The organism is Sporosarcina sp. AD_1 (genome assembly GCF_057373025.1).
This window is the reverse complement of sequence record NZ_JBPVIR010000004.1, coordinates 1-57,671: the sequence shown is the minus strand read 5'-3', so window position 1 is coordinate 57,671 and position 57,671 is coordinate 1. Positions and strand designations below refer to the sequence as shown.

The 57,671-nt window shown below is 43.3% G+C and carries 50 protein-coding genes and 1 pseudogene (1 of these 51 running past the window's edge); 30 read left to right on the top strand and 21 right to left on the bottom strand.

Features of this window, described 5'->3' with window-relative positions:
- From ACSW3C_RS08895 to ACSW3C_RS08845, 11 genes are all read left to right on the top strand, one after another.
- Nucleotides 1-1,119, top strand: partial view of a TldD/PmbA family protein gene (locus tag ACSW3C_RS08895; protein WP_486562189.1) — the 3' portion only. The gene continues 237 nt to the left of window position 1, outside the view; the window shows 1,119 of its 1,356 coding nt (coding positions 238-1,356); the start codon falls outside the window, past its left edge; it ends in the stop codon at nt 1,117-1,119.
- 687 nt (nt 1,120-1,806) lie between these two features.
- On the top strand, nt 1,807-2,148 hold the full coding sequence (locus ACSW3C_RS08890) for a thioredoxin family protein (protein WP_486562188.1): 342 nt from the start codon (nt 1,807-1,809) through the stop codon (nt 2,146-2,148).
- Between the two features lie 33 nt (nt 2,149-2,181).
- A complete protein-coding gene (locus ACSW3C_RS08885; RefSeq protein ID WP_486562186.1) occupies nt 2,182-3,933 on the top strand; it encodes an ABC transporter ATP-binding protein in 1,752 nt (583 codons plus the stop codon).
- Between the two features lie 30 nt (nt 3,934-3,963).
- Nucleotides 3,964-5,709: an ABC transporter ATP-binding protein gene (locus ACSW3C_RS08880; RefSeq protein WP_486562184.1), complete on the top strand. Its 1,746-nt coding sequence runs from the start codon at nt 3,964-3,966 to the stop codon at nt 5,707-5,709.
- Nucleotides 5,710-5,771: 62 nt separating this feature from the next.
- Nucleotides 5,772-6,302 (top strand): hypothetical protein, encoded by a 531-nt coding sequence (locus ACSW3C_RS08875; RefSeq protein WP_486562183.1) that lies wholly within the window; start codon nt 5,772-5,774, stop codon nt 6,300-6,302.
- A gap of 283 nt (nt 6,303-6,585) precedes the next feature.
- Nucleotides 6,586-7,929 (top strand): sensor histidine kinase, encoded by a 1,344-nt coding sequence (locus ACSW3C_RS08870; RefSeq protein WP_486562181.1) that lies wholly within the window; start codon nt 6,586-6,588, stop codon nt 7,927-7,929.
- 6 nt (nt 7,930-7,935) lie between these two features.
- Complete coding sequence (locus tag ACSW3C_RS08865) at nt 7,936-8,679, top strand: LytR/AlgR family response regulator transcription factor (RefSeq protein WP_486562180.1); 744 nt, start codon at nt 7,936-7,938, stop codon at nt 8,677-8,679.
- Nucleotides 8,680-8,935: 256 nt separating this feature from the next.
- Nucleotides 8,936-11,896 carry an S-layer homology domain-containing protein gene (locus ACSW3C_RS08860; RefSeq protein WP_486562178.1) on the top strand — a complete coding sequence of 987 codons (2,961 nt, stop codon included), beginning with the start codon at nt 8,936-8,938 and terminating at the stop codon, nt 11,894-11,896.
- Nucleotides 11,897-12,341: 445 nt separating this feature from the next.
- Nucleotides 12,342-17,111, top strand: a complete 4,770-nt coding sequence (locus tag ACSW3C_RS08855) for a SpaA isopeptide-forming pilin-related protein (protein ID WP_486562176.1) — start codon at nt 12,342-12,344, stop codon at nt 17,109-17,111.
- 18 nt (nt 17,112-17,129) lie between these two features.
- Nucleotides 17,130-17,741, top strand: a complete 612-nt coding sequence (locus tag ACSW3C_RS08850) for a class D sortase (protein WP_486562175.1) — start codon at nt 17,130-17,132, stop codon at nt 17,739-17,741.
- Between the two features lie 182 nt (nt 17,742-17,923).
- Entirely contained in the window at nt 17,924-18,811 is an 888-nt protein-coding gene (locus ACSW3C_RS08845; protein ID WP_486562173.1) for a diguanylate cyclase domain-containing protein, read from the top strand.
- Between the two features lie 129 nt (nt 18,812-18,940).
- Here ACSW3C_RS08845 and ACSW3C_RS08840 read toward each other — a convergent pair whose 3' ends face one another.
- The 6 genes from ACSW3C_RS08840 to ACSW3C_RS08815 all read right to left on the bottom strand — a co-directional run bounded on the left by ACSW3C_RS08840 (nt 18,941) and on the right by ACSW3C_RS08815 (nt 25,778).
- Nucleotides 18,941-20,068 carry a response regulator gene (locus ACSW3C_RS08840; protein WP_486562172.1) on the bottom strand — a complete coding sequence of 376 codons (1,128 nt, stop codon included), beginning with the start codon at nt 20,066-20,068 and terminating at the stop codon, nt 18,941-18,943.
- 360 nt (nt 20,069-20,428) lie between these two features.
- Nucleotides 20,429-20,869: a hypothetical protein gene (locus ACSW3C_RS08835; protein ID WP_486562171.1), complete on the bottom strand. Its 441-nt coding sequence runs from the start codon at nt 20,867-20,869 to the stop codon at nt 20,429-20,431.
- Nucleotides 20,866-21,678: a DUF3100 domain-containing protein gene (locus ACSW3C_RS08830; protein WP_486562170.1), complete on the bottom strand. Its 813-nt coding sequence runs from the start codon at nt 21,676-21,678 to the stop codon at nt 20,866-20,868. The genes ACSW3C_RS08835 and ACSW3C_RS08830 overlap by 4 nt, the downstream gene beginning before the upstream one ends.
- A 20-nt stretch (nt 21,679-21,698) precedes the next feature.
- Nucleotides 21,699-22,577 (bottom strand): NAD(P)-dependent oxidoreductase, encoded by an 879-nt coding sequence (locus ACSW3C_RS08825; protein ID WP_486562169.1) that lies wholly within the window; start codon nt 22,575-22,577, stop codon nt 21,699-21,701.
- A gap of 13 nt (nt 22,578-22,590) precedes the next feature.
- Nucleotides 22,591-24,057, bottom strand: coding sequence for an aldehyde dehydrogenase family protein (locus ACSW3C_RS08820; RefSeq protein WP_486562168.1), 1,467 nt, complete (start codon nt 24,055-24,057; stop codon nt 22,591-22,593).
- A gap of 98 nt (nt 24,058-24,155) precedes the next feature.
- Nucleotides 24,156-25,778, bottom strand: a complete 1,623-nt coding sequence (locus ACSW3C_RS08815; protein ID WP_486562167.1) for a helix-turn-helix domain-containing protein — start codon at nt 25,776-25,778, stop codon at nt 24,156-24,158.
- Between the two features lie 340 nt (nt 25,779-26,118).
- Between ACSW3C_RS08815 and ACSW3C_RS08810 the strand changes: the two genes are divergently transcribed.
- The 11 genes from ACSW3C_RS08810 (at nt 26,119) to ACSW3C_RS08760 (ending at nt 33,428) form a co-directional block, all read left to right on the top strand.
- A complete protein-coding gene (locus tag ACSW3C_RS08810; protein WP_486562165.1) occupies nt 26,119-26,514 on the top strand; it encodes an SMI1/KNR4 family protein in 396 nt (131 codons plus the stop codon).
- Nucleotides 26,515-26,589: 75 nt separating this feature from the next.
- Nucleotides 26,590-27,099, top strand: a complete 510-nt coding sequence (locus ACSW3C_RS08805; RefSeq protein ID WP_486562164.1) for a DNA polymerase III — start codon at nt 26,590-26,592, stop codon at nt 27,097-27,099.
- A 62-nt stretch (nt 27,100-27,161) separates the two neighbouring features.
- On the top strand, nt 27,162-27,692 hold the full coding sequence (locus tag ACSW3C_RS08800; protein ID WP_486562163.1) for an ankyrin repeat domain-containing protein: 531 nt from the start codon (nt 27,162-27,164) through the stop codon (nt 27,690-27,692).
- Nucleotides 27,693-27,850: 158 nt separating this feature from the next.
- Entirely contained in the window at nt 27,851-28,258 is a 408-nt protein-coding gene (locus tag ACSW3C_RS08795) for a GNAT family N-acetyltransferase (protein WP_486562161.1), read from the top strand.
- Between the two features lie 739 nt (nt 28,259-28,997).
- Nucleotides 28,998-29,522, top strand: coding sequence for a hypothetical protein (locus ACSW3C_RS08790; protein ID WP_486562159.1), 525 nt, complete (start codon nt 28,998-29,000; stop codon nt 29,520-29,522).
- A 114-nt stretch (nt 29,523-29,636) separates the two neighbouring features.
- On the top strand, nt 29,637-30,011 hold the full coding sequence (locus ACSW3C_RS08785; protein WP_486562157.1) for a DUF2750 domain-containing protein: 375 nt from the start codon (nt 29,637-29,639) through the stop codon (nt 30,009-30,011).
- 171 nt (nt 30,012-30,182) lie between these two features.
- The gene (locus ACSW3C_RS08780) at nt 30,183-30,500 is read left to right on the top strand and encodes a DUF6572 domain-containing protein (RefSeq protein ID WP_486562156.1); all 318 of its coding nucleotides are present in this window, start codon (nt 30,183-30,185) and stop codon (nt 30,498-30,500) included.
- A 2-nt stretch (nt 30,501-30,502) separates the two neighbouring features.
- A complete protein-coding gene (locus ACSW3C_RS08775; RefSeq protein ID WP_486562154.1) occupies nt 30,503-30,985 on the top strand; it encodes a hypothetical protein in 483 nt (160 codons plus the stop codon).
- A 224-nt stretch (nt 30,986-31,209) separates the two neighbouring features.
- Nucleotides 31,210-32,157: an ATP-binding protein gene (locus ACSW3C_RS08770; protein WP_486562153.1), complete on the top strand. Its 948-nt coding sequence runs from the start codon at nt 31,210-31,212 to the stop codon at nt 32,155-32,157.
- Nucleotides 32,158-32,169: 12 nt separating this feature from the next.
- Nucleotides 32,170-33,039 carry a tetratricopeptide repeat protein gene (locus ACSW3C_RS08765; RefSeq protein ID WP_486562151.1) on the top strand — a complete coding sequence of 290 codons (870 nt, stop codon included), beginning with the start codon at nt 32,170-32,172 and terminating at the stop codon, nt 33,037-33,039.
- Between the two features lie 26 nt (nt 33,040-33,065).
- Complete coding sequence (locus tag ACSW3C_RS08760; protein ID WP_486562150.1) at nt 33,066-33,428, top strand: hypothetical protein; 363 nt, start codon at nt 33,066-33,068, stop codon at nt 33,426-33,428.
- 132 nt (nt 33,429-33,560) lie between these two features.
- Here ACSW3C_RS08760 and ACSW3C_RS08755 read toward each other — a convergent pair whose 3' ends face one another.
- Complete coding sequence (locus ACSW3C_RS08755; RefSeq protein WP_486562149.1) at nt 33,561-33,710, bottom strand: hypothetical protein; 150 nt, start codon at nt 33,708-33,710, stop codon at nt 33,561-33,563.
- Between the two features lie 329 nt (nt 33,711-34,039).
- On the opposite strand from ACSW3C_RS08755, the pseudogene ACSW3C_RS08750 reads away from it, so the two are divergent.
- From ACSW3C_RS08750 to ACSW3C_RS08735, 4 genes and pseudogenes are all read left to right on the top strand, one after another.
- A pseudogene (locus ACSW3C_RS08750) lies at nt 34,040-34,579 on the top strand (GTP-binding protein); the annotation flags it as partial.
- Nucleotides 34,562-34,984, top strand: a complete 423-nt coding sequence (locus tag ACSW3C_RS08745) for a GTP-binding protein (RefSeq protein WP_486562536.1) — start codon at nt 34,562-34,564, stop codon at nt 34,982-34,984. The pseudogene ACSW3C_RS08750 and the gene ACSW3C_RS08745, both read left to right, overlap by 18 nt.
- 13 nt (nt 34,985-34,997) lie before the next feature.
- Nucleotides 34,998-35,993, top strand: a complete 996-nt coding sequence (locus tag ACSW3C_RS08740) for a permease (RefSeq protein WP_486562148.1) — start codon at nt 34,998-35,000, stop codon at nt 35,991-35,993.
- 9 nt (nt 35,994-36,002) lie between these two features.
- Nucleotides 36,003-36,896 (top strand): TIGR03943 family putative permease subunit, encoded by an 894-nt coding sequence (locus tag ACSW3C_RS08735; RefSeq protein ID WP_486562147.1) that lies wholly within the window; start codon nt 36,003-36,005, stop codon nt 36,894-36,896.
- Nucleotides 36,897-36,905: 9 nt separating this feature from the next.
- Here the strand turns inward: ACSW3C_RS08735 and ACSW3C_RS08730 are convergent, their stop codons facing one another.
- Nucleotides 36,906-37,388, bottom strand: a complete 483-nt coding sequence (locus ACSW3C_RS08730) for a hypothetical protein (protein ID WP_486562146.1) — start codon at nt 37,386-37,388, stop codon at nt 36,906-36,908.
- Between the two features lie 69 nt (nt 37,389-37,457).
- Nucleotides 37,458-37,682 (bottom strand): hypothetical protein, encoded by a 225-nt coding sequence (locus ACSW3C_RS08725; RefSeq protein WP_486562145.1) that lies wholly within the window; start codon nt 37,680-37,682, stop codon nt 37,458-37,460.
- Between the two features lie 96 nt (nt 37,683-37,778).
- On the opposite strand from ACSW3C_RS08725, the gene ACSW3C_RS08720 reads away from it, so the two are divergent.
- Nucleotides 37,779-38,495 carry a DUF6904 family protein gene (locus tag ACSW3C_RS08720; RefSeq protein ID WP_486562143.1) on the top strand — a complete coding sequence of 239 codons (717 nt, stop codon included), beginning with the start codon at nt 37,779-37,781 and terminating at the stop codon, nt 38,493-38,495.
- An 88-nt stretch (nt 38,496-38,583) separates the two neighbouring features.
- On the opposite strand, the gene ACSW3C_RS08715 is transcribed toward ACSW3C_RS08720, so the two are convergent.
- Both ACSW3C_RS08715 and ACSW3C_RS08710 read right to left on the bottom strand, forming a co-directional pair.
- Nucleotides 38,584-39,825 carry a metal-dependent hydrolase family protein gene (locus ACSW3C_RS08715; protein WP_486562142.1) on the bottom strand — a complete coding sequence of 414 codons (1,242 nt, stop codon included), beginning with the start codon at nt 39,823-39,825 and terminating at the stop codon, nt 38,584-38,586.
- A 13-nt stretch (nt 39,826-39,838) separates the two neighbouring features.
- Nucleotides 39,839-41,002: a hypothetical protein gene (locus ACSW3C_RS08710; protein ID WP_486562140.1), complete on the bottom strand. Its 1,164-nt coding sequence runs from the start codon at nt 41,000-41,002 to the stop codon at nt 39,839-39,841.
- A 612-nt stretch (nt 41,003-41,614) separates the two neighbouring features.
- On the opposite strand from ACSW3C_RS08710, the gene ACSW3C_RS08705 reads away from it, so the two are divergent.
- Complete coding sequence (locus tag ACSW3C_RS08705) at nt 41,615-41,929, top strand: hypothetical protein (RefSeq protein ID WP_486562138.1); 315 nt, start codon at nt 41,615-41,617, stop codon at nt 41,927-41,929.
- Nucleotides 41,930-41,977: 48 nt separating this feature from the next.
- Here the strand turns inward: ACSW3C_RS08705 and ACSW3C_RS08700 are convergent, their stop codons facing one another.
- On the bottom strand, nt 41,978-43,660 hold the full coding sequence (locus ACSW3C_RS08700; protein WP_486562137.1) for a methyl-accepting chemotaxis protein: 1,683 nt from the start codon (nt 43,658-43,660) through the stop codon (nt 41,978-41,980).
- A 506-nt stretch (nt 43,661-44,166) separates the two neighbouring features.
- Here ACSW3C_RS08700 and ACSW3C_RS08695 point away from each other — a divergent pair.
- Nucleotides 44,167-44,466 carry a hypothetical protein gene (locus ACSW3C_RS08695; RefSeq protein WP_486562136.1) on the top strand — a complete coding sequence of 100 codons (300 nt, stop codon included), beginning with the start codon at nt 44,167-44,169 and terminating at the stop codon, nt 44,464-44,466.
- A gap of 94 nt (nt 44,467-44,560) precedes the next feature.
- On the opposite strand, the gene ACSW3C_RS08690 is transcribed toward ACSW3C_RS08695, so the two are convergent.
- From ACSW3C_RS08690 to ACSW3C_RS08675, 4 genes are all read right to left on the bottom strand, one after another.
- Nucleotides 44,561-45,196: a hypothetical protein gene (locus tag ACSW3C_RS08690; protein WP_486562134.1), complete on the bottom strand. Its 636-nt coding sequence runs from the start codon at nt 45,194-45,196 to the stop codon at nt 44,561-44,563.
- Nucleotides 45,197-45,716: 520 nt separating this feature from the next.
- The gene (locus ACSW3C_RS08685; protein WP_486562133.1) at nt 45,717-46,811 is read right to left on the bottom strand and encodes a tetratricopeptide repeat-containing glycosyltransferase family 2 protein; all 1,095 of its coding nucleotides are present in this window, start codon (nt 46,809-46,811) and stop codon (nt 45,717-45,719) included.
- A 233-nt stretch (nt 46,812-47,044) separates the two neighbouring features.
- A complete protein-coding gene (locus ACSW3C_RS08680) occupies nt 47,045-48,418 on the bottom strand; it encodes an alkaline phosphatase (protein ID WP_486562131.1) in 1,374 nt (457 codons plus the stop codon).
- A gap of 151 nt (nt 48,419-48,569) precedes the next feature.
- Complete coding sequence (locus tag ACSW3C_RS08675) at nt 48,570-49,364, bottom strand: MerR family transcriptional regulator (RefSeq protein ID WP_486562130.1); 795 nt, start codon at nt 49,362-49,364, stop codon at nt 48,570-48,572.
- A gap of 93 nt (nt 49,365-49,457) precedes the next feature.
- Here ACSW3C_RS08675 and ACSW3C_RS08670 point away from each other — a divergent pair, with 93 nt between their 5' ends.
- On the top strand, nt 49,458-50,795 hold the full coding sequence (locus tag ACSW3C_RS08670; protein WP_486562129.1) for an MATE family efflux transporter: 1,338 nt from the start codon (nt 49,458-49,460) through the stop codon (nt 50,793-50,795).
- 130 nt (nt 50,796-50,925) lie between these two features.
- Here the strand turns inward: ACSW3C_RS08670 and ACSW3C_RS08665 are convergent, their stop codons facing one another.
- The 5 genes from ACSW3C_RS08665 to ACSW3C_RS08645 form a co-directional block, all read right to left on the bottom strand.
- Entirely contained in the window at nt 50,926-52,242 is a 1,317-nt protein-coding gene (locus ACSW3C_RS08665; protein WP_486562128.1) for a purine-cytosine permease family protein, read from the bottom strand.
- Between the two features lie 220 nt (nt 52,243-52,462).
- Nucleotides 52,463-52,777, bottom strand: coding sequence for a cupin domain-containing protein (locus ACSW3C_RS08660; protein ID WP_486562126.1), 315 nt, complete (start codon nt 52,775-52,777; stop codon nt 52,463-52,465).
- A 15-nt stretch (nt 52,778-52,792) separates the two neighbouring features.
- Nucleotides 52,793-54,523, bottom strand: coding sequence for a hydantoinase B/oxoprolinase family protein (locus ACSW3C_RS08655; RefSeq protein WP_486562125.1), 1,731 nt, complete (start codon nt 54,521-54,523; stop codon nt 52,793-52,795).
- 1 nt (nt 54,524) lies between these two features.
- Nucleotides 54,525-56,567 carry a hydantoinase/oxoprolinase family protein gene (locus tag ACSW3C_RS08650; RefSeq protein ID WP_486562124.1) on the bottom strand — a complete coding sequence of 681 codons (2,043 nt, stop codon included), beginning with the start codon at nt 56,565-56,567 and terminating at the stop codon, nt 54,525-54,527.
- An 18-nt stretch (nt 56,568-56,585) separates the two neighbouring features.
- Nucleotides 56,586-57,131, bottom strand: coding sequence for a helix-turn-helix domain-containing protein (locus ACSW3C_RS08645; RefSeq protein WP_486562123.1), 546 nt, complete (start codon nt 57,129-57,131; stop codon nt 56,586-56,588).
- Nucleotides 57,132-57,671 lie beyond the last annotated feature (540 nt).

The following is a 57,671-nucleotide window of genomic DNA, read 5'->3' as shown; positions in this document are numbered from 1 at the left end:
GAGGAAGCACTAAACAATGCCGAAGTCATCGAAGTCGATGACGGGGAAGATTTGTTTGAAGGATCAGCAGAGTATGCCGAGCCAAGACCATTTTCCGAGGAGCTTGAACAGCTGGAGCCTGAAAAAATGATCCAAGCGGCTATGGAGATGGAGAGAATTGCGTATGAAACGGACGACCGTGTGGAGTTTGTCCAAGTGTCTTACGCATCGAAAGGCGTAAACGAAACGTTGATTGCCAACACGAAAGGGCTTCATTGCCATTCCAAATCGGCATTCACTTCACTCGGCCTCTATTTGACAGCACAAGATGGCGAGTCAACAGCAACCGGGGGCGAGTCCGATTTTACGATCAAGTCCTTCGATGAATTGGACAATAGGAAAATCGCTGAAAAGGCAGTGCACGAAGCCGTATCCAAGCTGCATGCCAGCTCGATTGCATCAGGCACGTACCCAATTATCTTCCGTTACGATACAGCAACGGAATTGATCGGTTCCTTATTAGGTCAACTCTCTGCCCAATCCGTGCAGCAAGGCTACACCAAATTAAAAGGGAAGCTGAACGATCAGATTGTGGGAGAGAACATTTCGTTCGTCGATGATCCGTTAATGAAGGATACGATCACGTATGCACCGTTCGATTCGGAAGGCTTCGCTACACGGAAAAAGGATTTGATTCGCAACGGGAAGCTCGTGTCTTTCATGCACAATCGTAAAACAGCGAAGAAAGACGGCGTCGAATCGACGGGCAATGCTGTGAAAGGCGGATTCCGTTCGACAGTAGGCGTTGGACCGTACAATTTGTACTTGGAACCGGGCACGGCTTCCTTGGATGACATGATTGCAGATTCAGACAAGGCCATTTTGATTGTTGAGCTGCAAGGCACGAATGCGGGCATCAACTTTACCGCAGGAGATTTCTCTCTTGCAGCGATTGGCTTTTTGGTCGAAAACGGGAAAATCACCCGGGCCATCGATCAGTTTACTGTTGCCGGCAACGTCTTTGATCTCCTGAACGATGTCAGCGTCATCGGAAACGATCTCCGTTTCCGCAGCGCCATCACGCTTCCTTCTATTAAGGTGAACGGATTGCAAATTTCAGGAAATGAGACGATAGAATAAAAAGTACGCGGACCTGTCACGGTTGCCGGGATAGGTCTTGCATGAGCCAGATGAGTTAGGATGAGCCAGTCGAGCGAGCAGTGAGTGGAGTTGTCGAGTTAAGTGGAGCGGAGCGAGGGATCGAAAAGGTTGATTTGTGTGTGGTTTAAGTGCGGGTAAGGTTCGGTTATGCTCGGGTACGCCAGGTTTATGCGCGGTTGTGAACCTGTTATGCTCGGGTATGCCCGATGTATGCGCGGCTGCGGGTCGGTTATGCGCGAGTATGCCTGGTGTATGCGCGGTTGCGTGTCCGTTATGCAAGGGTCCGCGCCTGGTGTATGCGCGTCTGTCAGACCATAAGTACGGTTACGTCAATGGGCATGCAGGTTTTAATCGAGCCAGCCATAACCATATCCGCCCTACGCAAGTAAACTAGCGAAGCACACAAACGGTCCGGGAGCAGAAGGAAAGATAGAGAGGTTCGGGTGCAAGTTTTGGCCCGTCCTTTCTTTTGAAAACGATTGAAAGCGTTTGCGATTTGGTGGACTACCCCAAATTGACATGAAAACGGACGTTTTCGTCAAAACCTATTGAAACCAAGCTATTAAACGTATAAATTATCTACATCTACAAATATAGATTTCTGAAAAGTTAAAGAAGTGTAAAGACATAGAGATATACTGCACTTCGGTAGAGGGGGAACTGGCAATGGCTAGTGTTTTGAATGTAACCAAAGAGAATTTTGAAAACGAAGTGTTGGCTTGTGATCATCCCGTTTTAGTGGACTTTTATGCGGATGGCTGTGGGCCGTGTGAATTTATCGCACCGATTTTGGAAGAGCTTGCCGAAGATTATGGCGATCAACTCAAATTCACAAAGTTTTATGTCACGATGGATGATGTATTACAGAATTCAAATGAAATCGTTGAAAAGTATGAAGTGATGGGTTTTCCTACACTCCTTCTCTTTAAAGGCGGAGAAGTGGCACAATCCCACTTGGGGGCAATGAATCGTGAAGAGCTTTTAGCCTTCGTTGAAGCCGCTTTATAAGTCGATTGAATGGAGAAAGAGGGAGGGAAACGCATGGCAACTAATGAAAAGAAATTGAGGAAACAGGCTGAAAAGGGAATCTGGAAAGCCTATTTCCGCTTAATGTTCAAAGCAAAATTACCATGGGGTTGGATTATATTTGTTATGGCCCTTTATATATTGTCAGCCACGATTACGTTGGCGTTTCCGAACTTCTCTACTAAAGTAATGACAGGTGTATTAACAAAATACACCATCTGGGGAACCGTCATACTGATTGTGGCAGATGTAATCATGTCGGGAATTGTCCGTTTCTATAATAAACTTCTCGTAGCTAAAATCGATGTCAGTTATCGGTCGCTAATTTGGGAGAGGGTCATCAAATCACCGTTGCGCTTCTTCGATACCATGAAGCCGACTACGATGATCACGCGGATTACAACAGATGCTTCGAAAATCAGTACGGTACTAGGGTCCTACTTGCCATCCATGGCGGCTACCATTTACGGGACTGTCGGTGTCGTGGCGGTCGTATTCTCTTATGATTGGCGGCTGGCGCTTTCAGTGGTCGTATATATTCCACTGTATTGGATTTTCAATATGTATTACGGTAAGTGGAATTACCGTGCATTTAAAGAGACGTATAATCGTTTATCTACTTTGACGCAATTTTTATCCGAGCTTCTCATGAGCGTGCCTCTTATCAAGACGTTTGTCACTGAAAAGAAAGAGGATGAGCGCGGTCATAAGAACCTACAATATTATTTTAAGGCGAATATGCGAAGATATGTCATCATGTGGGTGGAAAACCCGATCAATGGGATCCTGAGCATCACATCTGATATTTTGGTCATCCTCTACGGTGGCTATCTCGTAAAACAGGGCATTATTACCTTAAATCAATGGTTAGCCTTCTTCATGTATATTGGAATGCTATGGGGAATGCTTGGTTCTTATTTAATGATGTACGTGGAAATTAAGAAAAGCCAGGGAGCCACAGACCGGATTGCCGCATTGATGGATGGCGATTTGGAAGTGAATGAACGGAAAGTCGGTATCGAAAATCTGAAAAACGATATTGTGTTTAAAGATGTCGCATTCAGCTATGGTGACAAGCCTGTATTGGGCCATGTCGATCTGACAATACCGGTCGGAAAAGTGACAGCACTTGTCGGTCCGAGTGGAAGCGGGAAATCCACCCTCTTCTCGTTGCTGCAACAGTTCTATGAACCGGATGCAGGTGAAATTCTTGTGGGCGATACACCGATTTCAGATATCCATTTGAAAGATTGGAGAAATCTTTTTGCTGCTGTTGCACAAGACAGTCCGATGATTTCGGGTACAATACGCGAGAATATTGTCTACGGCGTCGATTGGGATGTTTCGGAGTTCGAACTCTCTGAGGCAGCAAGAAAAGCGAATGCTTTGGACTTTATCAAAGGATTCAAAGATGGTTTTGATACGTATGTCGGAGAAGCGGGTTCCAACCTTTCGGGAGGCCAGCGTCAACGGATTGCCATTGCACGGGCCATACTACGAAATTCAGACATTCTATTGCTCGATGAAGCGACAGCGAGCTTGGATAGCCAATCGGAAAAAGCGATTCAGGAAGCGATGGAAGAATTGATGAGGGGAAGAACGACTATCATGATTTCCCATGACCTATCGAATGTCCATGATGCCGATCAAATTATCGTGTTGAACGGCGGAACGGTGGACGGTTTCGGAACGCATGAAGAACTCTTGAAAACAAATGAGTTGTATCGTCATTTAGTTCAACTCCATACAGGTTCGTCCGCAAGCTAATGCTTGCAATCTAGGTTAGGGGGGGTATTTATGGAGGAAACTAAACAACGGGGTTGGAAAGAGTTTTTTAGGCTGATTTTCAAATCCAAGCTGCCGTGGTCTTTGTATATCATCGGATTCCTTGTAACAGTGGCATCTACAACAGTAGGATTAATCATGCCAAAATATACTGGAGCCATTTTTGCGGGTGATATCTTTAATGATGAAGCTGTCAGAATCTATATATTACTAGGTGTTCTTTCCCAAGTGTTAATCTCGGCTTCGGCTTTGTTTTTCTCACTCACACCGCCGCTTGCTATGCGAAATGTACAGAAAACGGTTTGGTCAAAAATCATGCATATGAAAATGCGCGATTATTCCAAGCAACCATCTCAGAAATTGATCAGCCGGGTTACAGATGACCCGCTTTATATCGACAGTGTCGTCTCTGGAGTCAAGACAGTGTTGATATCGACGTATTCACTCGTCGGTTCGTATGTAATTATGTATAACATGAACCCAAAACTGACATTTGCGCTATTACCGGTCATTCCATATATTTTGATTGTCTCGGCAATCGTCGGGAATCGTACGCAAAAGACCCAAATGGGCGTACAGGCGCAATATTCCGGAGTTACTGCCTTCTTTGCTGAACGGTTACCGCGGATTCGTATGGTAAAGTCCTTCAATAAAGAAAATGAGGAAATTAACCTCGGGAAAGATATCTTGCTTGAACAATATAAAGCGGAGAAGAAACGGATTATCGTTGATCTGTATGCAGAGCCTTTAATGCAAAGTGTACGGGCGATCATCGTCGGAACAACTCTGTTCTATGGAGCCTACCTTGTTGGGCAAGGCGAACTCAAGGTAAGCCAGGTCCTTTCCTTCTATTTATATGTCCAGTTTATCCATAGCAACGTATTGCAATATGGTTTGTTCTGGCAAACGTTGAAGCAGGCGAAAGGAGCTTCCGAAAAAATATCGTCGATTTTGGACTCTGAGAGTGAACAGCTGCAACGGGAACAATCCATGCCTGCACATTTGAACGAACAAGATTTGAAGTTGGAAAACGTCTCTTTCAGCTATGACGAACGAAATATTTTGTCTCGCTTAAATCTCACAATACCGGCTGGCAAAGTAACGGCCATCGTCGGTCCGAGTGGATGTGGAAAATCGACGATATTTAAGTTGCTCGAACGTTTTTACGAGCCGAATGCTGGGCGTCTTCTCATTGGAGACACGCCGGCGGAGAAAGTGCATGTGGATGAATGGAGACGTTCCATCGCATCTGTTTCTCAATCAAGTCCACTCATATCCGGTTCGATCCGTGATAATATCACGTATGGTCTGCAAAGAGAAGTCAGTGCCGAAGAAGTAAGGCGTGCAGCTGAACTGGCAGATGCTCTGGAATTCATTGAGGAGTTTCCGGAAGGATTCGAAACGGAAGTCGGTGAGTTCGGTTCACGGCTATCAGGCGGACAGCGCCAGCGAATCGCGATTGCCCGCGCATTCATTCAGGATGCTTCCATTCTATTGCTTGATGAAGCAACATCCAGCTTGGATGCTCAATCGGAAGACCAAATCGAAAAATCCTTGAAAACATTGATGCAAGGCAGGACGACTCTTATGATCGCACACGATATGTCGTTGATCAAAGAAGCGGACCAAATCATTGTAATTGATGCAGGAGAGGTATCCGGATACGGTACGCATGCCGACTTGATGCGCTCCAATGAGCTATACAAAATTCTCGTTGATATTCAAACTTCGAAAGAAGAGAGATTGGTATTCAACTAATACGTTTGAGTTACTGGTGTTCCAGTATTCAAAATAAATTACATCCTTAGGGGGAATTGAAAATGAAAAAGCTTTTAATGGTACTTTTGATGGCTATGCTAGTTATGGCCTTGGCAGCTTGTGGAGATGACAAAAAGGACGAAGGTCAGGCAGAGGGTACGAACGGTACGGATAATACGGAGCAAGCGGAAGGGACAACAGATGACGCCGAAGGCTCTGAAGATACTGCAGTAGTTTCTGGCGAAATGTTGGACAATGAATTCTCCAATAACGTGTTAACCATCTTGAAAGACGCTGGCTATGAAGTGGAAAAAGTTGAAGCGGGAGAGACAGATTTCTTTGTTGATACGAAGGCAGCAATGAAAGCAGATATTAACGGTGAAGACTTTTTGCCATTGCAAGTATTTGAAATTGATGCAGACAGTGAGAGTTTGAAAAAAGCAAAAGAAACAGGATTAGCGCCAGTTGAATTTGAAGGTGAAAAAGTAGATTATCCAGGAGTTCTTATCATCGATAATTACTACATCTTCTTAGCTGAAGGTCATCCAGACCAAGCAGATATCTATAAGCTTCTTGAAGAAAAATTGAAGTAAGCTTTTCGAAGGCATGAGTGTCCATAAGCTCCATGCGTAAATACGAAGGATAGAGCGCAAATGAGGATTTGATCCTTGTTTGCGTTTTGTCGATTCTCCCTTATTAGTACTAGCAAAAAAACAATAGACACAACCCGCATGGATTAATTATCCATATTAACCAAATTGAAATCAACATTCTGATTCGTTATAATATCTTATTAAGAACTATTGAAAGAATATTTTAAAAGGAAATACAGCACCACTCGTGACGAGCAATCAAAGACTGAGATTAGGTGAAGAAATGGACACGGCAACTTCTTTTATCCACATCATGGAAACACTCGTATGGACTATACAGATTTTAACTGGGCTGATGCTCGGCTTCTCTTTTGTTGGACTGGAAACGAGGAAATCCTTTCTTAGATTACTGATCATCAGTCTGTTCTTTGGAATCGCCTATGCTGGTTTTGCCGGATTTGTTTCCTCTATCTGGCTTATTCCTTTTCTTGTCATCTTGTCGCTGCCTGTTCTCTATTTTTTGATGAAAATTCCTATGGCGCAAACGACAATTGCCTTGTTGCTTGCTGTCATATTTAATTTAGCTGTCATTTCCCTGATTGAATATAATTTATTTTATCTTTTACTCGAGCTGGAAAGTCTTTCATTGGACACGGGCACGAGAGTTTCCATCGATCTCTTTGTGTCACTGAATAATATCTTCATTGCTATAATTATCTATTCAAAATCGCCTGTTTTATTCCCAAAGACGTTATTTGAGAAATCATTGGATGACGATGATCCGGAAATCTCATTCAGCGGACGGGTCTATTCAGTCATCTTGATTCTGTTCCTGCTTGCTGTCGGCTTATACTATACAGTGTGGGAGCTTCCGCATATTCGGGTTCACTATCGCTGGTTCCTCACCCTCTGGTCACTGGCCGTGACGGTGGCGATCATCTTGTTCCAACGCCAGCTGATTTTATTTAAAAATGAAAAAGTCCAGTTGTTCTTGGATCGACAATACCAAAAAGAGCTTCTATCTTTCTTCAGCATGATCAGATCGCAACGGCATGATTTCAATTTCCATTTAACTGCGATCAATGGGTTGATTCAAAAGAAGGAATACGCCGCATGCGAAAACTATATAAAAGAGATGGTAAAGTCCGCAACGGTAATTAACGATCTGCTGCCGCTCCATCATCCCGCGACCGCAGCCATGCTTAGCACGTTCAAGGAGAGGGCCGCATCGAAGGGAGTAAAAATCGAGTATACGATCTTGAATGATTTGCGGAATTGTCCAAGTTCAGTCTATGAAATTAATAAAGTTCTTGGGAACCTGATCCAAAATGCTTTGGATGAAGTGGAAAAGCTGCCGCAGAAGAGCCAGCCAATCCTGGTCGAAATGACCACGGAGTGGAATCAACTTGTCATCACGGTCACCAATGAAACCGATTTGTTCGGTGACACATTAGGCGATCTGTTTGAAGCCGGCTTCTCCACAAAAGTGAATCATGAAGGCCTTGGCTTGCCGGCGGTAAAGAAAATTGTCGAAAAGTATCAAGGGATTGTTTATCCGGAATTGGATGATGGCCTGATCCGTTTCCATGTCTCCATTCCGGAAGGGCCAACTACAACAAGGGGGTGAAGTCCCATGAATGCGCGAACATTGATTGTCGATGACGACCGGAGCTGCATCGACGCGTTAAAGAATTATCTTGAGTCCTATCCTTTTGTCAGTGTAGCGGGGGAGGTGAACAGTTCTGAGGATGCGCTTGTCTTCTTGGAGACGCATCCTGTTGATCTGCTTTTCCTGGATATCGAAATGGGTGGGATGGACGGAATCGAATTTGCCCACCGCGTGGAAAGCCTTTATCCAAAACTGATGATCGTCTTTGTGACGGGCCATCCCCAATTCGCACTGGAAGGATATGAAGTGCATCCAGTCGACTTCCTGACAAAACCGGTGAACCCAGTACGACTCCAAAAGGCGCTTGGCAAAGTGGAAGAACGCTTGCAGGAAAGCCGGTTGCCGCGAGACGCCAAAATCGGCTTGAATGTACCAGGTGGCATTCATATGATCATGGTGAGCGACATTCGGATGATAGAGAAAAAAGGCCGGAAAATCTTTGTGGAAAACAAAGAGGGCGCCCGGTACGAAACGAGAGAAACGATGAAGAAGCTGGAAGAAATCCTCATTCCGTTCGAGTTCTTCCGGACCCATCAATCCTTCCTCGTCCCGCTCCGTTCCATTGAATCGATTACGCCGGACACATTCTCCCGCTCGTACTCGGTTCATTTGACCGGCTATGAAGGGCTCGTCCCGTTAAGCAGAAAAAACTACAATGAATTGAAAGACAAACTGCAGGAGCAGACACATGGGTTGACGATTCATTGAGTGTGGGAGTCAAGTTCTTATGTGGGCTGTTAGGTCAGATAGTAAGAAGAAAAGACAGTATTTCGTTCATGATTGAATGAAATGCTGTCTTTTTTGTTTCTACATGGAATAATCAAGAAATCAATAATACTTTCTTGTATGAACTACCAACGAAAGTTGCACTAATTTTCCAATCAAATTATACTGGAAGTAGCTAACTATCTAACTAGTATTCTTCTCTAGTAGACATAGATTGACAAAAATAGGGGGATTGAAAATGAGAAAAGATCGACCTACTAAACTATTCAAAGCTACTCTCGCCACGACCATGATGACAGGTGCGGTTGTAGCAGCCAGTCCGCTTGCAACAAAAGCCGAAGCGCAATCTTTTTCAGATGTGAAAAACATTCCGAGCCATCATTTTTACGACGCGGTAATGAAGTACACGGACGCCGGCATGATGAGCGGTTATCCGGACGGCACATTCAAACCGGGCCAGAACATTACACGTCAGGATGCGGCCAAGCTATTGGCGCTTGTCCTTGATTTGGACATGAACCAGGTAGTCGACCCGGGCTTCAAGGATGTCAGCAAAAGCCACCCGTATTACCGCTACATCGCGGCACTTGTGGAGGCTGGAATCATTTCGGGTTACGAGGACAACACCTTCCGTCCTGGTGACAGCCTGACAAGAGCGCAAATGGCAAAAATCTTGGTGCTCGGTTTTAATTTGGACGATATGGAAAATGTCCGTCTTCCATTCAGTGACATTAATTCGAAGCAATGGCATATGGAATTCGTTCGCTCCCTCTATGGCCATGAAATTACAACGGGCACGACACCAACAACATTTTCACCGAATGCTCATGTGACGCGCGGTCAAATGGCCTCCTTTGTATTCCGTGGGGAAGCGTTCTTGGAGCCGAAAGTGGATGAAAACCAAGTGGCAATCGATGCTGCGTTGGAACTAGTGAAAGCAGGTACGGTCAATGTGTCGCGCGGCCCACTCGCAACAGCCGAAACGAAATTGGCAGCTGTGGATAAATACGTTGCCTCCTTAATGACCGATAAAGGCATTACAATCAAAGCCGCAGAAGGAAAAACAGCAGGTTCCTATGTTGTGACTCTGACAAAAGGCGAAGCAAAAGCGGAAAAAACAATCGACATGAAGTTTGATTACACAGCAGACGACCGTTTCATCACTGACATCAAAGCAATGAACGCAAAGCAAGTGGAAGTCCATTTCGCAACGCCAGTCTCAAAATCATCTGTTTTAGACGCAACAAACACAGTCAAAAACATTACCTTCACCACGGTGACTGGAGCCTCTGTCAACCCTGGCCAGCTCACGGGATCTTTATCAGAAGACGGCAAAACGTTGACGATGACGGCAACGTTAATCTTTGACGGCGAATATGCCGTGAAAACGACGGAAGCGATTCAGGCTGCAACTGGCGGGAAGTTTGAGGAGTATACGGCGATATTGAAGGCGAAGGATGATGTTGGGCCGAAGTATGTATCAGGTTCTTCGACAGCAAAGACAGCAACAGATACGTTCTCTGTTCTCTTTGATGAACCAGTAAATGATTCCGGTGCGATTGCCTATGTAAATGATGTGGTCGCAAGAGTTGTGAGTGATCCGTCTAATCCTAGAAAATTAACAGTGATAAGCACCAAACAAGTGGCTGCTGGAACGACAGCGACAATCAAATTGGTTGGTGTAAAGGATTATAAGAATAACTTTGCTACACCAAATCCAATAGAAGCGTCTATCACGATCACAGCAGATACTGTCGCTCCGACGGTGAAGGAAATGAAAGTGATTGGAGAAAATAAAGTTGAATTGACATATGACAAGGATATGAACATTTCATCTTTCGCTAGAAAGGCTAGACTTGTCTATTCTAACGGAACAATTGCTAATTTGACTGCCACTGCAGGAAAAGATGCCAAAACGGTAATCTTGTCAGGAGATCAAATATTTTATTCGGATACGAATAATGCAGTATTATTTGTCGATGCCGATGTTAAAGATACGGTAGGTAACAGCACAGCTGCCTACTCATCAAATGTGATTCTTACGAGAGATAAAATAGCTCCTACGCTTACATCAGTGGAATATAAGGACGGTAAAATTGTAGCGGTATTTTCTGAAGAAATTGCGATAGGCAGATATAATGGAGTTACAATTATTGATCAAAAAACGGGAGTCGATACGCCTGTAAATCTTAATTATTATGGCAGTTCGCCAAACGCCGTAATTGCAAATAATATGTTAACGATCCATTATCCACTGCAAAACGGAACCTATAAACTGCGGTTGCCGGCCAACACCATTGTAGATAAAGCGGGTAATCCAAATCCCAATGCCTTGGCAACCCAAACGTTTATTGTAGAAAACAACGCTTCTTTTGATGGGATTCGGCCGGTGGTAAGTAACGTGACGACAGGGTCTTTGCCAAACGGTGCCTATTACGGGGAACAGGCGGCTACGTATATAGTAAGTGACAATGAAAGCGGCGTAAACTTAGATACAGTCCAGGATATTTACAACTATACGTGGGACGGTAAAGCATTGCCGCCTAACTCATATGTCACGACTGAAATTAGGACCGGAACGGCAGATCGTGCAACAACGGTAGTCGTAACAGTCCATGTACCTTCTTCAGGAATTGAGTCTACTAAAACGGCACTGTTCACTGTCAATAATATTCGGGATAATGCCGGAAATATCATACTTACTCCGGGGAGCGGCATGGTAACTTTCATTAGTGGACAACAGCCTGAACTGAAGTACGCGACAGTGGGTCCTGATAGCTCAACCCTGTTGCTTGGTTTCACTCATGAGATTTGGTCTTTGGATAAGAATGATTTGGACATTACTTTGAATGGAAGGTCAATACACCCTAACTCATTCTTGCAAATCGAGAAATCCAACTCTGTTGCAAAAGAATACGTTGCGACTATCAGAGCATCCTTTGCTAAAAATGTTCCAAGTTATGGAGATATCATTTATTTCGATGTCAATGGAAATGGATATTATGACAGTAGCGATATTGTTTACGAAATTGTTTCCAACTCCAATAGCTATGGTTCGAATTCAGCAAACAACATACCAATAAATATACAAAGTGTTTCTAATAACTGGCGAGTTAGATTGATTGAGGACCAAATAACCCCAGTTCAAGACAAGCAGGGGAATAAAGCAATATTCAATCAGTATATCCAAGTCAATTAATAGAAACAGATAGAAGCATCAATAGTTAAATAGCATAATGTAAAAGCGACATTTCATCCTAATTGGATGAAATGTCGCTTTTTTCTTTGGCAAGAGGTTCTTCACGACAAAAGGCCTTTGTCATTCAATAGAATTTACGGTCGAAAAGATAGGGGACCAGTTCATTCTACAAGCTGTAAATCATCGTTTTCCAAGCATTTTTAAGTGAAGTGTAAGAGATGTATAAGTATTGAACGGTAGTATAGATGTGTTGCAAAAGGTTTTTTCAACTTAAGCGACTGACAACATCAATTGGGAGAGTGATGAATTCCATATGTACTAGATGGAACCTTCAATTGATAAGATGACCTCTGTTTTTGCAGGTACCGACTCCGTCAAGGAAATTAATACTCTAGATACTCTGACGTGAGATGAGAATAAAAGAAGAAAGGATGAGACGAAAAGCATGAAAAAAGTTTATGTATTTATGCTAATGCTGTTGCTGATTGGCCAAACGATCTTGGGGCCGATAGCTACGGTGAGTGCTGCTGGCGATGAGAGTGTTTCCAGTATTAATAGTGCGGAATATCCCGAAAGTACAGAAGTAGTAAATGATGTTTCCCTTAATAATAAGGGAGACAATGATCCACAGAATGATGAAAAAAATGGAGAGGAAGAGTCTCTAAAAAATGAGGAAATAACTGAAGAGAAGGAGCCTCCAAAAGATGAGGAAATAATTGAGGAGGAAGAGCCCTCAATTGAAGAGGAAATAACTGAAGCAGAAGAGTCTACAGCAAATGAAGAGACAACTGAAACATTAGATTCACAATCAATTACTCAAGCTGCACAGTTAATTTCTAAAGAAGATTTTATTTTTACTGAAATTAAAATGTATAACGCTAAACCGCTAGATGATGGCACAGCTCAAGGAGAAGAAATCTCTGAAATCTCAAGTGTGAAACCAAAACTAGGCGATTACGTTGCTGTATTTTTTAGATGGGAGTTAAAAGATGATGAGCACCCTTATAAAGAGGGGGCATCTTTTACATTTCAACTTCCTGAGGGATTAAAAGTTCCTAATAATATTACAAATGGAGTTCTAGTTGGTGACGTTGGAACTTACAACGTTTACACAAATGGAGAAGTTACCTTGACTTTTAATGAGAATATTTTAGGACAAAAGTTAAGTGGATATTTCTATGTCTGGATTAAATACGACGAAGAGTACTTTGGTGAGGGAGATAAAAATACGGTTAATTTTGAATCTCTTGGAGGAACGGAAATCGTAGTTAATTTCGCAAACCCTTTTGAGAATAGTGAATTAACTAAAACAGGGCAGCCAAAGAAGAATGGAGAAAATAACACTATCAACCCCGATGAAATAGAATGGACTGTCCGATTTAATCAAAGCGAACAATCCATTATCAATGCAATTCTAACCGATACATTAGGAGAGGGATTGACCCTTAAAGGAAATACTGTTGACGTTTATGAACTAACTGTTCAACCAAATGGGAAAATAGTAGTAGCAGATACGCCTATAAAAAAAGATGTTGAACTGAAAGGTAAAGAATTCTCAGTACATTTTGATGATATTAATAAAGCATACGAAGTAAGATATATAACGACTGTTAAAGCTCCGGCTGCTGGGGGCGAGGTGAAATTTACAAACAATGCAGTGCTTACTGGTGATGGAACGGATGGGGAAACTTCTAAAGTAGGTAGCGCAACGGTAAAGTTTAGTGAACCATTAACAAAATCATCAGGTGGCGCAGTTGGTTACGATCCTGTCACCCAAACCACGACTTGGAAAGTTCAATATAACTATAATGAGCAAACGATTGAAAAAGAGAATGCGTGGATAGAAGATACTTTTGATACAACAAAATATGAGCTGGTTCCAAATTCAGTTAAGGTATATAACGTAACAATTAATAGCAATGGGACTGGTAAAAGAGATGCTGAATTACAGAAAGACAAATATAAAGTAGACGACAAGACTGTAAGTCAAACAGATGGAGGATTTATCCTACAGTTTAACAACTCAATTAATACCGCCTACGAAATTGAATATCAAATTAGACCAAAAGATCGTCGTGTGTATGACTCTGAAACCATAGAAAATAAAGTCTCAATTCATGACGGAACGAATAAAACAGGTTCAAAAGGAATCGGTCAAGTCATTTTCAAAAAACAAAATGCTGGAGCAGACTTCACAATTAATAAGACAATTGATTGGAAGCTTATTATTAACTCAGATAATAAAGTAATGACCGATATCGTGATTACTGATTCTTACGATGGTAACCATATGAAGTTACTTCCAGATACTATTTTGGTGGATGGACAAAAACTTGAAAATTCATCCTTCGAGCTTGCTTATCGTCCAGGTGAAACAGATTATAATAATGGCTTCGTAATTAAATTAAAATCCAACCAATCAATAAGAGAAGAAGCTGTCATCACTTACACGACGAAGTTTGATCCCTTAGCGGGAAAACCAAAGGACGGAAGTTATAAAAACATCGCAATATTGGATTGGAAGGAGAACGGTGAGTCTAAAAACCAAATAGAAAAAGAAGCTGAAGAACCTTGGTTAAACTATACGGAAGACAATGGAAAAAAAACCGGCCGATATAATCCTGCAAAGAAAGAGATTACTTGGACAATTGATGTTAACTACAATAATCGTGAAATAGAAAATGCTATTCTAAAAGACAAGTGGAATAGTAATGGAACGAATGCTGTTAGCCAAACATTTGTAAAAGGATCATTAGAAGTCCGTGAATTAATCCAAAACAAGGAAAATAACTCAGTAAGTCAGGGAGACCTAATTGAAACTATTACAGAAAAAGACCTAACTCTAAGTGAGAGTGGTTTTACGTTAAATCTGGGGAATATGGGTACAAGAGCTTTTAGAATTATATACAAAACGAGTCTTGATGGAGAGGACGGTAATATCGTAGGTTCATTCTCTAACTATGCTGAATTAACGGATGGAGGAAAAGAAGGGGTATTATTTGAAAAGTCAGCTAAACCAATTACACCTCAACATGATGGTAAATTTGTTTATAAAACTGGAAAACAAAAAACAGGTGCAGTCGATATTGCTGAATGGAGTGTAACCGTTAATCCAAGTCAGTCATTTATTAAAGCAGGTGCTGTATTAACTGACACTTTATCGGACAATCAAATCTTGTTAAGAGATTCGATCAAGCTTTATACGACGGTACTACCAGAAACTAATATTAATACTATTTCCAAAGGTGTTGCAGTAGACAACGGTGATTACACAGTCTCAGGAGAGGGTAACGAGATTATCATTACCTTTAATAGAGATTTAAGAACCTCGTATATCTTAGAGTATGAGTCATTTATTAATGCAGATGACGGTGATGTCATTAAAAATGAAGTTACCTTTCAAGGACAAACTCAAAACGCTACAGGTGGAGGAAGTAATGAGGGAATAAAAGTAGCCTTGGCAGGAGCTGGCGGTGGTGCATCGACAGGATCAGGCAAAATTAAAATTGTTAAACTAGGAGATGAAGGAGAGCCACTCCCAGGAGCAATATTTGAATTATATAATGCATCAGGAAAGACTCTTCTCGAAACACTTGTCACAGATGAAAATGGTGAAGTCGAAACGAAGAGAAACTATAGATTTAACGATAATAATGGTGGGCTACCTTACAAACTAAAAGAAATTTCAGCACCTACAGGCTATGTTATTGCAGAAGATTATAAAAAGCCTAATGAGATTAAGTTTAAAAATCCAGAAACACCATTTGAAATTGTAAACAAAAAAATCCGTCAGGGCTTCGAATTAATAAAAGTAGGAGACGACGATCTATCTAAGGGGCTAAAAGACGCAGAATTTGAATTATGGAAAGATGACGTACTTGTTGATACACTTACCTCAGGTGAAGATGGAAAAGTAATTCCTAACGGTGAATTAGAAGCTGGTGATTATAAATTAATTGAAATTAAAGCACCAGAACATTATCTGTTGAATGCAGAACCTATAAAGTTCACAATTATGGCTGGTCAGACCGAAGTATTAAAATTGGAAGACAAAGTGAACAACAGAGGAAAAGGAAAAATCATCCTGACAAAGGTTGATGCGGCAGATGACAAGCCGTTAGAAGGTGCGGTATTTGAGTTATTTACTAGTGCAGATCCAGTTAACTCCGTGGCTACAGAAACAACGGATGCTAATGGCGAAATCGTGTTCGAAAATTTGCCATATGACAACTATATTGTAAAAGAAGTTCAAGCACCAGAAGACTATGTTATCGATAAAGCTGAAATTAAAATATTGCTTGACCAAGAGGAGATAAAACTCTTACCAATTAAAAATAAGAAAATCGATCGCTCGTTTAAAGTTATTAAAGTCGATTCATCCAATTCAACTCTCAAATTAAAAGGTGCACAATTTGAGTTGCGTAAAAAAGATGTTCATGGGGATTATAAAGAATTGATTGGAACGAATACGACAGATGAAGATGGAGAAATTATCTGGACTAATTTGGAAGTCGGAGAATACCAAATTATTGAAACGAAAGCACCAACCGGCTATAGATTAGATGCTACACCAGTTTATTTCGAGATCCAGCAAAATCAAACGGAAACAAAAGTAGTTACGAAAGAAAATAGGAGAGTAATATCTCCACCACCAATGCCTGAGATTCCTGATACGGAAAGACCTACAAAACCTGAATATCCATCCGAACCAGGCACTCCTGGCGGAGAGAACCCATCCAATCCAGGAACTCCTGGCGGTGAAAATCCAAATCAACCAGGTAACCCAGGTGGAGAAGATCCATCTAACCCATCTAACCCAGGCGGAGAGGATCCAAACAATCCATCCACCCCAGGCGGTGAAGATCCAACCGATCCGAATCAGCCAGGTGGAGAGAATCCAACGAATCCTAACGAGCCGGGCGGAGAAAATCCGGACGATCCGAACCAATCTGGTGGGGCGAAGCCTAGCAAGCCGAACCAACCAGGTGGCTCTGGAAGTGACGGAATCACAACCGACAATTCAAAACCGAATGGCAAAGGAACAGATAGCAGTTCTCCAAATAGCAAAGGCCAAAACGGCAATAAAGGAACAGCAGCGGGTGGAAAGCTTCCACAAACAGGCGAAGAAACCTTGATGTACATGACTATTCTTGGATCTGTCCTGTTACTGATTGGTGGAGTGCTGCTCGTACGTCGTCGTAAGACAAATGAATAAGCCATACTAGAAGAGAGGATGAGAACCTTGAAAAACAAAAAATCGATTCTTGGGATTTTGTTTTTGCTAACGGGGCTCGTCCTCGTTTCTATTCCGCTCTATGTGGAGTGGAATCAGAATAAAGAAGTGAAGGCGATGGAGCAGGCGTTGTCCCTGATTGCTCAGTCGGATGGCGCCGAACCGGTTGCGCTGGATGCGATTCCGAACTTGACTCTGACGGAAGAAGAGTTGAGCCATGTGATGGAACTCGAAATTCCATATATCGAAATGAAGCAGCACATTTTGGAGAAAACGACAGATGACAATCTGAATATCGCGCTGACGCAGATCAAACCGGATCAAGTGCCGGGGGTGGGGAATTTTACAGTGGCGGGGCATCGGGGCTATCGCGATGGGCGTCATTTCAGCAATCTTGCCAAAGTGCCGATTGGCGAAAAAGTGTATCTGCATGCAGGCAAAGACACGTACGTCTATGAAATCACTAGCTCTGAAGTCATCGAACCGACTTTTGTTGAGGTTCTGGATGATACGCAAGGCAAGAATGAGATTACCATGATTACTTGCACCATTTCCGGCAAGAACCGAGTTGCTGTGAAGGGTGAACTCGTAGAACGAACGACAAGAAAATAGGTAACGATCGAGTCATTTCCTCTAGAGGGGGATGGCTCGATTTTTTTCTTCTCTCTCGTTCTATGGAAGTTCTTTTTTACATAAATAAGGAGTAAAGCGTGTCCTATTGCTCACTTAACTTTAAGTGTTTTGTAAGTATCGCTTGTTATGATGTAGAAAGATGGAAATTGAGGTGAGTCCACATGTCATTTATTAGCAATCAAGACTTGAGTAGCATAGATATGCTTTACCAGATACTAGACGAATCTTTTTTAGTTGTGTCTCTATCACTACATGGAGAAATCATTGATGCCAATACGGCATTCCAAAGTTTTCTTCAATATGACATAGAAGAGTTTTACTTAAAGGAATACGATGATTTAATCAATGATGGACCGAATTGGGCGGAACTCCGTGAGATCCTTGCGAAAGAGAAGCGCTGGCAAGTGGAGAGTTGTCTTGTGACCAAGCGGGGCGATTTGAAATGGGTAAAATCGACATTTATTTTGTTGAATGAAGGTGAAGAGGATGCCAAGATCCTCTCGTTCCATTTGGATTGTACGGAACAAAAAAGAGCCGAGGAATATAGACGTTTGGCGTTTCAGAATGAGCTGACTGGCTTGCCGAATCGAAGGGAAATGCTTTTATCGATGGAACGGCATGTTTTTGAGGCGGAACAGAATGATTCCAGTTTTGTTGTCTTGTTTATTGACTTAAATCGATTTAAATCCGTTAACGATTCGTATGGACATCATGTCGGGGATGCGTTGCTGATTGAAATAGGAAAACGCCTTGGGAATCTGCCCTACGAATTGGAACTTTATCATTTAAGCGGGGATGAGTTCGTTATATTAATGGACGATTATGCATCATTGGATGATGTGATTGCTTCTATTACTTTGGCATTCCATGACGGTTTTACAATGGATACGTATTGTGTCAAGTTGAGTGCAAGCATAGGAATCAGTCTTTACCCTGAAAATAGCAAAGATCCGGTTCGGCTGCTCCAACTTGCAGATCAGGCAATGTTCAAGGCGAAAGCCGGGGAATCCACTCGCTGGAGCTTCGCTGGATTTCCGTATATCGGGTGAAAATAATTGAACTACAAGTGGAGAGAAAGCATTATGGAATCTGGAGGAGTCTGTTGCCACACTAATCTTGGTGGGAACAGACTTGTTTTCAGTACCACAAGAGCCGCCCCATTGCACTTAAATTCAGGACTATCCTTTAACGATCATGTCATACAATTCTGTCGTTGTCTGATCCGGCAGAATACCTAATTCCTCCAGCAGCAGCGACTTCATCTCATGGTACACTTTCACGGCTTCCCCCCGATTGCCGATCTCTACATAAAATCGCATCAATTGTTGCACGGCATGTTCGGAATAGGGGTTAAACGTAACAAGTAAGCGCAAGTAGTCCAGTGTTTTATCGATTGCACCTTGTTGCTTAAAATAGTCCGCCATTTTTTGCAAACAATGCAACATTTTCTGCCGCACGCTCTGCGCTTTCGGCAAGTCCCAGTCATACCCCGTACATTCCAAGTAATCCCCGGTGTAATGCTCGATGATCCCTTCGAACATCTCGATTGAATCATCTGCAATCTCAGGATGCTCCTCCAACAGATTTTCAAACTGGTGTACATCACACTCGAACTGTTCCAAGTTCATCGTGTAGCTGCCATTGGAAAAAAGTATGGCGTTCGGCTGCCCGATGGAGCCTAATAATTTTCGCAAATACGACAATGTCGTATGAAGCTGTATTTTGGCTCTCGAATACTCTACATCTGGCCACAGGATTTCGATAAGCGTGTCGCGTTGAGTGGGGCTATGCAAATGTGTGAAGAAATATGCGAAAAGCTCTTTCACTTTCGCTGTTTTCCACTTAATCGGCGTATTGTGATGGTAGACGTTGAACTCTTTGAAACAGATGATTTTCAAAGTTTTTAGTTGGTGGGTTGTGTTGCTCTTCTCGTTGGAACGAATCCGCATTTGTTCTTGAATACGCAGTGTCGTTTTTTCCAAACGTTCTTGCATGATTGGTTTTAGGAGATAATCAATGGAGTCCAACTCGAAAGCTTGAACCGCGTAGTCCCGGTAGGCGGTAACAAAGACAATGAAGATATCCTTGTTCCACTCTTTAATGACATCAGCCAGATCCAATCCGCTCAATCCTGGCATTTCGATATCTAAAAAGGCGACGTCAAACTGAAGATGGTGCATGTCTTTCAGCATCTCCGTCCCATTCGGATAGGCCCCGACGACCTCTATTTTATTCGTTTTAGCAAGCTTTTTCTCCAATTGCTGCAATGCCAGCTGCTCATCATCCACGATAATTGCTCGAATCACCAGATACCACCCACCTTCATCTACAATCTACCAAGTTATATATTTCCAGTCATTATCTCAAATTCCATTTGGGTATGGCAAGAGGACGGAGGTAGGAGGGGGAAAGTTGGAAGTTTGGAGAATTATTATTACACAAAAGTACTATATAGAGTAATAGTTTAGTAGTTTATTCTATTAATTTATTCTTTTATTTCCAGTACTAGTGATTCGGTTTTCAGTATTTTTTTCCAATACTATCTATTAATTGTATAAAGGTAAATATAATTTGTATAATAATCCTTGTTGTTGAGAGCAGACACACTCCACCAATCCACAAAAAAACCATGCAGAGAACACCGCTCCACATGGCTTTATTCCAAATTAAAACCGTCCCTGAATCCTGAAAATAATCTCCGCAAATACCGAAGCGAATAAAAACGTACCCGTATACACAACTAATGAAATAATGACAATCCGCCAGCCGAGTTTTTTGAAGTCCTCGATATCTTTGCCGAGGGACAAGCCGGCGTACGCCAAAATAGGAGTGGCGATTGCCATGAAGTTAATCTTACCGGTTTGTTCTACTATCCAGCCATTCCCCGGAAAAATTGGTGTTGTCGCAATAAGCGCGATGAAAGAGATCCAAACGACTGCCGGGATCTTCACCGGCAAATAAGTAGCAAGTGCGAGCCCGATTACAGTCACGAGCACAATCAAGATCATGCCAGGCAATGCTTCGATCGGGTTGACTTTATAGCCGACCCAGTTGCCGATGATGGCAATGAGTCCGATCAATGATAGGATTTTTGCTTTTTCCATCATGATTGGTCGCCCCCTTTATCGATGGACAGCTTATTGCGTCCAAGCTTCGGCTCGAGCCAGTTATACAGTTTAGCTGTAACAGGCAGGGAGAAGAAGACGCAAATATAGGTGCCGAGAATGGTTGTGATCAAATTGGCTGCTGCCGCAAACAATGCGATGTCTTCCGCGTCATTTGGAAAAGTGACAGCCAATGCGCCTGAAGCGGCGGCCATCATACTGCCAGATCCGACGCCTGCCCCCATGGCGAGTGAGATAGGGTGCAGGATGCCAAGACTACCGAGGAAGCCGGCTAGCAATGCCAAATAGATGGCACCAAATACGGTACCGCAAACGTATACGCCCAAGGCACCGCGTCCTTCTGGAGAATCCGCACCGTATTTTTCGGCGATGATGGCAAGGTTCGGTTCCCGGTCGATAGAGAAAGTGGCTCCGATTGCTTCGCGTTTCATTCCAAGAAGGATGGCAATTGGCAATCCGATCGCGATCGTTCCGATGACGTGGCCGACTTCTTGGAAGGCGAGGGACAGTCCGGCCTCAAATATTTTCGGCAAGGATGGGCCGAGCATCGTGCCCAGCTTCGCAACGAACAGCATGAACGAAATGCCGAGTACGGTTGCCGCATGTTTCATTTGCTTGTCGCTCATCAGTTTGAATTTCGGCCAACTGACAATGGCCCCCCAGATTAACACATACAACATAGGAAACAGAGCGATGGTGCCTACCCCGATGTTGAATTGCTTCGCTCCGATCCATTCACCCACTACAACAAAAGCGAGCACAATGATGTGAAGCTTTACGCTGTTTTTCATCCCTTTCCCCTCCCTTTGCGTTACTTGCAAATTGTAGTATTTCCCATCCATTCCACCACTTGCCCTACGGCGCTTGTGTCCAGATGCCCTTTCCCCTGGGCTTTCGCCACCTCGTACAGCTGTTCAACGACAGAACTGAGCAGAGCGGGGGAATGAACCTCCCGAGACATGGCTGAATAGAGATTGATGTCTTTCGTCATATGTCCTAAAAAGAATTTGACGTCGTCATGTGTATTGTTTAACAGATTCGGTCCGAATACAGAAAGAACTTTGTTTTGTGCGGAACCAATCGACATGAGCTCCGCTATTTTTTTCGGGTTCACGCCATTCTTGGCGCCGGTGAGCAATGTTTCGCTCAGAAGCACCATAATACCGGCAACCATCATATTGTTGCACAACTTGACGACTTGGCCGGAACCGGAAGAGCCGATATAGCGGATTTCTTTGCCGATGGATTGCAGCACCGGCAAGACCGATTGGAATGCGGTCACCTCGCCGCCAACCATTATCGTCAAGGTCCCGTCATTCGCCCCGGCTGGCCCATTGCTGACTGGGCAGTCCAAGTAATAGATGCCTGCCTCCTGCGCTTTTTCTGCCAGCCGCTTGGTTACTCCGACATCTGTCGTACTCATATCTAACACAAAGGCGCCTTTTTTCAGGTGCGGCAAGAGTGCCATGAACGTCTCCTCCACGAGCAAGGAAGTCGGGAGGGATAAAAGAACTGCATCAATTGTTGTTGCTTCTTCAGTTGAAGAAGAAGCCGGCACAGCACCAAGCTTCTTCATCTCGTCTTGCTTCGCAGAATCCGGATCAAAGGTCGTCACTTCAAAACCATTCTTCAGTAAATTTTTCACCATGCCGGCGCCCATTGCACCGCAGCCAATCATTCGAATTTTCATTTTGGCATCCCCCTTACGGCTTCATATACACCGTTTTCAAATCTGTCCAGAAATCAAGTGCGGTGCTTCCTTGTTCCCGCGGTCCGATGCTGGACTCCTTTTTGCCGCCGAACGGGTAGTGATTTTCAAAATACGTTGATGGTAAATTCACATGCGTGACGCCGGATTGGATATTGCGTACAAAATGGAATGCCTTCTCCAAGTCTTTTGTATAAATGGTCGAAGAAAGGCCAAATTCGATAGCATTCGCCATGGCGAGTGCTTCTTCGTAATCTTCTACTTCAAACACGCCAATGACAGGCCCGAAGATTTCTTCCTTTGCGATTGTCATGTCTGGACGCATATTGCTGAATACGGTCGGTGCGACAAAATAGCCGTTTTTCAGGTCCCCATCTGTCAATCGCTTGCCACCCGTTTCAAGTGTAGCGCCTTCATCAATGGCGGTTTGAACATAATGCAAATACGTATTCAGCTGATTTTCATCGATGACGGGGCCGTTCGTTGTCTCTTCATTCAAGCCATCTTGAATAATAAAAGATTCTGCTTTGGCTACAAGCCGATCCACGACTTCGCGATAGATCGATTTTGGGACAAATAATCGGCTTGTCCCGGTACAACGCTGGCCGTTATCATAAAAACCGCTCGTAACAATGCTGTCGATCGCGAGATCCAAATCGGCATCCTCTAAAATGATGGCCGGATTTTTCCCTCCCATTTCCGCCTGCATTTTCCCGCCGTGCTGCGTCACCGCTTTGCCAAGGGCCACCCCGACATCGGTGGAACCCGTGAAGGAGACGGCTTTCAGCTCTTTATTTTCACCGAATTCCTTGCCAATTACAGCGCCAGAGCCGAATACCATATTGATCACGCCAGCAGGAACACCTGCTTCTTCAAACAGCTCAATGATTTTTACGCTGATGAGCGATGTGGTGCTGGCGGGCTTAAAGACGACCGTATTACCAGCGATGATCGCCGGAGCGATTTTCCACACGCCGATTCCGAGAGGGAAGTTATACGGCGCGATGACGCCCACAACGCCAAGCGGTTCCCGGATCGTATACGCAAAAATTTCTTCATTATAAGAAGGCAGGGTTTCCCCAGCAAGCCGGGTTGCCTCACCGCTGAATTGCTTCATCGCTTGAATCGTTTTTGTCACTTCACCGCGTGCTTCGCGAATGGACTTACCTACTTCCTTCGTAATCGTGTACGCAAGCTCTTCTTTATCGCGCTCAAGCAAGTTGATCAGTTTGAAAATCACTTCACCGCGCTGGGGAGCAGCTGTATTTGCCCAGCCAGGGAATGCTTCCTTTGCCGCGTCTATCGCTAGTCTGACATCTTCAATCGAAGATTTTGGAAAGCGGCCGAGCACTTCGCTAGTATTTGCTGGATTAATGCTTTCGTACAATTCGCCGGTTTCCGATGAAACCCAGTTGCCGTTAATATAGTTTTGATAGATTGGAGCCAGTTCTGTTCCGTGCATTTGGTAATCCTCTCCCTTTCTAATCTGATAACGCTTTCACTAATTATAAAATTTAGATAAAGGAGAGGGTATGTGTCTTTCAACGAAAATATCCTCTATTATTTGTTGCTTACGACAGCATGTGTCGGCAAATAGTCGACAATTTCAAAAGCCGTAATCAGGCAGACAAGCGCTTTTTTGTCGTGCAAATTAATAGAGAGGAGATCTTCAATCTTTTTTAATCGATAGGCCAGTGTATTTGGATGAATGCATAATTGCTGGGCGGTTTCTTTGTGCCGGCAATTCAATTGCAAATATGTCCGAAGTGTCTCCAAATCAGTTGAATCGCCCGACAATAAAGGCCCTAAATGATCCTCCACATATTGGCGCAAGGTCTCGGTATCGACACTATGCCATAACCTTTCGAAACCGAGCTCTTCAAAGCGGATGATATGCCGTTCCCGTGATTTCTTGGCGAGTTGCAACGCATCCTGCGCTTCTCGGTAGCTTTCTCCGACTTGTTGAACCGTTACATTTCGACCAATTCCGATGACCATGTCATGGTCGATTAAATGACGAGAGAGTTCGTTGAGCCCACTGGAAAGGGCTGGCGATAGCCGAGGCGCAAGGATGAGGACGGTAAATCCCCGGTTAAATACAATGACATCCGCATCCAGCCGCTGCAATGTACTTTCGACTTTTCGCATGACCCGTTCTTTGGAAATCAACGAATCATGGAGCCAAAGCGGCTTGTCCCTGCCTTCAATGAGTATGCAAGTGACCGTCTTGTAGTTTTTCAGCTTGTTGAACTTGGGATAGTACGTCATCTGATGGTCCCAAGTCCCTTCCATTAATGTAAGGAACAGCTCTTCTTTCAACTTAGTCTCCCGTTCGAAAAGATTATTCTGTTTAATTAATTCAAGAACAATAGCATTCGATGCCTGCTCAATCGCTACTTTCTCCAAGCTCGGATAGTTCTCGAACGGTTGCGAGAGAAGAAAATAGCCCAGCGTTTCATTCGACGAGACAATCGGAAATACAATGCTTTCTCTCTCGTTTCTTTCGTCATACGAGACAGGGGCGGTAAGGATTCGGTTCAGCACCTCAACAATCTGGTCAATGCCCTTGCCTTCTAATAGAATGGCCGAAAACCGATGATGGATTTCTTGGATCGTCAGTAGATCGGCATTACGCTGCTCCAATTCCTTATAGATCCGGCTGTTTGTCAGGGCAATCGCAGCCTGATCCGCCAGTATTTTAATTATGAGGGTCTCCTCTTCCGTGAATTCCTCATCATACGTATTGAAATTATCAACTACCAACACACCAATGCTTTCATTTTGATATATGAGCGGAGCCGCCAGAACACTTTGGATTTCGCGATGGCCAACCGCCTCACTAAAATAACGGGCATTTGCCGGGGACATGTTCTGCATAAACTCTTTTGCCTTCGACAGTGCGACATTGTAAATTTGCTTCTCCTGGAAAGCCCGTCCTGTAATGGATTCACCCGGCCGAAACCGGATCTGTTGAATAGCGGCTTCTTCCACCTTGATGCCAGCGGAATAACGTAAAAACCCTTCCTCATGCCACTCATAAATAATAATCGTATCCGCTCGCTCCACTAAATCCATCGCCGCCGCCATCAAGTTTTTAAGCACCCGCTGCTCATCCAAGCTCTGTGTCAACAAAGCATTCAAATTGAACAGCTGCTGGCACTGTTCATACGTTAATTTCACCATTCGGCACCCTCATTTCGGAAATATTGTTATGACAACTATAGAGGAAAATTAGGTGGGATGGGAGTAGGTTAATAGAAAGATTTTTGAGAAATAGGATATTTGAATATGTGTTCATGCTAGTCGGATGGCAGGAAAGTTGCGTAAGCCGTTTGCCAGATAGCTTGGGAAATGTGTCTTCGCTACGGAATAGCTTATTTTATTGTTGATGCTTTTATTAAGAAAGGATGTGGAATAAAAGGAGTAATCGAAAACGATGTTGAATACAACCCGTAATAGATTTTATGGAATATGTTTGGATGAAGTATTATTTCTATTTGATTTAGAAAGGTCGATTTATAAAATGATTACATTTCCATTGATAACAGGCTTACAAAGAAATGATTCGGCAGATGGTAGAGAGATGTTAAAAGTGGAGAGTGAAATGAAGGTCACGCTGCCGAATGTATACAGGGAATTGCTTACATCTACCAATGGACTTTCACTTGGCGGGGGATTAGCTATTTACGGAACGGATGACCTTATGGAAAGAAATGAGACGTGGGAAGTAAGTGAATATGCAGGTGGATATGTTGCGATTGGGGACGACGGTGGAGGCAACGTCTTTTTAATGAGACAAGAGCTTGAGGCCATAGAAGTATTGCTAGTCGACTGTGGTGATATGGATCCTAAAAACGCCACTGTCTTATCACCTGATTTTGTTGAATGGGTAACGGATGGATTTCCCGTTAACTATTAGAAGGGATGTTCTTGTTAACGCAAACAAAAAATTATTTTTCTTGAAGCTATAAAAGGTTGTACGGGGGAGTGAGATTTGGAGATTACACTATACCATGCATTTCTGCCTGATAATCATCCACATCATATTCCTCTAAAGACAATCATGGAAGAGGGAATTAAAAGTACGACTCCATCCAATTATGTGTATGGAAATGGTGGGAAAATAAAGGTAGAGTGTACAGAACAGTGCAGGCCAGTTGAGGCACCAGACTGGATTGACTTCAAAAAGGCGGTAGGGGTGAATTTATTTAACCGATACTCTACATCATTCTGTTTCCCTGTATTTACAGAAAAGATAAAGGTGTTTAGTGGTGAAATTTCATTCAATATTTATGATCAAGCCTTGTATGAGGACTTAAAATATACAGATGAAGAAGCTTGGAACTTTGATACGGGAGAGAGTATTGAGTATTGGGTGAGAGAGTATTGGAAGAGCATGAAGTCCATAGAGCAATATCTAGAGGAAAAACCTTATAGGAAACCGGAAATACTATTACCTGAAGACGTCCCAAACCAAATTATTAATGTTTGTGAAGAGGAATAGTAATTCGTTGGTTAGTAGTTTCAGTAATGAGTTGTATTATATTTTGAGAGGGATTGTAATAAATGGATATCGGTAAAGCAGATTTTGGTACGGTAATAAAATTCGGGAACTTAGAAAAGTTACTGCAGAAATTGAATGTTGAAAATAAACGCATTGAAGAGGTAGTGGACTCTGTTGATGAAAACGGCATTAGTTTACTCGAAAAGTCGTTGATCAGTAGAAAGTTTGATATCGCCAATTATTTACTAGACAATAAAGCAAAGGTCAATATTGTTTCCAAAGAAGGCTGTAATGAATTGCATTATCTAGCAGCAAATAACAACTTCCCAGGAGCGATTGAAGTGGCTGACAGATTGGTTAAAATGGGCGTTGATTTGAATGCCAAAGACGAGAAATACTCAAACTCTGCCATCTTTACCTTATGTCTAGAAGTACTGAAAAAGCGCACGGAAGAAGGAAACGAATTCATTGTTAGTTGTTTGAGGAAGAAACCGAATGTCCATGACTTCAATAAATCAGACTACTCACTAGAGCGATTGATAAAAGAGCGTGGGACAGATGACATGAAAAAAGTTTTGGAGGCAATTAGTTGATAAAGAGGCCGTTATTTTTTAACAAATAACTAGGAGTGTTAATTTGATGCATTTAGCACTCTAAAAAGAATTGACACGAAAAAGAGAAATATAGTGAAAAAAAAGTGAGGATGAATCTAAGAATTAGCCTAAAGTAGGTAAGGTGGGAGGGGAGTAATTTGGTTTATAAAGTTAATATTAATATGCCGATTTCAAATAATGAAGTGCCAGAATTAAGGGAGCTTGTGGGGTGGGGGAGAAGAAATGAAGATTACCCGGTATTGTTTGAACGATGTAATTTTTGGGCTGGCGCTAGAAATGAAAATAATAAACTAATTGCATTTGGTTATGTTTGCGGAATGGGCTTAGAACATGGATATATGGAAGATATTATTGTTCATCCAAATTATCAAGGTCTGGGATTAGGGGGTAAATTGGTACAAGCATTACTACAAGAGTCTGAACGTTTTGGGTTAAGCATAGTAACGGTAACATATAGTCCAAACAAAACTAGCTTTTATAAATCATGTGGCTTTACACCGGGTTCTGGAGGGGTATGGCAATCAATCTCCAAAGGATCTCGTTAACCATATAGTTTTTCACATGTTTCATTGATATGCTCATTTCCCAACTCTCCTGTATCATTGTCGCCAATTCAGGACTCCATTTCCCATATCTATTGTTTTGCCCATTTACATCTTCTTCTCATGTGACAATGCAAAGGTACTCCTTGCGCATGATTTGTGAATTCGTCACATTAGTCACAATAATTGAATTTGGCAACTTCAATAGAGAGATTATGATTCTTCTTTTTTCCTGCCAAAAAGGATTATGCATAAAGGAAACAAGACGCCGATTGCAGTAATTAACAGTCCTAATGATAAATGACCGTTTCTGTACTGTGAGACCAATAAATATAGGGCACCTAATTCCCATAATATCAATAGTACAAAGATTGTAATCAGCTTCATGTTCATTTTCGGCATTCTCCTCTGGGGTTATCCATATTTATGATATTGATTGCAGCAACCATGCCGGTTCTTAGCCCATGTTTTTACTTTATCAGACATATCATATGATTTATTATTACAAACTAACGTAGCGTTTGTTCCTAGGTCAGGCAGCTTTTTCTCCAATTCTAAAAACATGTTACATGATATTACCCAAAATATGTATATGTAAAAATAACCATACTTTTTAGTGGATATTTTTATAGTAAAGAGTTTTTTCCTGCAAATAAGCAGAGAAGTAGCCTTGTATTTGATTTTGGCTTATTCAAAAATAAATGTTGCAGTCAATTGCTTTCTAATGGGGTCTTGTAGAAAGATGCAAAAAGAAATGACAATCTCCGTAGTTCTATATGGAAAGTTACATCCTTGTCCTCCTGAAAATTTATATGAATTTTATAGCTATGCACAAGACGTATTAAGAGAAGTTGAAGTTCAGCCAACTCATATTGGTATACATGGCACATCATTTAAAACGGGCAAAATTAATGCGATCCAGAAGATTGAAGCTAAGTTAATGAAAGCACTAGAAAAGAAAGAAGAGATACTTGCACTTTCTATCTATTCTTTGCCTGAAAATTACAGCCTTGCTGCGTTTGATTACGAGGCATACATCAGTTTAGAGAATATAGAAAGAAACCAATACATGTTATTGGCTACATTCAAGGAAGAGTTATTTACAAACGTTAACGAGATTCAGCTTATAGAGGAACTTAAAAAATATATTGGATTTGAGTCAGGAGAAATTTTCCGACTATCTAATCTGGAAAGTCCCCAGATCTATGCGTCAAAATCCAATTCAGTAGAGGCGTTTACTACTTTGGATCTTATTAAGACTTTCTGATTCGAAAGAAGCAAGATTTACGTTAACAGGCGGAGAAATTATTGAAATTTTACCGTAAAGTTAAGCAGAAATTCTTTTATTTCTAACGAAATTCTAACCCAGGAGGTAGCCCGATTGAATCAAAAAGAAATTGAAGTGGTTAGTGCGCTTCCAGCGGTAGAACGGTATGCGTATTTTATTAAGAAGGTTGCTGACTTTGAGGAAGTATGGGGTTTGTATAATGATGGCTGGGCTGTCTCGGAAGATACAGAAGGAAATTCTCTTCTTCCTTTTTGGCCAATGAAAGAATTTGCTAGTTTATGTGCAACAGTAGAGTGGAAGGGTTACGAAGCGAAGCGGATTGAAATCGATGAATTTATTCATGTATGGCTTCCAGGAATGAGGGCAGACGGCATTAGACCTTCGATATTTTTGAATCACCATGATTCCGCCGTCGTAGAGATTGAGGTGCTGCTGTCCGATTTAGAAGAGGAATTAATGAAGTACTGATTGGCCCTAAGATAGAAAAAGTAAAGAATTTGTAATCAAAAGTCTGCAGGTAATGTTGGTAAGTGTTTGGAGTAGGCTCGGGGACAAGTTCCATAGTGACGATGGAAATAACACTATTGCACTCAAGTTTATTCCAAAGAGTGGATTCACAGCATGAAAGGAGAATAGTCGATGACAGTTCTTGAAGTAGATCAAATTGACGGGATGGGGAAGAGCCAGGATGGCAGGCAATTGCTTTTCCTGATTAGTGATCATCTGGATTGGGAACAAGAAGGGGAGCATTTGCTGTTGCTTCAGGAAAAGATTAATGCTTATCTATCTTTCATCGAGTCGCAACAATATGCAGATCATTATCCAGATGAACAGTTCCAGGAGTTTGTCATTGAGATTCGTTTTTTACACGCCCCTACTGAGAAGTGTGAAGAGTTTCTAGCTGTTGTGGGTGAGCAATTACAGCCTTTTCATATCTCGATTGCTGTAGGAGAGTAAGCGTGAAATTGAAGGGAAATGGGCATCTGTTCATGTTTCGAAACGAAATAAACAAAGAGTTTATGGAGTTCCAAGAGGCAAACCATGGGGATTTTACATGGTGGAGTTATGTGAATATGAAGGCGGATGTGAGTACGGCGCTCGGCTTCGCTAAGTTTTTTTATCCCGATATTATTGAAGTCGATGGCTACTTTTTAATGCAAGACAAGTACTCGGCAAGAAATTTTGAATTATGGAAGCGGGAATGCGGGCAAAACAAAGTGGAAGTTGAACAGATGATGAACTTGTATCAAGTGAGCGATTTTTTTCATATAAATCGGGTGGAAGCTGAAAATCTGGAAGAGCAAATTGCTGCTTTGGGGCAAGCTTTGCAAACATTTTGGTCACTCAGTTTTGCAGACCGCTTTCCGGAACGGGCCATCTCGGTTCCTTTATGGAAAGAAAGTGATGGGGAATTATATATTACGGTATTTGAACAGGTTTAGCACTCGCAGGAATAGTATTTATTCCAGGCGGGTGCTTTTATATAGGAAGAACCGAAAAATACGAACTTTGGCTCATAAAAAGCAATCGGAACGGTGCCTAAACGATTCGTTGCGACCATGGACGAAGCTGGTAATGTATTGTAAACTATTTCGTGATTGGTAGAATATTGTATTTATTTTATATAATGTGTGCTGGAATACCTGCATCTTGGAGGGGGATGTCTATGTCGAACGAGCAAGAAGGAAAACAGGCACAGCTGAGAGTGATTCAATTTGATAGGTCAAGGTATGAGATGGTTGAAAAAACCCAGCCGAGAGAGACTTTTGCTGATGTGGGTGGACTGGAGGAAGTTAAAAAGAAGGTGCAAATGAATTTTATTTTGCCCTTGCAAAATCCGGAGTTCTTCCAGGCTTTCGGAAAAGAGGCAGGTGGGAGCTTGCTTCTATATGGGCCTCCGGGCTGTGGTAAAACCTTTTTAGCGAAAGCGATTGCTGGAGAAATTAATGCCAATTTCCTTCACATGGAGCTGCAGGCGATTTTGTCGATGTGGGTTGGGCAAAGTGAGCATAACCTGCATGATGTGTTTGAAACAGCTCGCGCTTATAAGCCTTGTGTGCTGTTCATTGACGAGCTGGACGCGATCGGGGGTAATCGGCAGAATATGGGGCAGCATCATGAACGGATGTTGGTTAACCAGCTGTTGCTTGAGCTGGATGGCTTGAATGCCCATAACAGCGGGGTCTATGTCATTGGTGCGACGAATACACCATGGTACTTGGATTCAGCTTTGCGGCGTCCTGGCCGGTTCAATCAAATGATTTTCATTCCACCTCCGAGTGAAGCAGAACGTGAATTGATTCTTAAATTGAAATTGAAAGACAAGCCCCAGGAGGACTTGAATACGAAGAAAATTGCTGGGAAAGCCCAACATTTCTCCGGTGCCGACTTAGAGCAAGTGGTAGAGGATGCGGTGGAGCAAGCCTTGCAACGTTCGCTCGAGTCTGGTGAATTGCAGCCGATCACGCAGGAGGATTTGCAAGACTCGCTGAAACGACGGAATCCCACAACATTGGAATGGTTCTCGACTGCGAAAAACTATGCGATTTTCAGTGACGTTAATAAGGATTACGAACATGTCCTCAATTATTTAAGGGATCACAAGATTCGATAAGGGGTGCAAACGATGGAGAATGGTAAAGATGCTCATCTGGAGCGGATTGTCCATTTGATCGAATGGGAGCGATTTAAAGAAGCGATCCGAGAAACGGAATCCTATTTAAGGGAGTACCCGGGGGATGCAGATGGCTATGGCATCATGGGGAAAATATATTATGAGTCAGATGAGCTTGAAAAGGCGATGCATTGGTCAAAGGAAGCGCTAAAGGCGGATCCAGTAAATGCTTTAGGATGGGAAGTCAGGGCAGGTACGCTCTATGCGCAAGAAAAATGGAAAGAGGCCATGGCAGCATTTGAGGAGGCAAGGGTGCTTTTTCCACAAGATAGTTTTTATTATATTTTGGCAGGCAATATTTACAATCATAAAGCCAAGTATGCAAAAGCAAAGGAAATGTTTCAAATTGCTTTAATGCTGGAACCCGAAAACGCCATGTCCCTGGCAAGTTACAGTTATTCGGAAAGTTTACTGGGCAACCGCGAGGCGTCCAAAGAAGCCGAACAGCAAGCGTTGAAGAACAATCCGAACAACCCGGAAGTTTTCATGTATTGTGCATGGGCTGCTGACCAGCGAGGCGATTATGAGGCCGCTTTGCGATATATCGAAAATGCTGTTCGTCTCAATCCGAAAAACTCCCAATACCGAACAGAGTACTTAGACATTTTGCAAAAGCAATTCAAACTGTATCGCTTCTTTTTAGCTCCAGCAAAATATCTGACGAGTATAAAACCTGTATACGCATTGCTCCTATGGCTTGCTGTCTGGTTTGTCTTTAAACCATTACTTCTGATTTTCCTCTTTCTTTACGTAATCGCCCATTGGGTTACGAAAATGATCGTAAATCTGCGGGTGTTCGGGAAAATATTTGTGAAGGCATGAAGAGGCTGTTATAGGAAAGGATTCGTATGAAAAAAGACATCATGAAAATACTCGGCATCCTTACAGGCATCTTCGTTATCACCATTGGCATCATCATAATCGGTGTCGTCCTCTTGTTTAATCAAATAGGCAACTATTTTGGCCACGCGGATGAAGACTTGATCCGGTATGCGGAGAAGACTCACGGCATTGAAGTCGAAGTGGTCAACAACCCGGGACGCGAACCTGCCAGCTTTGGCGGATTGATTTTCGAAAACGCGACCGTCCGGACACTGGACGCGGAGCAAGTGACTTTTGAGATAACGATCAATGTGTTCGGCCATATTTCTGGAGATGATTATGAGGAAGCGAAAAAGAAGAAGGCTGAGGCTGGGGAAGATGAACTGTAGTGGATGCGCTGCTTAAAGAGACTTCACGTGTTGGAGTCTTTTTTTTGATTTTGGGTGAGTGTTTAATAGCTAGGTTAGAGTGCTCGAATGGTTCCTCGCACCGTTCGTATATTCCGGTGACCGCTAGATTATTCACGCTAACCGCTCGTATACTCCAGCGAACCACTCGTATATCCCGGTAACCGCTCGATTCCTTCCGGCACCGCTCGTATAATCCAGCAACCTCTCGATTCCACAGTCCAACCACTCGTATATCCCCAGCCACCGCTCGAATAATTTCAAAGATGCTCCAATACTTGCAGCGCATTGCCATGTATCATGTCGATTGCTCGATTATTTAGATAAGTTCTGTATTTCACGGTAGTGCCCGATTAATTCAGTTATTGCTCCAATCTATTAATTTAGCATTCCATATTTTTTAGCCTTTCCTCATTACACATTCCGACAACTATATCTTCATAAATATTCCCATTGTATTTTTAATTCCATTAGCCATTTCAAACATTGATATGTTATACTTCGTAAATAGTAATGGTTACTATTGTTATTGCATACTGTGAATATACGTCTAATTATAAGAATCAAAGAATACGAATAGGGGGGAAGGACGAATGAGGATTCCTACGTATGTGATCAGTGGTTTTTTAGGGAGTGGGAAGACGACTGTATTGCTTCGCATGATTGCGCATGCCAAAAAGCTTGGATTGCGACCGGCCGTTATTTTGAATGAAATTGGGGCCATTCATGTGGAAGGGAATTTATTTGGTGATGAAAAGGTGCTGGAATTATTGGATGGCTGTATTTGCTGCACAATCCGAGAAGATTTGTATGCATCCCTTCAGGAGTTAGCTCAATCCGAGGATATCGACATGCTATTCATTGAAGGAACGGGGGTTGCGAATCCTGTAGACATTTAAGAGGTTTTAGCGGCTCCGTCTATTCGCGAGCTTTTCCGCTTGCAATCTGTCATCACTGTTTTAGATGCGAGTCACTATTTGGAATATCAAAGTATTTTCTCGAGTTCCGCTGATGTCCGCAAATTGCTTGATGATCAAATTGCTTGTGCCAGCTTGTTGCTTTTAAATAAAACCGATCTTGTCTCCGCGTCTCAATTGGATAAGGTCAAGCGTAAGATGGCTAAAATGGATAACGGTCAAAAAGTGATGCTGGAATGTACATTTGGTAAAGTGGCGGAAGACGCTCTGTTCACTGAACGGTCTGTCTTGATCGATTTGAACGAAAAAGTATTGGACAAACGTTGCCGCCACGATGCAAGTACTGTTCAAACCCTCTATTTGGAGGATATTCCGAGAGTGTCCCGCCAAGCATTTGATAAGTGGATCAAGCAATTGCCCAATGTTCTGCGAGGCAAGGGAATCTTATCTTTGGACAGATCATCGGCGCTCTACAGCTTTCAATATGCATCGGGCCGCGTGACGTATCAACAATTTGTAGACCCTCCCGAGCGGAAAACAGGTTTTGTTTTGATTGGAATCGGAATGGATGTGGACAGGATCCGCGAGCAGTACAACCAATTCATTCAAATGCCGGTTTAAAAGGGGAGTGCTCATGGAAGCTAGACGAATCCTGGACCGTTCGATTGTTGGGGGATGCTGCGCCATTCTTGTGTTGGTTTTGATCATCGGGCTGCCGTTTGTTCACATAACGATCCCGCAGAGTGTCGTGCTAATGAATACGATTTTTTTAAGTATATTGCTCGAAGCGTTTCCGTTCATTTTGTTAGGTGTGTTTGTATCCGCTCTTATTCAGCTGTATTTGACAGAAGAGATGGTGCAGAAGTTTATTCCCAAACATGCGCTTTTGGCCATCGTGCCGGCTGCTGTTGTTAGCGCCGTTCTGCCTGTTTGCGAGTGTGCCATTATTCTAGTCGTGCGGAAACTGATGCAAAAAGGAATGCCGTTGCATGTCGGCGTCATCTTTTTATTGGGTGCACCCATTCTGAACCCAATTGTGTTCGCTTCGACTTATTATGCATTCCAGGGAATGCCGTCTGTAGCCTTTGTACGCATGGGAATGGCCTTCATTTTAACGATTTTCATTGGCACCGTCATCTACTTTTTATTTCGAAATCGACAGCAGTTGAGGTGGTCCAAAGAGGAATTGATTGGCGGTGCGCCGGTGGAATCAAAGAAGTCAAAGAAACGTCTTTCGTCGGTATTGTATCACGCCAGCGATGAATTTTTCGATGTGGGCAAGTATGTCATTATCGGCACCCTCGTAGCCAGTGCATTTCAAACGTACTTTGATCGTTCGGTTCTGCTCGCGCTGAGTAAAAATCAGCAGATCGCTCCGTTGGTCATGATGGCATTTGCTTTTGTGCTGTCCCTTTGCTCGGAAGCCGATGCTTTTATCGCGTCCTCCTTTGCCCATACCTTTTCAACGGGTGCGCTGCTCGCGTTTTTAGTCTATGGACCGATGCTTGATTTGAAGAATGTAATTCTCCTCTTTGCTTATTTCAAAACGAAATTTGTGATTGCGCTGATCGGGGTCATCACCGTTTCTGTCTATTTGGCGGTGCTCCTCTATCAGTATGCGGGTTGGTGAGGTGTGCAAATGAAAGAGGAACAAACGAATCAAAAAGGCCATATCATGCTACGGTCTGTCATCTACTTCGGATTTTTCCTATTGACGTTCCAGCTATTATGGTCGGGAAATATTCAATACTATATTGCACCCAAGATGGTTCCGTTTCTTTATTTTTTTGCGGCTGCCATGTTCGGCCTGGGGCTTGTCCAATTGGTGAGAGCCACGTCAAAAGAGGAGCAGGAAGAGCCGTGTGATTGTGGTTTTTTTCATCAAACTTCACGCTCGCCATGGCAGGCAATTTTGTTCTATGCGCTTTTCATCGTCCCAATCCTGACGGGAATCTGGTTTCCGGACGCCGTGCTGGATAGTTCCATTGCTGCCAAACGCGGATTGCAATATGCCGCTTCGCCCCAGGCAGGTTCGTTCGCCAGTGTCGAGGAAGAATCGGATAAAGAGGAACTCGAAATGGAAGATGGGGAAGATCAGTTAGACGAGTCATTGGACGAGGACTTTTACGAGGAACCCAATCTTGCGGAGTTGAAAGAAGAATTATTGAACGAAGATGTGATCGTGGTGGATGACGAGCGATACAACGATATCATGTACATCCTTCATAAGGACTTGCAGACGTTCATAGGGAAGAAAATACAGCTCGTCGGATTTGTTTATAAAGAAAATGACAGGGACAGCAAGAATTTCATCATAGCCCGTTTTGGCATCACATGCTGTGTCGCAGATGCCTATGTGTATGGCATTCGCTCGTCTTCGGACCAAGTACAGCACCTGCACGAGGACAATTGGGTAAAAGTCACCGGCACCATTTCCACAATCGATCTGGATGATTGGACATTCCCGTTTGTTGAAGTAGATCAGCTGGAAACGATCGAGCAACCCGATAATCCGTATATTTATGGATTTTGATTATGTCTTTTATCGTGCAGTTGTATGGTTGAAGCTTGAGAGGGTGGCATAGAGAAGACACGGGGCGGGGGAGTGAGAAATGTTAAACGGTGCCCCCGGATATACGAACGTATATCTGGGGAACTGCTCGATTAATTGTGGGAGTGCTCGTATATCCCAGCGACCTCTCGATTCCTCTCGCGAACCGCTCGTATATCCCAGTAACCTCTCATATCCTCCGGCGAACCGCTCGAATATTCCCGTAACCTCTCGTATCCTCCGGCGAACCGCTCGTATATTCCCGTAACCTCTCGATTCCTCCGGCGAACCGCTCGAATATCCCAGTAACCTCTCGATTCCTCTTGCGAACCGCTCGAATATCCCAGTAACCTCTCGTATCCTCCGGCGAACCGCTCGTATAATTTGTGGCAGCTTGTTAATTAGAACAGTCATGATATTTTTGAACAAAGGTAAACCAGCGATCAAGTCAATTTCTTGATTGGTCAAAGGCATGCAGCGCGACTTGGTGCAGGCAATGATCGGTTAATTTCCGCGTCCAACGGAAACGGGCGAACCGCTCGTTTATTCTTCCGCACCATTCGTATAATCCGGTGACCTCTCGATTCCCGCCCCGAACCGCTCGTATATCCCGGTAACCTCTCGATTCCTCCGGCGAACCGCTCGTATCTCCCGGTAACCTCTCGTATCCTCTCGCGAACCGCTCGTATATCTCAGAAACCACTCGATTCCTGCCGTCAACCGCTCCGATCCCCGCCACCCACCGTCACCATTTCTCTCCGCCAGCATTACCCACCTGCTCACCTCAACAAATCACAGTTGATTTGTTGATAAAGGAAGGATACTGTAGAAACAAGTGAATTTGCCAATAAAGGGGAGTCGAAGATGTTTTATTTGGAGAGCACGCCCAATCATGTGGGAGTTTATGTAACAGGTGATTGGGACGATTTGGATGAGTTGTACAATGCTTTGCATTATGTGATAGGGGAGGAAGTGGAGCTGTATGAGCCGACGAGGATCCGGATTCTCAGTATTTGCTATGATATCCGGCATGCGAGGATGGGGCAGCGGAGGGTGCGGTTTGTGGAGAATGGGCTGACGCCGGATAGTATGCGCATGATGGGAATTGCGGCTTCGCCTTCGAATGTGTATTACCAGTTTGAGGTGTTCTGGCCGGAGATGTTGTTTGTGGCGTTTGCGTTAAATGATTATTTGCGGGATTGGGAAAAGCAGAAGAAGCTACATCCGTGGGATCGGACGGCGGCTATCATCCGAAAGTTCCAGGCTGCTGTGGCGGATTGTTTGGAGCGGACGTTGACACCTAATCGGTTTGCTCTTTTGAAGCGGCACATGGAACTGAGATATTCGGGATATTATCTTGAGTATACGACGCAGTACATAGATGAATTGAATTTAGCCTTTCTTGCCATGACGCCGGAGAAGCGGCTGGAAAGCATTGGGACGATGGGGAAACGGGTTGCTGAAAAAGGGAGCGCCTATCAGAAGTTGAAACAGGAGATTTATGAAGCTGCCCGCTATCATGGCGTATCGCAAGCGCAAATCCGGTACCCTGACGACTATCCTGATGAGATAGATTGGTAAAGCCAGATTGCCATAAAACGTGCAAATAAGAAAAACCGGCCTCTTGTAAGCCGGTTTTTCCATTTATCTTATTTCTATCTCCATATAGTTACCGGATATCCTTCTCCACTTTCCCATCCTTCACGACCACTTGGATCGTATCGTTGTCCGCGAGGGAATGGATGTCTTCGAGCGGGTTGCCTTTGACGATGATCAAGTCAGCCAGTTTGCCGGCTTCCAATGTGCCAAGACGGTCTTCCCAGCCGAGGCATTCCGCTGCCGTTTTCGTGGAAGCGACGATTGTTTCCATTGGCGTCATGCCAGCGTCCGCCATTAAGCCGAGTTCACGTAGGTTCGTGCCGTGCTTAAAGACTCCAGCGTCTGTACCCATGGCAATTTTAACTCCAGCCTCGTGTGCCTTTTTGAAGCTCGCGACATGGATATCGATCACTTCTTTTGATTTTTGGACAGCTGTTTCCGGCATGCCTGTTGCTTCAGCTGTTTCTAATACCGCAACCGGAGCTAAAAGGGTAGGGACGAGATACGTGCCGTTTTCCAGCATCAGTTCGATCGCTTCGTCGTCAATGAAAATTCCATGTTCAATGGAGTGGATGCCTGCGCGTACTGCGTTTTTAATTCCCTCAGCGCCTTGCGCATGCGCCATCACCTTTACCCCTTTGCGGAATTTGCCTTCTTCTACGATGACTTTTAATTCCTCAAGAGAGAACTGAGTGAACTCAGGATGATCCGTCGCACTAAGCACGCCGCCTGTTGCATGAACTTTGATTACTTCAGCGCCAGCCCGCAGCATTTCGCGCGTCTTCTTGCGCACTTCTTCGACACCATCGCAAACGCCGCTTGGCATGCCTGGATAGTCGGATGGAAGCAGGTCGACTACATTCCCGGAAACAGTGTAGCCATCCCCGTGCCCGCCTGTAATGGTAAGCGCGTTGATGCTCAATTGGAGGCGTGGTCCAGCAATCAATCCTTCGTCCACTGCCTTTTTTACACCTAAATCTGTTCCGAGTGCATCCCGGACGGATGTGATTCCTGCATGGAGAGTCGTTTTCAAGTATTCGGCCGCTTGGTAGTACATGAACGAGAATGGCGTGGCCAGCCGCTCAGCAATCGGTGAGTATTCAAGCATCATATGGACATGTGTGTCAATGAAACCCGGAAGAATTGTCCCGCCTTGGGCATCGATCACTGTCTCATCGCCCTTCACCTGAAAGTCTTCTTCCTTTCCAATAAACTCAATTCGATTGTCTTCAATTACGACAATTTGTCCTTCCTTCGGCTCGCTGCCTGTTCCATCTATGATAAGACCATTCTTTACAATTTTTTTAACCATGTAAATTCCTCCATTATAATGTTTTCACTAATATGCCGGCGATGATAACGGATGCAACGGTTACGGTTGTGAACCCGCCAATTAGCATCGGCGCAAGCAATTCATTGAAAATCGCCTTTTCTTCTTTTTCATCTCTTGCAATGCTTCGGCTCACTTCTTCACATAGGATGTAATCTCCCGGGAAGCCGAATAGAGCAGTCAGTGCTACCGGCATACCTTTGTAAGGGTTCCACCCAACGAGCTTCGCCATGAGGAATCCGCCTAGAGCGATACCAAAAGTACCGATTACCAAAATAAGAGCGACACTCGGTAAGTTGTGCAAAACGTCCTTCGGTGTTACGCCGGCCATTGTGCCGATAACGACAAAGATGATCGCAATCATCGTAATCGTAAAGGAGTTTGCTTTCTCTAATGATTTTGCTTCAAAGAGGCCAAGTTTCAGACCAATAACACCGATCGCAAGACACCATAAGCTGTAGTGGATCGGAGTTACCGAACCTAGTGCAACACCAATGGATGCACCGACAAATATGAAGAACAATTTTAATGTTGCGCTTGTTGCAAGAGGGCTTGCCTTTTTCTTCTGTTCCGTTTGTTCCACCGGTTCAGTAACCATCGGACGATACGTACCATTGTCCATTTCGGTTTGAATAACTTTCGCGTACTTGCGCATGAATGTAGCAGCGAGCGGCATGCCTAGCACACCTTGGAAAGCGACGATCAAAGCGGGAATGATGACGAGACTCGATAAGCCAATCTCCGTCAACTTGTCTGATGTAATCAACAATGCGATGATGCCGCCGCTGATCGGGCCAATCCCTGCTACCGCGGTAGGGTAATCAAAAATCAACGGGATGATAATTAAAATCAGAATGCCAGAAAAGATAACTCCGCCAAGTGAGATGATAACGGCTTTAATTTGGCTTTTCAAAAGTGAAAAGGGAATCATCGTCCCCATATGCAAAATCGCCGGCCCAATTAAGAGGGCACCGAGCGCAGGGAATTGTGCTTTATCCAACAAGTCCTTCGGGAAAATACCGAACCATGTCAGAAGGAGAAACCCTACCATTGCAGTCAACAGCATAGGAATTCGGGCTCTGGATACAATCGAAAGCCATTCGCCTAGTGCGATCAAAGCAAAAATGAGAGTTGTGGCGATCACTGGGTTTGATAACATAGATGTCTACCTTCTTCCGCTAAAGTAAGAGCAAATGGCGCTCACTTAGTAATATGATATACAATATATCACTGTGAAAAATGATTTGTAAATAGTTTTTAGGCAATTTAATAATTTTCCTATAATGAAAACGTATACAATATATCGCTATCTATATAGAAGGTATTCAAAAATTTAGAGAAGAGATTAGTACGCCTGATATGCATAAGAATCGGTGTTTGGAAGTGTTATGAGGAATTTTCTTACCAATGTCATTCAGTTTTTGTGGTGCTCGTGTAAAAGATGCTTCAAATGCATTCCCTTCCTTTAATATGGAAAAATAATATAAGAAAATAATATGCCGGTGAGTTGAGGTAAAGAAGTTACGATGCAATCATCTGCGTTCTTTATAGAGTTAGATTAGATTAAGATTAGCTGCTTGGCGCATAAATTTCTGTTGTTATAAATATCATTGTAAATGTAGCGAACTGCCTATAAAGTAACATCCTATAGCTTAATAAGAGCAGGGGATCGGGGTTTTTTGGAAGTAAACAGAATTATCTTTGTTTATATTTCCGAAATATGGTAGAGTTGAATGGATGTCTAGTAACACGGGTATTGGGGGGATGCAAGATGAGTTGGTTAAGTGTTTTTGGTATGTGTATCATTCCGTTCTTTTTATTTTTCTCGTACACTACGATGAAGTTTACTTGGGGAAATGAATCGAAAAGTGAAAGGGGAAAAAAGATTCTCCATGCTTCCTATAAGTATTCCATCCCTGTTTTTCCGATTGGCTGGCTGTTGATTGAAGGCTACCATCGGGTCATCAAGGCGGTCACGTTTGACGTGTACCGGGAATACATGGTGATTCTGATTTTACTTTTATTCATAGCACAAGGGCTGAGTGTTATGATCCTAAAAAGGAATACAGAAGTTGCGCCGGCATAGTTTCTATTGAAAAAGCGGAGAATCCTCTGGGGATCTCCGCTTTCATGATTAGAGCTTAAACTGTCTCACAAGGCTATTCAATTCCTCGGACATCCGTGCCAATTGATCTGAGCTTGATGCCACTTCTTCCATCGAGCTTGCTGTTTGCTGAACTGATGCAGAAGTCTCTTCTACTCCTGCAGCCGCTTCCTCAGAAACCGATGCGATTTCATCGATTTTCATATTGATTTTCCCTGTGCTTTCCACGATATCGTTTAAATTAGAGCTGACGGTCGTGATATTATCACTCATTTGGGAGACCGCTTCACTGATTTTACCGAATGTGATGCCGGTCAATTTAATCTGCTCGGATCCTGTTTCCACTTCTTTATATCCGTCCGCCAGTGCAGCCGTTACCACTTTCGTTTCCTGTTGGATGCTGCTGACAATTCCTGAAATGTCTGAGACGGAAAGGGCGACTTGTTCTGCCAATTTCCGTACTTCATCCGCTACGACTGCGAATCCGCGGCCTTGTTCTCCTGCACGCGCCGCCTCAATCGCTGCATTGAGTGCAAGCAAATTCGTCTGCTCCGCAATATCATGAATTACGGTCACCAGTTTAGAAATTTCTCCCGTCCGGACTGCCAACCCTTCCACTTGATCCACGGATTGACGCACAATGCTATTAATATTCTCCATTTGTTCATTCGAAGAATCCATCATTTCCTGTCCTTCTGCCGTCATATTCCGTACAGCATCCGAATGGGTTTGTACCGTTTCTCCATTACTCTCTGCCTCTTGTACTTTTCCTGAAAACATTTCCATCATGACGGCAAGATCGCTCGCATTGTTAGCCTGTGTCTCAGATCCAACTGCTAATTCCTGCATGGTCAGTGCAATTTGAGACGATCCAGCTTTCACTTCATTTGCGGATTGAGTCAATTCTTCACTGTGCGAAGCAACCGTATTCGCAACTTCGTTAATTTGTTTAATAATGTCATGGACTTTGCTGTTCATGTCATTCATCGCGTCTACAAGCTGACCGACTTCATCCCTGGCAATCGTGTGGAGTGGTTCTTGTCCGATATCGCCGTCTGCAATGACACGCATTCGTTCCGCAACGGCAATGACCGGCTTGGAAATGCTGCGAGCGGTGATATAGGCGACCGCGACGGAAAGGAGGATAATGAGGACGGAGCCAATTACGCCAATTAGGCTGGAGCGGTTCCCGGAATCAATGATTTCCTTTCCGACTTCCTGCATTTTCGCTTCACTGTTATCTGCAAGCGTATCATAGCCATTTTTAATATCAGAAATATCCTTGTTCACAGCTAGTAGATTCTTGTACGCTGCATCTTTATTTCCTTTGTCGTATTCTTCAAATACATTTGCTGTAATATATTCTCGCCAAGCAACAGTTTTTTTAATTAATTGATCGAATTCCTCTGAGTCATCTATCGAGCGAACAATTGCCTCACTCTCTTTCCCAGTGGCTGAATATTTTTCGAATAGCTCCTTATACATCGGATCGCCTGTCAACATATATCCTTGTGCAGATGAAATACGTCCGGACATCGATTCTGACAGCTTTTCATTGGCAATCAAGAGCTTTGCATGTTCGTTAATGATTTCGTCTACATGGCGATTCGCCTGCATGTTGTCTACGAAGTTAAAGCCTCCGTATGCGATCAGCAGCACAATAACAATCCCGAAGCCGAAAAGTATTTTTGTTGCAATGTGTTTGAACTTCATACATTTCTTCCTTCTTTCTGGATAATGAATTCTAGTAAAATGAATAAATCTAGTAAACTACTAATGCAATATAGCATTTCAAAAGACCTATGTAAAGTTTAAAGGTTAGTTCTTTTGGTAATGAGTGGTTTTTAGTAAACGTGATAGGAACTTACTATTAGTATTGTTAAGGAATGGGTTTCAAAACAGAATTTTAGCTAAGGTCACTTGCTGGAAATAAATTTGATAAAAATAGTAATGATTCGGTAAATACTTCGTTCTACGTTTTCTCTTATTTTTCTCGAATAAACAGGGGATACCTCAAAAGCTACCGCATGCCGTGCAAAAAAAGAAATTTTCATCATGCATCCTGAACATTAGACAAATAAATCTGTCGAAGGAAATAGAGTTGGGGAATTTTTTTCCGAAATAGCTATGTATACCTCGCTATTTATCACAATTTTTTGATTTAATAAGCACGGAAGTTACTGTAAAGTAAAGGAAAGAAATAGACTGGGGGAAAGGGAATGCGCGGTAAAGGTATTGCATTGTTTTTTTCAAGCGTTGCTGTCGCCTGTTCAGTGTTAATTATAATCAGCGCCCATTTGTTAGATGACTGGGCAAAAGCTGGATTTGATTTCTCTGCAAGAGCGACTGCGGCAGTACAGGACGAGCAATTGGACATGGGGATGTACTTGGCAAACTGGCAAACAGAATTGAGCCATAACGGATTCACAGAGGAGCAAGTCGAGAAAGGGAAGGAGATTGTGAAGAAGCGTTTGGGAGAAACCGATTTGACTTCTCTCGCGGGGGTGGACGGAAATTGAAAAGAACGAACTTGATGGGCTATACAAGGGAAAGAGGTTTTCTATCCATTGTAGCCAGTCAAGTTCGTTCTTTTGTTTGCTTAAAATCTCCACGTTATTCAATACTCTCAATGACGGAGGTCACTTTAAATTCATTCTCATCCGTTTTATGGCTATATTCGCGTTTGATTTCCCCGAAGCCTTCTGCAAAATAAACTCGGGAAACAGCACCATCTTCATAAGTGTGTTCAATAATGACGACATCCTGGAATGGCTGCAGAGGTGTGTCCAGCTCGGCATCGGTGGCCGTCACTGTCCATTTATCAAACGTATCGCCTTTCTCCAATGGAAATGCCAAGTACGTCCCAATAGGTTGCATGTCTCGAATTGTCTCTAACGTGGTGGCAACCCCTTCAGCATCGGACGGCTCTTGTTGAAGAAGGGTGATTTGATTATCGCCCAAGCGGTACGAGCGGAGCATCTCCATGCCGCCATTGTCTTCATATACATTCACATGATGATCATCCAGCCATTCCGTACGCAATGTGTATGTTGCATACTCATTCCCATCGCCCAGATAGTGAGCGATCGAACCGTCCTGCAAGAAATAGTCTTTCATGTTGGCGTTCTCCGACTGAAGGGAGTCATTCTTTTCAGGGGTGGATGGAACCTCAGTTGAATCCCGGGGTGTCTCTTTTGTACAAGCCATTAGCAGTAGTGGCAACAATAAAAGGAACGTAAATTTCTTCATAACGCCTCTCCTTTTAAGTGATTTGTACAAGTATACCGTGATGGATTTGCAGAATCAAAGATAAGTAGGAATTGTAGTGTATCTTTAAAGAGGTTGTTAGGTAGCTCCGGTCGGTCGATGCTGCTAGTGCTCCAGAGGCACCAGTTGGTCCCGGAATGCCTTGTAATCCAGTCTCCCCAGTTGGTCCTGTAACCCCAGTCAAGCCGGTGCTGCCTTGAATGCCTTGCAGACCTGTGTCGCCAGTCGGACCGTTAGCACCGGTTGGCCGATGCTGCCTTGAGGGCCGGGGGGAGCTTGCGGACCAGGCGCCCCTCCGCGATTACCTGGCGGACCAGGCGGCCCCGGAGGACCAGGTGCACCAGTAGACCCCGAGCAGCATGGGCAGTTTGGATAGTGGGGATCAAAACCCTCTGTAAGGAAAATGCCTATTTGGCATACCAATCAATCCTTCTTTACATTTAGGTTGGTTCACTTTACCTTATTCTGAGAGGGAGTGGCTGCTTGTACGACTGGTCATAATTTAATCAGCTTGGTGCTGAGGAACTTCGAATTGTGAGAGAAAGTATGCTTCGTTAAGTAGAACACTTGGGTGATCCGGAACTATTGCTTTCACTTGTTTATGCTTTTCAAATGCTTTTTCTAATTGTCCTATTCTGTCATAACAGTAGGTAAGTTGAATTAGTGGCGCCCACGTCCAGGCAGATTGATTTAACATTCCTAATGTTTCAGGCTTTTCCATGGAGAAAATCAGTTCAAGCCAATAAATCGCTTTTTCTAGTTCTTCTTGTTCTATAAAATATTGTCCAATTTCAATACAAGCCTCTGCTCGCGGCAAATCGTATTCAAACGTTTGGAACAAAGAGGACAGCCTTTTTCTGTCGTTCGTGCCCTTGTAACAGTTTGCGATATTGAGACAGGCAATAATTTTATCTTCCTTCCATCCTCTCTGACTTCTGAGAAACTTCTCGAATTCAATAATCGCCTCTTCTTTTTGTCCGTTATACATTAATTCATTTGCGAAGTACAACGTATCCCGAGGAGTAAACGGTTCTTGGTTTTTCTGCATTACCCGATAAATCTTCAAGTTCCGGGATGAGGGGGGTTTTTCACTTTTATGAGTAATGGCGACCTCGCTATCTATCGCTTTCCCGGATACCTTCAAATATTCATGCACTCTTCCAAACCATTGAAATCCTGCGTTACGTCGGACGATGCGGTTGCGCCGCAGGCTATATCCCACGTTCCCGTTTATATCTGTTGTGAGATGGTATGGCATGGTCACTCGGTCTATCGTGCCGTCCAATAGTGCTCTTAGTTCTTGGAATGCCATGCGATCCGGTTCTAGCAGTACATCATCCGCATCCAGCCATAATATGTATTCTTTCGTCGCCTGTGCAAAAGAATAATTTCGGGCTGCTGCGAAATCATCTATCCATTGAAAATGGTACAGAGAATCCGTGAATTTCTTTGCAATCTGCATTGTCCCGTCGGTTGAACCTGTGTCTACAATAATAATCTCATCGACAAGGTCATATACCGACTGCAAGCATCTTTCGAGTACTTTTTCTTCATCGCGTACAATCATGCAGAGGCTCAATGTGCTTGGAACACTCATTTTTTTATACCATCCCTCCTCTGACATTCGTACTTAGTATACGGACTCTTGCCATCTATTGTTGGGCGATTGTTAATGGATTTAAACAGTGAATTTGGATGCTCTCTATATGGAAGAAACATCCATTTTATTTGGCGCGGATTTAGTTACTCTGGTTTTCGTTCAATATAGCCAGGGTTCCCCAAATGAAAAATCCCTCGATGTTTTAGACTTTAACATCGGGGGATTCATGTTTACTTATTCTTCTCTATAATGTCAAAAATAATCCTTGCATGATCGGTATTGTCCAGTAATCCCTTAAACCGCTCTTTTGATGGTCCAAATGCATATACGGGCACATCCTCGCCGGTATGTCCGCCGGTTGTCCAGCCAGTGTAGGAACGTTTGTCGAAAATGAGCTTAATTGCTTTTTCAATGTCGGCAGCTTTTTCGCCGACAGTTGATACAGATTCGATCTCTTCGTCTGTTAATGCCAGTAGTTCCTGATCGATATAGAGTTTTAATGTTTCTTCTACGCCCGCTCCTCCTGCAATTTGTTCAGCCATAAAAGCGGGTGTGCGCTTTGCTGATTTGATAGCATCGACAAACCAGTTATATTCTCCATTTGCTCCGAGTGAGAATCCGCCAGTTGAATGGTCTGCTGTGGCAACGACTAAGGTGTGCTTATCTTCTTTCGCAAATTCGATTGCCGCTTTGAACGCTTTCTCGAAGTCTTCCATTTCACTCATTGCACCGACAATATCGTTAGAATGGCCGGCCCAATCAATTTGGCTTCCTTCCACCATGAGGAAGAAACCATTTTCATTCTTTTTTAAACGTTCAATGGCAGCCACTGTCATCTCTTCAAGAGAGGGTGTTTCTTCCGTGCGATCAATCATTTTTGGAAGACCTCCCTCGGCAAACAAGCCTAGAATTTGATCGTTCGAATCCTTTAACAGTTCTTCTTTTGTCGTAACGTAGCTATAGCCATCGTTTTTGAATGAATCCACAAGATTTACATCCGAACGGACAAAATTCTTTTTGCCTCCGCCTAGCAATACATCAATTGTATGCTCGCCATTGATACGTTCGTTATAATAGTCGTCTGCAATTTCATCCATGTTTTTACGGCTTTCATTGTGAGCCCCATATGCGGCTGGCGTGGCGTGCGTAATTTCGGAAGTCGCCACCAGTCCGGTCGATTTGCCGGCTTCCTTGGCCGCCTCCAGAACGGTTTTGACTCTTGTCTTTTCCTTATCTAGAGCTATTGCGTTATTATATGTTTTTACTCCGGAAGACATCGCTGTCGCAGCGGAAGCCGAGTCCGTGATGGTTTGTGCGTCATCATCTGGATAAGTCATTTGTTGGCCAACTAAATAGGGATCAAACTCAGTTAGATCAACGTTTGGCGTTGAAGGGTCATCCTTCAAGTAACGATATGCGGACGTATAAGATACGCCCATTCCATCCCCAATTAGGAAAATGATATTCTTGATTTCAGGTTGTTGCTCAGGCTTTTCTTCATTCGCTCGAACTGCTGCTTTGCCGCTTACACTCAACAGTCCACCAACCAAAATAGTAGAAATGACAGCAACGGGTAGAGCTCTTTTGAAAAACTTCTTTTTCAACTTTACACGACCTCCTAGAGTTTATTCCTCTTAACTGTAAAGATTGGTTATTAATCTAGGATGAATAAAGTGTAAAGATTGAGTTAACTTCGATGGTGCACATCGATTTATGGACCAGGTCCCGTATAGAACGAATCTATTTTTAGTTAATTTATTTATAAACCATTCTTTCTGGTAAAGGGATTTGAATTTCGTATTTCCATTGAAACATGCCAGTAAATATGACTTTTATGAGAATGTAATCGGGTTCTTCTCCGTAGTTTTCTTTGGTCATTGCCAGTCCTTTTTCAATCGCTTGCTCTTTCTCTTCCACTGCACATGTAAAGCATAAATAATTTCTTTCATGCAAGTAGTTGAGTTTGGGATGATCCACAAATTTGGTGCAAACAGAGAACATCTTACAAGACTCGGTTAACTGGGATACAAAAAAATAAGCAGAATCGTCAAGTTGGAAATGTTTTCGGGCTCCTTTTCCTAATTTCCTGTACAGTTCATCATGCAGTTTACGAAAGTTATCTAATGTTGCTTCTTGCAGACTATCAGCTAAGACAATGATTCGAAGGGGGAGGGTCTTCACATGGAAATCGTCGGAAACTGACATTGTGTTACTTGTTAATTGCTTATGCAAATTTGATATTTGACATTTAATTTTATGCAGCCGACTAATTTCAGCCTCAATTCTATTTTCTGTTTCTTCTAGAAAAGTGGTAATCTGCGTAAAATCTTGTTGGAAAATATCTTTAATTTCATTTAAAGACATGCTGTTTTTGCGATAAAACCCGATTACTTCTAAGTAAATCAATTCCTCGTCCGTATAGTAACGATACCCCGAATGTTTATCCACCTTTGCCGGCTTCAGTAATCCAATTCGATCGTAATGACGTAAGGTTTCGATTGTCATTTCAGCTAATCTTGCAGTTTCTCCTATCGAATAGAACTTTTTCATGATTTCACCTCTTGCGTCTTGTGTAACACAAGACTTTATAATTCGATTGTAAAACAGTGAGCAGTAGCTCACAACTGTAAAGGAGAAGGTAGGATGAAAACAAAAGAACTCGATTTATTACATGACAATGTTCCTTATCTATTTCGGAATTTCGCGATTCCTGGAATTTTATCGTCCTTGTCCATGTGTTTGTATGGCGTTATCAATGGAATCATTTTAGGTCGATATGTCGGTACCAATGCCATGGCTGCAGTCAACATAGCTTCGCCAATTTTTAATATCATTTCTTGTATTGCCATTTTGATTGCGATTGGGGGTAATACACTTGTCGGCATCAGGTTAGGAGAGAAGGATTATAAAAAAGCGAATCATCATTTTAATAATGCTGTTACCGCTCTTTTAGTTATTGGGTTTGCCATCTGGATAGCAGTTGTTTTCTTTCCGTCTTCTCTGGCCAAATTTGTGGGGGCGAATGATGTATTGTTGCCATACGTAAAAAGCTACATTCAAACATTTGGCTTTTTTGTCGTTCCGGTTCTCTTCAATATCATTTTTGGTATTTCCCTGCAATCGATTGGCAAACCGCATTTATACATGATTGGCAGTATGCTGACCATGGCGCTTAATATCATTTTAGACTTGCTTTTTATATGTGTTTTTGATTGGGGAGTTTTTGGTGCAGCGTTGGCCTCTGGAATAAGCGCTTCTATTGTATTTTTCATATTCTTGCCGCATTTTATGAGAGATGATGGCATCTTGAAGATTGGAAAATACAAATTTAATTGGAAGGCATTCATGCAAATGGCTTACAACGGTTCTTCCGAAGCGATTACACAGTTCTGCTTAGGTATTTCCATTCTATTGTTTAATTGGATTCTAATGAAGCGATTTGGCGAGACAGGGGTATCAGCATTTGCGGTAGTCCAGTATATTTCCCTCGTAATCAATGCGGTGATTTTAGGCATGTCACGTGGAATAACTGCCATTATTAGTGTGAACTATGGAGCTAAAGCGTACGAACGGGTGAGTCACATACTTAGACTTGCTATAAAAACAGTAACGCTAACGGGGATAAGCTGCACAGTCTTCTTATCGCTTTTTAAAAATCAATTGATCGCGATGTTTGTTCCAGATAATCAGGGAGTTTTTTCGACAGCGCAGGAAATTATTCTGTTTTATAGTTTTACGTTTATTTTTGTCGGTGCCAATGTTGTCATTAACACATTCTATACTGCTGTAAATGATCCGAAAAAATCAGCCGTCCTGGCGATCTTACGCTATTTTCTTCTCATGGCTTCTTTTGTCGCATTGCCGTTAGTCATTGGAAATGCAGGGCTATGGTTGTCATTTGCCTTTGCGGAAGTTTTGTGTCTTTTCATAAGTATAATAACGTTACAAAAGCAATCGCCAATTCGTGCTTCCTGCCAATGAATGCGAAGATGAACCGTATAAAGGCAGGAGCTCGGCATTCTAAATAGAGGGGAATAAAAGGTTGAAATTAGAAAAGAAGAAGTCTCCCGGGATTTTCCGGCGACTTCTTCCTTACCGTGCTCACATCAGATTAGCCTGTAAATTGATCAGGGGCAATGTTCTTTTTAATTTTCATAGCCGCCACATAAACGAGAATTGAAATGAGTAAGGATTGAACAGCTGGCAATCCCATTGGATATAGGTATTGCGTGATGTAACCGATGACAACGCCTGCAATAACTGCGATTGTAGCCATCCAGTTCCAGCCTGGGTTTTCGACCCATTGCTGTTTGCGAATGATGAAAAAGTCGCCCATCATGACGCCGCCAATTGCAGGGTAGAGGAGGGCTGTCAGGTAAAGGAAGTCTTCGAAGTATTCGAGGATTCCCATAAGTGCCACGATGATTGCCAGTATAGTTCCAAGCAATGTTAACAGAGCACGGCCTTTTCCGGAGTTAACATTCAACACGTTCGCCAAGGCAAGTCCCATGCTATAGTTGTTGACGAGCTGTGACGTCCAAGTCGCAAGCCAGAGAATGAGGAAGCCCCAGAATGGAAAACCGAGATTCATCATGACATTTACAATGTCGGCATCTCCTACACCAACTGACATGATGGCACCTACGATGAAGAGGGGGAAGCCGATAACTGCAATACCGCTTGGGATGATCCAGTTATCCTTCCATTTTGGTTTCGCATACCGGGTATAGTCAGAAGCGATGACCCACTGGGATACGTTAACGCCGATAACGAGGCTGATAGCCGCTAAAATGGTCATGCTTGGTTCAGGATTCCAAGCCATGATTGTTTCAAATCCTGTATTTTTCAATGAAAGATAGATACCGCCAATAATTAAAAGAAGGCCTGAAGGAACTGCGAGATAGTCGGTCCATTTCATTGAGTTATATCCGATGATGGAAGGAAGGGCAAACAGCAATCCAGCAACGGTTGTGACAAGTGCCCAGCCCAACCAATTCGTATGATAATCAATTCCGAACATTGCGGACATAGCATTTCCGGCAACGGCTGTCTGTAAAGCCCACCAGCCGAGAGATACGATGAAGATAGTGAAACCGACAATGACGCGTGCTTGAACCGAACCAAAACTCGATTTAGCGATTACGGATGAAGAACGTCCGGTTTTCGCACCGATATATCCTTGGAGCGCATTTCCGACCCATTGAAATCCGAAAAGTGAGATAATTAGAATGAGAAGTATTTTACTCAAACCAAAGCTGGCAGCGAGGGCAGCACCTACCATCAAAACGGGTATGGTGAATTCCAAACCGCCGAAAATCATAGTTGGCGTCAGCCAATGTTGCCTTTCATTTTCAGGGACTGGCGCTAATGCGTTATCTTTGCCAAGTATATCTTTATCTGGTTGGCCTTTCTTTGTTTGTTGTTCCATGATGTCATCCTCATTTCCGGAGAAAATTGTATAGAAAAGCCGGGTGGCCCATTGAAGATGTCTATTGGACTCCCGGCTCTCGGTGGTACAAAAGAGAGAACACAAAACTTTTCCTAATACATTGGGTTGCCGTTTGGCAGTTGGCTGCTACAAACTATATGCCCGTGGGTTATGATTGTTCTTTTATTTTTATGCTGTTACCTTCATTAATAAAGGCTCGTCACGATTTAACAAGTGCGAAAATGAGTTCCACGGGTTCGTCGCCTTCATTGACACACCAATGGGCTTCGCCTGCTGGGATGAAAGATGCTTCGCCTGCCGATATCTCGTATGGTTCACCGCCGGATTCGCCTTTCAACGTTCCTTTCGTAATAAATGAATATTCCTGTTCTTCATGGAAAGTGGTTCCTTCACTCGGGAGCCGTTCACCAGGGGGGATGGAAACATACCCAAATTTCACTTCGGCACCTGGATATTGATCATGAAATAAGTTTTGTACGATTTCGTTTGTCACTTGCGGCTTCTGCTTTTTCATAATTGCCTCCTCAAATTATCTTCCGGTCATTTCCTTATAATCAAAGGAGACTGGATCAACTTCCACTAAGAAATATTCCCTCGCTTCTTCAACAGTGAAATATTCATTTTTTACATCCATTGCAACTTGAGCTGCCGGACGTTCCTTTGGATCGCCGTAGCCTCCGCCTGTACCGGTCATTAATCGGACAACATCGTTTGTGTCTAATTTATAGCGCGGATAGACACCATATGGACCATCCGTTTTACCTTCAGACGTCACGACATAGAATTCATTCGGAGACCCATCGCGCCCCTTCGCAACTCCCCACGGAAGAAACTTGTTGCGCCCAAATGTGACGGTGACAGCTTGACTATCGGAGAGGGCGCGATAAGCACGAATGACGCCCTTCCCGCCGATGTATTTACCTGCACCAGCTCCATTGCCTTCTTGTCGTAAACTATATTCATCGATCATGACACCGTACCTCGTTTCGGCAACTTCAACCGGAACATTGTAGGTTTCACCATCTCCCATGCAGAACTGGCCGGATTCGCCATCTTTCCGGTTGGAAGCTCCCCAGCCGCCGACGGAAGGTTCAACGATAAGGAACGGCTCATCCGTGTCTTGGTGCGTGCCAGACAATGTGACAGCACAGACGGAAAGGAAGTGGCCGGCTGTCAATCGGTTCGGTAAATGTGGTGCCATCGCTTTCCAGACAAGATCCAAACTGCCTAGTAGCGTTTCGAAGTAGTTGGAAACAGGAACCGGCCGTTCCGCTGACATGATCGATTTTGGATCGACAATAATTTTCAAAGGCCGGAATACACCATCGTTGACGTCTTGCGCCGGATTGGTAATTGCAAGGAAAATGGTCCGAACCGCTGAAACAAGTCCCGTATAAGAGCAGTTCACTGGACCGACTACTTGTGGAGAGCTTCCACGGAAGTCGCAAATGAACTCGTCATCCGTAATCGTTACTTTCACTTTAATTGGGAAGGGGCCATTTCCGACTCCATCTGTATCAATGAAATCCTCCGCGTAAAATGTTCCCTTTGGCAACTTTTTCAGTTCTTGTCTGGACATTTCCTCTCCGTGATCCAGCAAGTAGTTGATTGCCGCAAGAATTGTTTCCTTTGAATGTTTTTCGCAAAGCTCCTGCAAACGCCGATCGCCTGTCCGGAGTGCAGCGACTTGAGCCCACATATCTCCGAGCGATAAATCTGGGAAGCGGACGTTGGAACGAATAATTTCGACAATAGCTTCGTTTACTTTGCCTTCATCGTAAAGCTTTAGGCAAGAGAACTGGAGGCCTTCTTGAAAAATATCAACGGAGTCATTAGTGAAGGACCCAGGATCTTTTCCGCCGACCTCTGTCCAGTGCGCTTTATTGGCGGAAAAGGCAATGATCTCGCCATCATGGAAGATTGGCATTACGAGCCCTACATCGGATAAATGGGAGCCCCCGCCTTGGTAGGGGTCGTTGATAATAATAATATCACCGGGTTTCAATTGATCGCCCGGATACTTCTTCAACGTTTCTTTCACCATGAAGGTCAGCATGCCGATAAAGCCGGTGACGCCATTCCCTTGAGTAAGAAGATTCCCTTTGGCATCCGTCAATCCGCTTGCATAGTCAAGCACTTCATAAATGATCGGGCTCATGGACGTGCGTGCCAGGGCGACAAACATTTCATCACCCGTAGCCAGCAAGGAGTCTTTTACGATTTCGAGAGTAAACGGATCGATTTGAGTTGCTTGAGTCATATTAGTTGTCCTCCTTTTCGATGATGATATTGCCATAGTCATCCAGATGGAGCTTTTGGTTTTCGTAAATGACTGTGACCGCCGCTTTTTCTTCGACAATCGCAGGCCCCGTGATGAGTTGGTTAGTCGGAAGCTTATCCCGGTCATAGACAGGTGTTGAAACCCAGCCTTTGTTTTCGTAATAAACATCCCGAACTTCTTTTTGAGCATCCGTTACGGATCCTGTGCGATTCACTTTAGAAATCTGTGGTTTTTCTACTTTCCCGAAAGCTGTTACATGAAGATTGACGATTTCCGTCTGCGCCTCTTCCAGCTTGAATGTATAATTCTTTTCGTGTAATTTATGGAAGTCGCTGATCGCCTGTGATCGGGCTTCTTCTGTCCATTTGCCATTAGCTACTGGCACTTTGACGGTATGTTCCTGACCGAGATAACGCATGTCGGCGAAACGATGGAATTCCACGTTTTCTGCATTCATGCCTTCCTCGCTGAAATGTTGCAAGGCATTTTTCTCGATTTCTTCCCATTGGCTGTCGATTTCCTCTAGAGTCAACTCATTCATCCGTTTGATATACGTTTGAATATAGTCATGACGGAGATCTGTCATGAGCATGCCCCAGGCAGAGAAGACAGGTGATGCGATTGGTACGACAACCTTTCGAACCCCAAGCTCCAATGCCAAAGCAGGTGCATGCATGGAACCACCGCCGCCAAAAGCGAGTAATGTGAAATCTTGAGGGTTGTACCCTTTACGGATTGAAATTAATTTCAACGCATTTAACATATTTGAATTAGCAATCCGGATAATACCAAGTGCCGCATCTTCGGGAGAGATGCCAAAGTGGTTGCCGATTTTCGTTGCAATGGCCGATTGTACCGTATCCAAGTTGACATCATAATCAAAGTTCTTTGGAGACAGGCGTCCAGTCAGCAGATTGGCATCTGTTGTTGTCGGCTCCGTCCCACCCTGGCCATAGGCAACTGGCCCTGGGAAAGCACCTGCAGATTGAGGTCCAACCTTCAACGAACCAGCCCCGTCAATCCAAGCGACGGATCCGCCGCCGTTTCCGATTTCTACAATATCGACAACCGGTGTTTTAATCGGATAGCCCGCATTCCGGCTGTCCCTTTCTATGTAATAATCAGTGGAAACTTTCACTTCTCCGTTTTCAATCAATGAGCATTTAGCCGTCGTTCCGCCGATATCGAAAGCAATGATATTTTTTTCGCCAATCATTTCACCGAGCACTGCAGCTCCGAAAATACCAGCGACTGGACCGGACTCAACCATATTGATCGGTGCTTCTTTCGCTTTATCAAATTTTGTCGTCCCGCCATTCGATTGCATGATATAGCGCTGATCAATATCCGCCTGAGTCTTCAACTCATTTTCTAGTCGATTAATATAAGTCGTCGCAGCAGGCTGGACATAGGCGTTCAGCACAGCAGTATTGGTCCGCTCATATTCGCGCCATTCCTGTGTAATATCGCTCGAAGCTGTCACTTTTACCTCTGGCCACAGTTCTTTGATCAGTTGAACGGTCTGTTGTTCATGTGCTGGGTTCCGATAGGAGTGAAGGAATGAAACAGCAACGGCTTCGACGCCTTCCTGCTTGAAATACTCAATACACTCCTTTACTTCGTTCAAATTCAATTCAGTTAGCACTTCGCCTTTATAATTGACCCGCTCGCTAACCTCCTTGCGCAAATACCGCTCGACGAATGGAGTCGGTTTTTCATAATTGACATTGAAAAGGTCAGGACGGTTGCCGCGTGCTATTTCCAATACATCACGGAATCCTTTCGTTGTAATAAGAGCTGTTTTTGCGCCTTTTCTTTCGGTTAGCGCATTAATAATTACGGTTGTGCCATGGATGAACATGGAGATGGCCGACTGATCGACGCCGCTTTTTTTAATGACATCCAACACGCCTTTTTCAAAATTGGGTGGAGTCGTGCTGCTTTTCTCAACCCCGATATTTCCGTTTTCATCCACGTACACTAAGTCAGTGAATGTTCCGCCGATATCTGTAGCTACTCTCATACTTGTCACACTCCTGTTTTAGAAAATGATAGGTGTCACGATACTTAGAACGATACTTTCCGTCGGAAGAGGATTTTCCCATTGGTGAATGAGACTGGAAGGGTAATGAATTGTATCCCCTTCGTATAAATGGAACTTTTGTTCATTCAAATAGAAAACGACTTCACCTTTCAGTACATAATAGAATTCCTCTCCATTGTGGCTGTAAGGATGTGTTTCGTGCATAAAGGGAGGGAGCACCACTTTCAACGGCTCCAGCTTTCGGTTATTGAAAGTACCGGTCAGTCTTGAGTACACTTGGCTGCCGCTGCTTGTTGTAAAACTATGATGTTCATCTGCACGCACCACGTATCGTTCCTGTGTGTTTTCCTCCAAGAAAAAATAATTGATATGGATTCCCAGTGCATCAGAAATCTTTTTGAGTGAAGTGATGGATAACGACGAGGCCCCCCTTTCGATTTGAGATAAGAAACTCAGTGATAATCCTGTTTCCTCGCTCAAATCCTTTAACGTAAGATTACGTTCCTGCCGTAAAGCCTTGATTTTGACATGAATATCTTCCATTACGTCTATCCTTTCAGAATTGAAGTATATGTGTAATAGTTATGAATATAGCATAATCATTTTTGGTGTGCAATGATAATTATTAATAATCTGTCAACTTATTATGGAAGCGGATAATAGATTTTCCAATTCGAATTAATTGAATAGTAGGGAGAGAGTGCTTGGAGAAAGAGGTTTGGGAGTTTATTTGATTGGGGTACAAGTAGATTTTTTTACAAATAATTAGTTGATGGTCGACCTGTATAACTGGTGTTTAACTTGAGATATTGGCGTTCGTTTTGATTTACTGTCGTTCGTTTTGTTTATCTGTCGTTCGTTTTGTTTATCTGTCGTTCGTTTTGTTTATCTGTCGTTCGTTTTGTTTATCTGTCGTTCGTTTCGTTTATCTGTCGTTCGTTTCGTTTATCTGGCGTTCGTTTCGTTTATCTGGCGTTCGTTTTGTTAATCTGGCGTTCGTTTTGTTTATCTGTCGTTCGTTTTGTTTATCTGTCGTTCGTTTTGTTTAACTGTCGTTCGTTTTGTTTATCTGTCGTTCGTTTT

What these genes read in the sequence shown, in the direction of transcription:
- ACSW3C_RS08890 (WP_486562188.1), top strand. Translation starts at nt 1,807, where the DNA reads ATGGCTAGTGTTTTGAATGTAACCAAAGAGAATTTTGAAAACGAAGTG.
- ACSW3C_RS08885 (WP_486562186.1), top strand. Translation starts at nt 2,182, where the DNA reads ATGGCAACTAATGAAAAGAAATTGAGGAAACAGGCTGAAAAGGGAATC.
- ACSW3C_RS08880 (WP_486562184.1), top strand. Translation starts at nt 3,964, where the DNA reads ATGGAGGAAACTAAACAACGGGGTTGGAAAGAGTTTTTTAGGCTGATT.
- ACSW3C_RS08875 (WP_486562183.1), top strand. Translation starts at nt 5,772, where the DNA reads ATGAAAAAGCTTTTAATGGTACTTTTGATGGCTATGCTAGTTATGGCC.
- ACSW3C_RS08870 (WP_486562181.1), top strand. Translation starts at nt 6,586, where the DNA reads ATGGACACGGCAACTTCTTTTATCCACATCATGGAAACACTCGTATGG.
- ACSW3C_RS08865 (WP_486562180.1), top strand. Translation starts at nt 7,936, where the DNA reads ATGAATGCGCGAACATTGATTGTCGATGACGACCGGAGCTGCATCGAC.
- ACSW3C_RS08860 (WP_486562178.1), top strand. Translation starts at nt 8,936, where the DNA reads ATGAGAAAAGATCGACCTACTAAACTATTCAAAGCTACTCTCGCCACG.
- ACSW3C_RS08855 (WP_486562176.1), top strand. Translation starts at nt 12,342, where the DNA reads ATGAAAAAAGTTTATGTATTTATGCTAATGCTGTTGCTGATTGGCCAA.
- ACSW3C_RS08850 (WP_486562175.1), top strand. Translation starts at nt 17,130, where the DNA reads ATGAGAACCTTGAAAAACAAAAAATCGATTCTTGGGATTTTGTTTTTG.
- ACSW3C_RS08845 (WP_486562173.1), top strand. Translation starts at nt 17,924, where the DNA reads ATGTCATTTATTAGCAATCAAGACTTGAGTAGCATAGATATGCTTTAC.
- ACSW3C_RS08835 (WP_486562171.1), bottom strand. Translation starts at nt 20,869, where the DNA reads ATGATGGAAAAAGCAAAAATCCTATCATTGATCGGACTCATTGCCATC.
- ACSW3C_RS08830 (WP_486562170.1), bottom strand. Translation starts at nt 21,678, where the DNA reads ATGAAAAACAGCGTAAAGCTTCACATCATTGTGCTCGCTTTTGTTGTA.
- ACSW3C_RS08825 (WP_486562169.1), bottom strand. Translation starts at nt 22,577, where the DNA reads ATGAAAATTCGAATGATTGGCTGCGGTGCAATGGGCGCCGGCATGGTG.
- ACSW3C_RS08820 (WP_486562168.1), bottom strand. Translation starts at nt 24,057, where the DNA reads ATGCACGGAACAGAACTGGCTCCAATCTATCAAAACTATATTAACGGC.
- ACSW3C_RS08815 (WP_486562167.1), bottom strand. Translation starts at nt 25,778, where the DNA reads ATGGTGAAATTAACGTATGAACAGTGCCAGCAGCTGTTCAATTTGAAT.
- ACSW3C_RS08810 (WP_486562165.1), top strand. Translation starts at nt 26,119, where the DNA reads ATGATTACATTTCCATTGATAACAGGCTTACAAAGAAATGATTCGGCA.
- ACSW3C_RS08800 (WP_486562163.1), top strand. Translation starts at nt 27,162, where the DNA reads ATGGATATCGGTAAAGCAGATTTTGGTACGGTAATAAAATTCGGGAAC.
- ACSW3C_RS08790 (WP_486562159.1), top strand. Translation starts at nt 28,998, where the DNA reads ATGCAAAAAGAAATGACAATCTCCGTAGTTCTATATGGAAAGTTACAT.
- ACSW3C_RS08780 (WP_486562156.1), top strand. Translation starts at nt 30,183, where the DNA reads ATGACAGTTCTTGAAGTAGATCAAATTGACGGGATGGGGAAGAGCCAG.
- ACSW3C_RS08770 (WP_486562153.1), top strand. Translation starts at nt 31,210, where the DNA reads ATGTCGAACGAGCAAGAAGGAAAACAGGCACAGCTGAGAGTGATTCAA.
- ACSW3C_RS08765 (WP_486562151.1), top strand. Translation starts at nt 32,170, where the DNA reads ATGGAGAATGGTAAAGATGCTCATCTGGAGCGGATTGTCCATTTGATC.
- ACSW3C_RS08760 (WP_486562150.1), top strand. Translation starts at nt 33,066, where the DNA reads ATGAAAAAAGACATCATGAAAATACTCGGCATCCTTACAGGCATCTTC.
- ACSW3C_RS08745 (WP_486562536.1), top strand. Translation starts at nt 34,562, where the DNA reads ATGGCTAAAATGGATAACGGTCAAAAAGTGATGCTGGAATGTACATTT.
- ACSW3C_RS08740 (WP_486562148.1), top strand. Translation starts at nt 34,998, where the DNA reads ATGGAAGCTAGACGAATCCTGGACCGTTCGATTGTTGGGGGATGCTGC.
- ACSW3C_RS08735 (WP_486562147.1), top strand. Translation starts at nt 36,003, where the DNA reads ATGAAAGAGGAACAAACGAATCAAAAAGGCCATATCATGCTACGGTCT.
- ACSW3C_RS08730 (WP_486562146.1), bottom strand. Translation starts at nt 37,388, where the DNA reads ATGCCTTTGACCAATCAAGAAATTGACTTGATCGCTGGTTTACCTTTG.
- ACSW3C_RS08725 (WP_486562145.1), bottom strand. Translation starts at nt 37,682, where the DNA reads ATGCTGGCGGAGAGAAATGGTGACGGTGGGTGGCGGGGATCGGAGCGG.
- ACSW3C_RS08720 (WP_486562143.1), top strand. Translation starts at nt 37,779, where the DNA reads ATGTTTTATTTGGAGAGCACGCCCAATCATGTGGGAGTTTATGTAACA.
- ACSW3C_RS08715 (WP_486562142.1), bottom strand. Translation starts at nt 39,825, where the DNA reads ATGGTTAAAAAAATTGTAAAGAATGGTCTTATCATAGATGGAACAGGC.
- ACSW3C_RS08710 (WP_486562140.1), bottom strand. Translation starts at nt 41,002, where the DNA reads ATGTTATCAAACCCAGTGATCGCCACAACTCTCATTTTTGCTTTGATC.
- ACSW3C_RS08705 (WP_486562138.1), top strand. Translation starts at nt 41,615, where the DNA reads ATGAGTTGGTTAAGTGTTTTTGGTATGTGTATCATTCCGTTCTTTTTA.
- ACSW3C_RS08700 (WP_486562137.1), bottom strand. Translation starts at nt 43,660, where the DNA reads ATGAAGTTCAAACACATTGCAACAAAAATACTTTTCGGCTTCGGGATT.
- ACSW3C_RS08695 (WP_486562136.1), top strand. Translation starts at nt 44,167, where the DNA reads ATGCGCGGTAAAGGTATTGCATTGTTTTTTTCAAGCGTTGCTGTCGCC.
- ACSW3C_RS08690 (WP_486562134.1), bottom strand. Translation starts at nt 45,196, where the DNA reads ATGAAGAAATTTACGTTCCTTTTATTGTTGCCACTACTGCTAATGGCT.
- ACSW3C_RS08685 (WP_486562133.1), bottom strand. Translation starts at nt 46,811, where the DNA reads ATGAGTGTTCCAAGCACATTGAGCCTCTGCATGATTGTACGCGATGAA.
- ACSW3C_RS08675 (WP_486562130.1), bottom strand. Translation starts at nt 49,364, where the DNA reads ATGAAAAAGTTCTATTCGATAGGAGAAACTGCAAGATTAGCTGAAATG.
- ACSW3C_RS08670 (WP_486562129.1), top strand. Translation starts at nt 49,458, where the DNA reads ATGAAAACAAAAGAACTCGATTTATTACATGACAATGTTCCTTATCTA.
- ACSW3C_RS08665 (WP_486562128.1), bottom strand. Translation starts at nt 52,242, where the DNA reads ATGGAACAACAAACAAAGAAAGGCCAACCAGATAAAGATATACTTGGC.
- ACSW3C_RS08660 (WP_486562126.1), bottom strand. Translation starts at nt 52,777, where the DNA reads ATGAAAAAGCAGAAGCCGCAAGTGACAAACGAAATCGTACAAAACTTA.
- ACSW3C_RS08655 (WP_486562125.1), bottom strand. Translation starts at nt 54,523, where the DNA reads ATGACTCAAGCAACTCAAATCGATCCGTTTACTCTCGAAATCGTAAAA.
- ACSW3C_RS08650 (WP_486562124.1), bottom strand. Translation starts at nt 56,567, where the DNA reads ATGAGAGTAGCTACAGATATCGGCGGAACATTCACTGACTTAGTGTAC.
- ACSW3C_RS08645 (WP_486562123.1), bottom strand. Translation starts at nt 57,131, where the DNA reads ATGGAAGATATTCATGTCAAAATCAAGGCTTTACGGCAGGAACGTAAT.